General features: G+C 69.5%; 49 protein-coding genes (2 of these 49 only partly in view). 11 read left to right on the top strand and 38 right to left on the bottom strand.

Translation table 11 applies throughout. The features are described from left to right. The 8 genes from KNN16_RS02120 to KNN16_RS02085 all read right to left on the bottom strand — a co-directional run. Window positions 1-566: the 5' portion of a DUF4388 domain-containing protein gene (locus KNN16_RS02120; RefSeq protein WP_303898448.1), read on the bottom strand. The gene continues 241 nt to the left of window position 1, outside the view; only the first 566 of its 807 coding nucleotides appear in the window; it begins with the start codon at window positions 564-566; its stop codon lies off the left edge, out of view. Between the two features lie 18 nt (window positions 567-584). Beyond that, the gene (locus tag KNN16_RS02115) at window positions 585-1364 is read right to left on the bottom strand and encodes an NAD-dependent deacylase (protein WP_303898446.1); all 780 of its coding nucleotides are present in this window, start codon (window positions 1362-1364) and stop codon (window positions 585-587) included. A gap of 43 nt (window positions 1365-1407) precedes the next feature. After that, window positions 1408-2565, bottom strand: coding sequence for a M20 family metallopeptidase (locus tag KNN16_RS02110; RefSeq protein ID WP_303898444.1), 1158 nt, complete (start codon window positions 2563-2565; stop codon window positions 1408-1410). Between the two features lie 51 nt (window positions 2566-2616). Further along, window positions 2617-3564: a carbohydrate kinase family protein gene (locus KNN16_RS02105; protein WP_303898442.1), complete on the bottom strand. Its 948-nt coding sequence runs from the start codon at window positions 3562-3564 to the stop codon at window positions 2617-2619. A 15-nt stretch (window positions 3565-3579) separates the two neighbouring features. After that, a complete protein-coding gene (locus KNN16_RS02100) occupies window positions 3580-4650 on the bottom strand; it encodes a dipeptidase (protein ID WP_303898440.1) in 1071 nt (356 codons plus the stop codon). Continuing rightward, window positions 4628-5134, bottom strand: coding sequence for a thioesterase family protein (locus KNN16_RS02095; protein WP_088571249.1), 507 nt, complete (start codon window positions 5132-5134; stop codon window positions 4628-4630). Before KNN16_RS02095 ends, KNN16_RS02100 begins: the two co-directional genes overlap by 23 nt. Then, a complete protein-coding gene (locus tag KNN16_RS02090; protein WP_088570981.1) occupies window positions 5131-5625 on the bottom strand; it encodes a metallophosphoesterase in 495 nt (164 codons plus the stop codon). Before KNN16_RS02090 ends, KNN16_RS02095 begins: the two co-directional genes overlap by 4 nt. A 65-nt stretch (window positions 5626-5690) precedes the next feature. Further along, entirely contained in the window at window positions 5691-8087 is a 2397-nt protein-coding gene (locus KNN16_RS02085) for a tetratricopeptide repeat protein (RefSeq protein WP_303898438.1), read from the bottom strand. 1083 nt (window positions 8088-9170) lie between these two features. Here KNN16_RS02085 and KNN16_RS02080 point away from each other — a divergent pair. Further along, the gene (locus KNN16_RS02080) at window positions 9171-9440 is read left to right on the top strand and encodes a type II toxin-antitoxin system Phd/YefM family antitoxin (protein ID WP_303898436.1); all 270 of its coding nucleotides are present in this window, start codon (window positions 9171-9173) and stop codon (window positions 9438-9440) included. Window positions 9441-10321: 881 nt separating this feature from the next. Here the strand turns inward: KNN16_RS02080 and smc are convergent. From smc to KNN16_RS02065, 3 genes are all read right to left on the bottom strand, one after another. Further along, window positions 10322-13927, bottom strand: a complete 3606-nt coding sequence (smc, locus tag KNN16_RS02075; protein ID WP_303898435.1) for a chromosome segregation protein SMC — start codon at window positions 13925-13927, stop codon at window positions 10322-10324. Window positions 13928-13952: 25 nt separating this feature from the next. Next, a complete protein-coding gene (locus KNN16_RS02070; RefSeq protein WP_303898433.1) occupies window positions 13953-15407 on the bottom strand; it encodes an LCP family protein in 1455 nt (484 codons plus the stop codon). An 88-nt stretch (window positions 15408-15495) separates the two neighbouring features. Continuing rightward, complete coding sequence (locus KNN16_RS02065; RefSeq protein WP_299285696.1) at window positions 15496-17187, bottom strand: NYN domain-containing protein; 1692 nt, start codon at window positions 17185-17187, stop codon at window positions 15496-15498. A 143-nt stretch (window positions 17188-17330) separates the two neighbouring features. On the opposite strand from KNN16_RS02065, the gene KNN16_RS02060 reads away from it, so the two are divergent. Then, the gene (locus KNN16_RS02060) at window positions 17331-17744 is read left to right on the top strand and encodes a ribonuclease HI family protein (RefSeq protein WP_303898431.1); all 414 of its coding nucleotides are present in this window, start codon (window positions 17331-17333) and stop codon (window positions 17742-17744) included. A gap of 88 nt (window positions 17745-17832) precedes the next feature. Here the strand turns inward: KNN16_RS02060 and ftsZ are convergent, their stop codons facing one another. The 16 genes from ftsZ to mraZ all read right to left on the bottom strand — a co-directional run bounded on the left by ftsZ (window position 17833) and on the right by mraZ (window position 34940). Continuing rightward, entirely contained in the window at window positions 17833-18936 is a 1104-nt protein-coding gene (ftsZ, locus tag KNN16_RS02055) for a cell division protein FtsZ (RefSeq protein ID WP_088570975.1), read from the bottom strand. Window positions 18937-19007: 71 nt separating this feature from the next. Beyond that, on the bottom strand, window positions 19008-20234 hold the full coding sequence (gene ftsA, locus KNN16_RS02050) for a cell division protein FtsA (protein ID WP_303898429.1): 1227 nt from the start codon (window positions 20232-20234) through the stop codon (window positions 19008-19010). Next, complete coding sequence (locus tag KNN16_RS02045; RefSeq protein ID WP_303898427.1) at window positions 20231-20956, bottom strand: cell division protein FtsQ/DivIB; 726 nt, start codon at window positions 20954-20956, stop codon at window positions 20231-20233. Before KNN16_RS02045 ends, ftsA begins: the two co-directional genes overlap by 4 nt. Before the next feature lie 11 nt (window positions 20957-20967). After that, window positions 20968-22167, bottom strand: a complete 1200-nt coding sequence (locus KNN16_RS02040) for a D-alanine--D-alanine ligase family protein (protein WP_299285677.1) — start codon at window positions 22165-22167, stop codon at window positions 20968-20970. Next, on the bottom strand, window positions 22067-23104 hold the full coding sequence (gene murB / locus KNN16_RS02035; protein WP_299285674.1) for a UDP-N-acetylmuramate dehydrogenase: 1038 nt from the start codon (window positions 23102-23104) through the stop codon (window positions 22067-22069). The genes KNN16_RS02040 and murB overlap by 101 nt, the downstream gene beginning before the upstream one ends. Next, the gene (gene murC, locus KNN16_RS02030) at window positions 23101-24480 is read right to left on the bottom strand and encodes a UDP-N-acetylmuramate--L-alanine ligase (protein ID WP_303898426.1); all 1380 of its coding nucleotides are present in this window, start codon (window positions 24478-24480) and stop codon (window positions 23101-23103) included. The genes murB and murC overlap by 4 nt, the downstream gene beginning before the upstream one ends. A gap of 153 nt (window positions 24481-24633) precedes the next feature. Beyond that, a complete protein-coding gene (locus KNN16_RS02025; protein ID WP_303898424.1) occupies window positions 24634-25158 on the bottom strand; it encodes a CvpA family protein in 525 nt (174 codons plus the stop codon). Further along, window positions 25155-26309, bottom strand: coding sequence for an undecaprenyldiphospho-muramoylpentapeptide beta-N-acetylglucosaminyltransferase (gene murG, locus KNN16_RS02020; protein WP_303898423.1), 1155 nt, complete (start codon window positions 26307-26309; stop codon window positions 25155-25157). The genes KNN16_RS02025 and murG overlap by 4 nt, the downstream gene beginning before the upstream one ends. Beyond that, the gene (locus KNN16_RS02015; RefSeq protein ID WP_299285875.1) at window positions 26227-27456 is read right to left on the bottom strand and encodes an FtsW/RodA/SpoVE family cell cycle protein; all 1230 of its coding nucleotides are present in this window, start codon (window positions 27454-27456) and stop codon (window positions 26227-26229) included. Before KNN16_RS02015 ends, murG begins: the two co-directional genes overlap by 83 nt. Further along, window positions 27453-28829, bottom strand: a complete 1377-nt coding sequence (gene murD / locus KNN16_RS02010) for a UDP-N-acetylmuramoyl-L-alanine--D-glutamate ligase (RefSeq protein WP_299285878.1) — start codon at window positions 28827-28829, stop codon at window positions 27453-27455. The genes KNN16_RS02015 and murD overlap by 4 nt, the downstream gene beginning before the upstream one ends. A gap of 11 nt (window positions 28830-28840) precedes the next feature. Continuing rightward, on the bottom strand, window positions 28841-29863 hold the full coding sequence (gene mraY / locus KNN16_RS02005; protein WP_303898420.1) for a phospho-N-acetylmuramoyl-pentapeptide-transferase: 1023 nt from the start codon (window positions 29861-29863) through the stop codon (window positions 28841-28843). Between the two features lie 58 nt (window positions 29864-29921). Beyond that, window positions 29922-31361 (bottom strand): UDP-N-acetylmuramoyl-tripeptide--D-alanyl-D-alanine ligase, encoded by a 1440-nt coding sequence (gene murF / locus KNN16_RS02000; protein WP_303898418.1) that lies wholly within the window; start codon window positions 31359-31361, stop codon window positions 29922-29924. 37 nt (window positions 31362-31398) lie between these two features. Further along, window positions 31399-33156: a penicillin-binding protein 2 gene (locus KNN16_RS01995; protein WP_303898416.1), complete on the bottom strand. Its 1758-nt coding sequence runs from the start codon at window positions 33154-33156 to the stop codon at window positions 31399-31401. Further along, window positions 33153-33461: a hypothetical protein gene (locus KNN16_RS01990; protein WP_303898415.1), complete on the bottom strand. Its 309-nt coding sequence runs from the start codon at window positions 33459-33461 to the stop codon at window positions 33153-33155. The genes KNN16_RS01995 and KNN16_RS01990 overlap by 4 nt, the downstream gene beginning before the upstream one ends. Before the next feature lie 2 nt (window positions 33462-33463). After that, window positions 33464-34408, bottom strand: a complete 945-nt coding sequence (gene rsmH, locus KNN16_RS01985) for a 16S rRNA (cytosine(1402)-N(4))-methyltransferase RsmH (RefSeq protein ID WP_299285892.1) — start codon at window positions 34406-34408, stop codon at window positions 33464-33466. 37 nt (window positions 34409-34445) lie between these two features. Further along, entirely contained in the window at window positions 34446-34940 is a 495-nt protein-coding gene (mraZ, locus tag KNN16_RS01980; protein ID WP_303898413.1) for a division/cell wall cluster transcriptional repressor MraZ, read from the bottom strand. A 508-nt stretch (window positions 34941-35448) separates the two neighbouring features. Here mraZ and KNN16_RS01975 point away from each other — a divergent pair. From KNN16_RS01975 to KNN16_RS01950, 6 genes are read left to right on the top strand one after another with little or no spacing between them, the layout of a single operon-like run. Next, window positions 35449-36408 (top strand): alcohol dehydrogenase catalytic domain-containing protein, encoded by a 960-nt coding sequence (locus KNN16_RS01975; RefSeq protein ID WP_303898411.1) that lies wholly within the window; start codon window positions 35449-35451, stop codon window positions 36406-36408. Then, window positions 36405-37187: a peptidoglycan editing factor PgeF gene (gene pgeF / locus KNN16_RS01970; protein WP_303898409.1), complete on the top strand. Its 783-nt coding sequence runs from the start codon at window positions 36405-36407 to the stop codon at window positions 37185-37187. The genes KNN16_RS01975 and pgeF overlap by 4 nt, the downstream gene beginning before the upstream one ends. Further along, window positions 37162-38427, top strand: coding sequence for a metallophosphoesterase (locus tag KNN16_RS01965; protein WP_303898407.1), 1266 nt, complete (start codon window positions 37162-37164; stop codon window positions 38425-38427). Before pgeF ends, KNN16_RS01965 begins: the two co-directional genes overlap by 26 nt. A 39-nt stretch (window positions 38428-38466) precedes the next feature. Further along, a complete protein-coding gene (locus KNN16_RS01960) occupies window positions 38467-38934 on the top strand; it encodes a hypothetical protein (protein WP_303898405.1) in 468 nt (155 codons plus the stop codon). Then, window positions 38853-39062: a hypothetical protein gene (locus tag KNN16_RS01955; RefSeq protein ID WP_143597538.1), complete on the top strand. Its 210-nt coding sequence runs from the start codon at window positions 38853-38855 to the stop codon at window positions 39060-39062. The genes KNN16_RS01960 and KNN16_RS01955 overlap by 82 nt, the downstream gene beginning before the upstream one ends. Before the next feature lie 16 nt (window positions 39063-39078). Then, on the top strand, window positions 39079-39597 hold the full coding sequence (locus KNN16_RS01950; protein WP_303898403.1) for a hypothetical protein: 519 nt from the start codon (window positions 39079-39081) through the stop codon (window positions 39595-39597). Window positions 39598-39780: 183 nt separating this feature from the next. Here the strand turns inward: KNN16_RS01950 and KNN16_RS01945 are convergent, their stop codons facing one another. The 6 genes from KNN16_RS01945 to KNN16_RS01920 all read right to left on the bottom strand — a co-directional run bounded on the left by KNN16_RS01945 (window position 39781) and on the right by KNN16_RS01920 (window position 47986). After that, the gene (locus KNN16_RS01945) at window positions 39781-41844 is read right to left on the bottom strand and encodes a hypothetical protein (protein ID WP_303898401.1); all 2064 of its coding nucleotides are present in this window, start codon (window positions 41842-41844) and stop codon (window positions 39781-39783) included. Further along, on the bottom strand, window positions 41822-43618 hold the full coding sequence (locus tag KNN16_RS01940) for a DNA repair helicase XPB (RefSeq protein ID WP_303898399.1): 1797 nt from the start codon (window positions 43616-43618) through the stop codon (window positions 41822-41824). The genes KNN16_RS01945 and KNN16_RS01940 overlap by 23 nt, the downstream gene beginning before the upstream one ends. A gap of 158 nt (window positions 43619-43776) precedes the next feature. Next, window positions 43777-44949, bottom strand: coding sequence for a M28 family metallopeptidase (locus KNN16_RS01935; protein WP_303898398.1), 1173 nt, complete (start codon window positions 44947-44949; stop codon window positions 43777-43779). A 37-nt stretch (window positions 44950-44986) separates the two neighbouring features. Continuing rightward, window positions 44987-46882 carry an aldehyde ferredoxin oxidoreductase family protein gene (locus KNN16_RS01930; RefSeq protein WP_303898396.1) on the bottom strand — a complete coding sequence of 632 codons (1896 nt, stop codon included), beginning with the start codon at window positions 46880-46882 and terminating at the stop codon, window positions 44987-44989. A gap of 184 nt (window positions 46883-47066) precedes the next feature. After that, window positions 47067-47585, bottom strand: a complete 519-nt coding sequence (locus KNN16_RS01925) for a DUF402 domain-containing protein (protein ID WP_303898395.1) — start codon at window positions 47583-47585, stop codon at window positions 47067-47069. Continuing rightward, complete coding sequence (locus KNN16_RS01920; RefSeq protein WP_088570951.1) at window positions 47570-47986, bottom strand: cyclic nucleotide-binding/CBS domain-containing protein; 417 nt, start codon at window positions 47984-47986, stop codon at window positions 47570-47572. The genes KNN16_RS01925 and KNN16_RS01920 overlap by 16 nt, the downstream gene beginning before the upstream one ends. Before the next feature lie 254 nt (window positions 47987-48240). Between KNN16_RS01920 and aroA the strand changes: the two genes are divergently transcribed. The 3 genes from aroA (at window position 48241) to KNN16_RS01905 (ending at window position 52236) form a co-directional block, all read left to right on the top strand. After that, on the top strand, window positions 48241-49542 hold the full coding sequence (gene aroA / locus KNN16_RS01915; RefSeq protein ID WP_303898392.1) for a 3-phosphoshikimate 1-carboxyvinyltransferase: 1302 nt from the start codon (window positions 48241-48243) through the stop codon (window positions 49540-49542). Between the two features lie 48 nt (window positions 49543-49590). Next, window positions 49591-50463: a shikimate dehydrogenase gene (locus KNN16_RS01910; RefSeq protein ID WP_303898390.1), complete on the top strand. Its 873-nt coding sequence runs from the start codon at window positions 49591-49593 to the stop codon at window positions 50461-50463. A gap of 96 nt (window positions 50464-50559) precedes the next feature. Continuing rightward, window positions 50560-52236 (top strand): R3H domain-containing nucleic acid-binding protein, encoded by a 1677-nt coding sequence (locus tag KNN16_RS01905; RefSeq protein WP_299285596.1) that lies wholly within the window; start codon window positions 50560-50562, stop codon window positions 52234-52236. A 48-nt stretch (window positions 52237-52284) separates the two neighbouring features. On the opposite strand, the gene KNN16_RS01900 is transcribed toward KNN16_RS01905, so the two are convergent. From KNN16_RS01900 to KNN16_RS01880, 5 genes are all read right to left on the bottom strand, one after another. After that, window positions 52285-52728, bottom strand: coding sequence for a hypothetical protein (locus KNN16_RS01900; RefSeq protein WP_303898387.1), 444 nt, complete (start codon window positions 52726-52728; stop codon window positions 52285-52287). A 43-nt stretch (window positions 52729-52771) separates the two neighbouring features. Next, window positions 52772-54286: a bifunctional phosphoribosylaminoimidazolecarboxamide formyltransferase/IMP cyclohydrolase gene (purH, locus tag KNN16_RS01895; protein ID WP_303898385.1), complete on the bottom strand. Its 1515-nt coding sequence runs from the start codon at window positions 54284-54286 to the stop codon at window positions 52772-52774. Between the two features lie 20 nt (window positions 54287-54306). After that, the gene (gene purB, locus KNN16_RS01890; RefSeq protein ID WP_303898383.1) at window positions 54307-55704 is read right to left on the bottom strand and encodes an adenylosuccinate lyase; all 1398 of its coding nucleotides are present in this window, start codon (window positions 55702-55704) and stop codon (window positions 54307-54309) included. A gap of 213 nt (window positions 55705-55917) precedes the next feature. Then, on the bottom strand, window positions 55918-57234 hold the full coding sequence (locus KNN16_RS01885) for an adenylosuccinate synthase (protein ID WP_303898382.1): 1317 nt from the start codon (window positions 57232-57234) through the stop codon (window positions 55918-55920). Window positions 57235-57436: 202 nt separating this feature from the next. Then, window positions 57437-57551 carry the final stretch of a polymer-forming cytoskeletal protein gene (locus KNN16_RS01880; protein ID WP_303898380.1) on the bottom strand. It continues 356 nt past the right edge of the window, so 115 of the gene's 471 nt are visible here — the last part of the coding sequence; its start codon lies beyond the right edge, outside the window; the stop codon is at window positions 57437-57439.

The following is a 57551-nucleotide window of genomic DNA, read 5'->3' as shown; positions in this document are numbered from 1 at the left end:
TCGGGGCTCAGCTGCACCTTGCGGATGGTTTCGGGGCGGCTGGTCAGCCGGACGGGGATGTCCAGATCCGGCAGCTCCTCCTTCAGGCGCTCCACCTCCCGGAGGCGGCGGACCCCCTCCATGATGATGTTCTCCAGGTCCACGGGGACCGGGATGCGGTTCTGGACCGGCTGGAGGTGGGGCTCGAAGCGGAAGGCGCCTTCGTTCCAGGCGAACAGCCGATAGACCACATCCAGCATCTGCGCCCGCAGGCTGGCGAGGATGTCCTGCTGGGTCACGTAGCCGGCCTCGATCAATTTCAACCCCAGGACCTTGTCATCCTGAACCCGGGAGAGGTCCAACGCTTGCAGCTGTTCCGGGCGGAGCTTCCCGGCCCGGATCAGCACATCGGCCAGGCGGCCGTCCTGACGGTCTAAAGCCGCGTAGATCAGCTTGCCGTCCTTAAAGCACAACTGGGCCGTGCCGTTGCGGCTTTCCACCGTCAGGGTCCCGGTCTTCCGGGCCAGGTGGATGAGGTTCAGCAACTGGGTGGTGTGGAAATCCCGCAGGTTTCCCCTCAACGCCATCCCGGTCCTCCTGAACGTTCATTCCGCAGCAGAGGCCTCCTCCCGCGCGGGTCCCAGCACGGCGTCCACCAGGAGGGGGAGGATCTCCGCCACATCCCCGCGGATCTGCAGATCCGCATAACGGTCGGCGGCGGTAGGGGAGAGATTGATCAGGATCAGGCGGGCCCCGTGCTCCTTGGCCAGGATGGGGAGATCCCCCGCCGGGGCCACCTCCAGGGAGGAGCCGGCCACCAGGAAGACATCCGCCCGGCGGGCCTCCTGCTGGGCGGCGAGGAAAGCCTGGGCCGGCAGCTGCTCCCCGAACAGGATGACGTTCGGCTTGAGCACTCCCCCACACACCTCGCAGCGCGGGATCGTCCCGTTCTCCAGAAAAGCGTCCAGGTAAGGGGCGGCGGGGACCTTGCGGTAGCACCGGATGCAGGTGGCCTCCCGCAGATGCCCGTGCACCTCGATGACCCGACGGGAGCCCGCCTTCTGGTGAAGCTCATCAATGTTCTGAGTGATCAGGGCTTTGAGGATGCCGGCGGCCTCCAGGCGGGCCAGGGCGTAATGGGCGGGGTTGGGCCGGGCCTCCCGGATCATACGGGCCAGGGGACGCACCCACTCAAAAAACGCTTCGGGACGGCGGGAGAAGGCCCAGATGGAGGCCACCTCCATCGGATCGTAGATCGTCCACAGCCCGGAGCCTTCGCTCCGGAAATCCGGGATCCCCGAGGGGGTGCTGATCCCGGCCCCGGTCAGGGCCACCAGATAACGCGACCGGCGGATCATCTCCGCCGCGCGGGCCAGCTCTTCCATGCCCACCTCCCTCCCCTTCGGCCGTTGCGCCGCGCTCCCTTGTTTATAATACCGTCCACCGGGCCAGCAAAGCGGCGACCAGGGCGGCCCGTTGCGGGAGGGAGGCGATCCACACGTGCTCATCCAGGGCATGGGCGCCGTTGCCCACCGCCCCCAGGCCATCCAGGGTGGGGACGCCCAGGGCGGCGGTGAAGTTCGCGTCGCTCCCCCCGCCGGTCCCCCCCTCCGTGAGGGTCAGCCCCAGCTCGGCCGCGATGGCGCAGGCCCGCCGGAAGGTGGCGACCATCCGGGCGTCCCGCTCCATCGGGGGTCGGTTAAACCCTCCCCGCACCTCCACACGGGCGCCGTCCAGGACCGGCCGCAGGCTCCGGAAGGCCTTCTCCATCCGGTCCATCTCCGCCCGGGTCGCCACCCGCACGTCCACCACCATCTCCGCGTATTCCGGCACCACGTTGGGTCGGGTGCCGCCCCGGATCACCCCCACCGTCACGGTGGTGCCGCGGCGGGGATCGGCCAGGGCGCGCAGGCGCATGATCTGATACGCCAGCTCCTCGATGGCGTTGATCCCGCGCTGGGGATCGGCGCCGGCGTGGGCGGAGCGCCCGTGCGCGATCACGATGAAATCCCCCACCCCTTTGCGGAACGTCTTCAGGCTGCCGTCGGGGAGGGCGGGCTCCAGGCACAGGACCAGATGGCTGCGCCGGGCCTCCTCCTCGATCAGCGGGCGGGAGGTCTCGCTGCCGGTCTCCTCATCGCTGGTGAACAGCATCCGGACGCGGTGAGGGGGATGGAGGCCGAGCGTCCGCAGGCCCTGAAGGGCGCCGAGGAGGACAGCGATCCCGCCCTTCATGTCGAAGACGCCGGGCCCATAGAGGCGCCCGTCCTCCTCCCGCAAGGGCATGCGCTCCAGGGTCCCCAATGGCCACACCGTGTCCAGGTGACAGAGGGTCAGGATTTGAGTGGAGGCTTCCGGATCGCCCCAGGTGGCAACCCAGTGATCCCCGACGGCCTCCTGGGGGATCCGCTCCACCTGAGCCCCCAGCTCCCGCAGGCGTTCGGCCACGAACTCCCCCAGCCGGTCCACCGCCGCCTTCTCGGTGGTGGGCGACTCGCGGAGGACCAGCTCCCGCAACAGCGCCACCAGCTCCTCCTGAAGCCGGAGGAAGGTTTCCATCCAGCGGGACGGCCAGACCTCGCCCATCGTTCGCATCTCCTGAATTGAGGATGGAAAACGCCATCGCCCCCAGGGATCTCAGATCACCAGCTGCTCGTAGAGCCGCTCCAGGCTGAGCTCCGGGGAGACCGTCTCCCGGGAGCGGAGGGTCAGGGCGGCGGCGGCCACCCCCAGGCGCACCGCCTCCTCAATCGGGATCCCGTGGAGCAGGGCGAAGATCACCGCCGCCGTCAGCGCATCCCCGGCCCCGGTGAAGTCCACGATCTCGGTGCGGATGGCGGGGATATGCCCGCTGAGGTCCCCGGCGGCGTAGACCAGGCCGAGCTCCGCCATGGTGATGATGGCCACCCGCACCCCCAGGGCGGTGAGATAGCGCGCGGCGAAAAGGGCCTCGTCCACGTTCGAGACCGGCAGGCCGGTGAGGGCCTCCGCCTCCGCGGTGTTGGGCGTCACCAGATGCAACTCCGGAAGGATGGATCGGAGGCGCATGGCCAGGGTGGGGGAGGTGGGGTCGGCCGCCACCGGGACGCCGAACCGTCGGGCGAGGCGGACGGCCATGCGCAGGGCGGCCGGCGAGAGGTTGGCATCCAGGACCACCATGGCCGCCTGTTCGAAGAGGGCGCGGCGGGCTTGAAGATAGCGGGGGGTGATGGCCTCCAGGATGCTCATGTCGTCCACCGCGACGACCAGGTTGCCCTGCTCGTCCAGCACCGCCAGGTAAGTGCCGGTTCGGCCCTGAGGGATCACCGCCACATGCTCGACGTTGACCCCTGCGCTCCGGGTGCGCTCCAACACCCAGCGGCCGGCCTCGTCGTCGGCCACGGCGGAGATCAGGAAGACCGGATGGCCCAGCCGGGCCAGGTTCTCCGCGATGTTACGGGCCACCCCGCCGACGCTCCGCCGCACCTGGCCCGGGTTGGTCGCCCCGAGGCGGAGGGCCCCCGCGGCGTATCCCTTGAGGTCCAGGCCTGCGGCCCCGATCACCAGGACCGGCCGCTCCTCCGACCCCTCCCCTGTCGACCACATCTCCGCGCGCTCCTCTCACTCCAGCCCGTGGCGCAGGATGCGCAACCAGTTCCCGCCCATCACCGCTTCCACATCGGCCTCGGCGAAGCCGGCCTGTCGCAGGGCATCGGCGATCTTCGGGAGATCCGCCACCGTGTCGAACTCCGCCGGGGTCTCATCCGCCCCGAAGCCGCCATCGAAATCGCTCCCGATCCCAACGTGACGGGCGTCCCCCACCCGCTGGCAGATGTAGTCGATGGCCCGCACCACATCCCAAACCGTGACCGCCTCCTTGGGATCCCCCCGGGTCCAGCCCTTCTTGAGCATGCGATTGCTGAGAACCACTCCGATCACCCCGTCCTGTTCGGCCAGAGCGCGGATCATCGCGTCGGAGAGCTGGCGGTCCCCGGGCACCAGGGCTTGAGGGTTGGAGTGGCTGGCGATGACCGGCCGCTCGTAGCGCTCCAGGGCCTCGAAGAAGCTCCGCTCGGCCATGTGGCTGAGGTCCAGGATCAGGGGGAAGTCCTGCATCACCTTCAGCAGCCGGCGTCCCTCATCGGTCAGAGGGCCTGGCTCCCCGGTGCCGCCGGCGTAGCGCGTGGCACTCCAGGCCGGCCCGATGATCCGCACCCCCCGCTCATACCAGACCTCCACCTCCTCCGGGCGCCGGATGGGGTCCGCCCCCTCCATCAGGCAGACGATCCCGATGCACCGCGGGTCAGGCTCCGGGAGGGGTTCCCGCCACGTTTCCAGCACGGCCTCCAGGTCCCGACGAGAGCGGATCCACCGGAAGCGAGGCTGGGTCTCGGTCAGGCGCTCATAGTAATCCAGCTGGGCCATCCCCTCCGCGTAGGCCTCATCGGGGGTGCGATAGGTTCGCTCCATCGCCGAGCGGGCGTGGCGCGCCGGCATCACGAAGACGGTGGCGAAGATCACCGCCACCCGCCCGGCCAGCCATTCCGGCAGGCCCAGCATGCACCGTCCGTTCAGACGGGGGATCTCCGTCCCCTCCTCCCGCTGCCGCGTCTCATAGGCCGAGCGGGTGTAATCCCGGCCGAAAGAGCGGGCGTTCCAGGCCAGGTCTTCATGGGCATCCACGATGATCATCCTTGCCCCCGTCGGATCGTGAGGGAGAAGAGAGGGCCAGCTCCAGCTGCCCTTCCTCGAAGGCGCGGAAGCGCTCCCGCCACGGCTCCGGGATCGGGACGGAGACGCCGCGGGCGTAGTCGTAAGCCACCTGCACCGAGCGACCGAGGGCCATCACCTGACCGGTGTCGCAGCGTTCGATCCGGTAGAGGAAGACAAAGCTGCGCTGACGGATCTCCCCCACCCGGATCCAGACCCGGAGCGGCATCCCCAGGGTGATGGGCGCCCGATACTGACAGGTCGCCTCGGCCACGATCATCCCCAGGGGCTCCAGCGGGGGAGGCACCTCAGCCAGCCGGCGGAGGTAATGCAAGCGCGCATGCTCGAAATATGTGAAATACACCGCGTTGTTCACATGCCCCATCGCGTCCAGATCACGGAAGCGGACCTCGATGGGCACTGCCATACGGAACGGAGTGTCCGGCGGGAAGAGCTCCTCCCTCATTCCTCAACCTCGATGAAGCGGAGTTCGTCGGTCTGCAGATCCAGGATGCAGAACGAGCGGCTCTCGTGGCGGACGCCGCCCAGGGCCCCCGGGTTGATCACGCGGGTCCGCCCCACTCGCTCGTCCCGGCGCCGATGAGTGTGGCCGTGGAACACGTAGTCGAACTCCCCGGAGGCGATGCGCTGCTGGAGACGGGCCGTGTCGTCGCCGTGGAGGAGGGCGATGCGCCGGCCCGCCAGAGTGGTGGTCAGCTCATCCCCCAGGAAGGGTTGACGCCCCAGGGCCACCACCGCCGGCTCCAGCGCCTCCAGGCGGTCCAGATTGCCGCGGACGAAGAGCACATCCCAGCCCTCGAAAAGGGCCACCACCTCCGGCGAGGTCACGTCCCCGCAATGGAAGAGGCGCTCCACCCCCTCCCGGCGGAGGATCTCCAGAGCCCGACGCGTGTTCTCGATATGATCGTGGGTGTCGCTCAGGATCCCGATGCGCATCGATGGGCCTCCGAGTCCGGGATAGATGGGGAAGCGAGCCGGGGCCCCAGGGCTCAACCCGCTGCCTACGAACCCAGATGGGCCAGGGCCCGCCGATAGGCCTCCAGGGCCTTCTGCAGCTTCCCGGCCTCCTGATAGGCATCCCCCAAGGCCTGCCACAGGCGGGATTCGTCGGGGCGCAGCTGCACCGCCTGCTCCAGATCGGCGATCACGCGCTCCCGCATCGCCGCCACCCGCATCAGGCGCTGATACTCCCGGATGGCCCGGGCGGTGTCGCCCAGGTTGAAGAGCAACCGGGCCATCGCCAGGCGGGTCTCGTGATCCCGAGGCTGGGCCTTCAGGCGGGCCTCGTAATCCGCCAGGACCCCCAGCAGCGCGCCGGCCATGGTCTCGGCGACCGGCACCGCGTGCAGGCGCTCCAGCCAGCGGGGATCCACAGCGGGGGCGGGCTCCGGGATCTTCCCGGCCGGCGGGAGGCCCTCATCCACAGCCAGGAGATCCCAGATGGGCGCTGTCTCGACGGCCTCCGGGGCTGGTCCCCTCTCTTCCCACACTTCCTCGGCTTGCAGATCTTCCGGCAGCGCCTCGCCGACGGCTTCGGGGGCGATCTCCGGCGTCGGGAAGGGGAGGACGCCTTCCAGCGGTGGCGTCTCGATCTCCTCCGGAGGCATCGCTTCGAGCGGGGCCGCCTCCGCGGATGGGGCTTCCGGAAGGGCCTCCGGGAAGATCCCCATCTCCGCCTGCCACTCCGGCGGGATCTCCAGGGGCTGGGCGGCCGCCTCCTCCAGGAGCTCTCGGAACCGGCGTTCCTCCTCCTCGAGGGCCGGGGCGATCTCCTCCTCCGGCGGCTTGAGGGCCAGCAGCCAATCCGGGAGCGCGGCCTCTTCGGCCGACGCTGCCTCCGGAGCCGCTTCCAGCGTCTCCTCACCGGTGGGAGCCTCGGGGATCTCCTCCGGCGGCGTCGGAAGCGGGGGGGTGGGAGCTTCCGGCGGCCGACGGCCCAGGATCTCCGCCAGGCGGGCTTCCGCCTCCTGTTGCGCCTGGGCTCGCAGCATCTCCTCCTTGCCTTCGGCGATCCGGGCCAGCCAGGCCAGGGCCTCCTCCGGGCTCAGTGACTCCGGCAGCGGCGGCAGGCCGGCGACCTCCGGCGCAGCCTCCTCGCCCGGCCTCTCCATCGGGACCTCTCCCGGTTCCTCCAGGGCCGGCGGGAGCTCCCCGGGAGCCTCCCACGGGATCTCGGGCGGCGCCTCTTCGCTCGGGGCCTCAGAGACCGGAGCGGGCATCTCCGGCGGGAAGAGACCCTCCATCCATGAAGGTCCAGCCTCCCCCTCCCCGGGTCCTTCCATCCATGAAGGCGCTTCGGAGGGAAGGGAGAACTCCTCCGGTATCCATTCCGGCAACTCCAGCTCCGGAGGCGGGACTTCCTCCGGAGCCCCCGAAGGTTCTTCCTCCAGCTCCGCCGGAGTCACCTCGACCGATCGCAACCATTCCAGGGTCTCCGCCACCGGCTCGGGGGATGGGGCTTGGGGGATCTCCGGTGGGGCGGCTTTCAGGGCTTCCGGCGCGGCTGGGGCTTCCTCAGTAGCGGGTGCGGTCGGGACTTCCTCCCCCAACGGGAGGCCCAGGGCCTGGAGCCATTCGGGGACCTCACCCTCCTCCACGGGCGGTCGGGCGTAGGCCGGGGTGGGAGGCACATAGATCAGGCGTTCGATCCGCACCTCCGCCGGCTGGATCGAGGCCGTCGGCCCGAGGAGATCCGGGACCAGAGTGAGCTCAGGGTCCACGGCGGCGGCGCGGCGGAACAGCTCGCGGGCCTCCGCCTCGCGGCCGCTGGCCATCCAGAACTCACCCAGGATGAGGTTCGCCTTCAGGCAATAGGGGAGCTCCTGGAGCAGGCTCTGCGCGACCCGCGCGGCCTCGAGGCGCCGCCCATCCCGCCACAGCACCTCCAGGTAAAGGACGCGGAGGTCGGCGCGCTGGGGCGCCTCCTGGAGCAGGCTCTCCAGCTCCGCGATGGCGGCGGCGTAGAGATGGCCCCGGGCGTAGAGGCGGGCGAGGGCGCCCCGGGTGAGGGGCAGGAACTCCGGCGGGGCTCCGTCCCGGCGGGCATAGAGTTTGGCCAGCTCCTCCCGGATGAACTCGTTGTAAGGGAGCAGCTCATAGGCCCGTTCCATCTGCCAGGCCGCCTCGGCGATTTGCCCGCGGCGCTCGTAGATCACGCTGAGGCCGATGCGGGGGAGGAAATCCTCCGGATCCGCGCTCAGGGCCCGGGCGAAGAGGTCCATCGCCGCATCATCCTGGCCCTTCTCCAGGTAAGCCTGGCCCAGCAGCCGGTAGGCCCGCTGGTATTTCGGGTAGCGCTTCAGGATGTGCATGCAGTGGGCGATGGCCTCATCGTAGGCTTCGTCCTGGAGCAGGCGTTCGATCTCCGCGCTATACTGGGAAAGCGTGATCTCCTGCATCCGGTTCCCCCTTCCCTTCCGGGTCGCGCGCCTGCGCGTTGAATGAATTCGACCTTCGAGGGCCTTCGGCCGACGGTCGGCCTGCGCCGACCGGGAGATCCCATTTGCGTCGGCGAAGGCCGACGCCCGGCGCGCAAGCGCCTTGGAAGGCCGATTTCAATCGGCGGGAAGGCCTCCAGCCAGCGGTCGGCCCGATGCGTCGAATGAATTCGACCTTCGAGGGCCTCCGGCCCACGGTCGGCCTGCGCCGACCGGGAGATCCCATTTGCGTCGGCAAAGGCCGACGCCCGGCGCGCAAGCGCCTGAGAAGGCCGATTTCAATCGGCGCAACAGCCTCCGGCCCACGGTCGGCCTGCGCCGACCGGGAGATCCCTTTTGCGTCGGCGAAGGCCGACGCCTGGCGCGCAGCGCCTAAGAAGGCCGATTTCAATCGGCGCAACAGCCTCCGGCCCACGGTCGGCCTGCGCCGACCGGGAGATCCCTTTTGCGTCGGCGAAGGCCGACGCCTGGCGCGCAGCGCCTAAGAAGGCCGATTTCAATCGGCATGAAGGCCTCCGGCCGGCGGTCGGCATGTGCGCCGAATGAATTCGGCCTCCAGGGGCCTTCGGCCGACGGTCGGCCTGCGCCGACCGGGAGATCCCATTTGCGTCGGCGAAGGCCGACGCCCGGCGCGCAAGCGCCTGAGAAGGCCGATTTCAATCGGCGCAACAGCCTTCGGCCGACGACCGGCCTGCGCCGGCTAAAAGAACGGAAGATGCCAACCTCCCGGCTCTCCCACCGGCGAGCGCCTCGCGTGCATCGGTTCGGACCCGAGCTCATAGGTCGCGCAACCCTCACCGGTCAGAGAGAGACATCCGGGCAAACAGGCTCCGGGTCGCCGCCTGACAATTCGATTATACCCGGAGAGGACCCGACGGCATGCGGAAGGCTCCCCCGCGCTCGGCCACTCCCTCCCTCTCGCACCGAAAGGGATGGCTTCGTTCGGAGAGCGGGAAAAGCTGGCTTCCCACGCCCTTCGGACATTCCTGGTCTGGAGCTCGTGGAGGGTTTAAAATGATGACAAAGCGGACTGGGGGTTCGAACATGCGCGTGGTGACAGTCCGAGAGGCCAGGGCCCATCTCTCCCGCCTGCTGGAGGAAGTGCGCCGTGGAGAGACCATCCTGATCGTTCGAGGCCGCACCCCGGTGGCCCGCCTGGTGCCTTACGAGGAGCCTGAGCGCCGCCCTCTGGGGTTTGTGCCCGGCCGCCTGGAGGAGTGCTTTTTTGAGCCTCTGCCGGAGGAGGAGCTGGCCGCATGGGAACCAGCGGGTCGCGGCGGAAGCCACTTCTATAACCACGATTTCCCATTGTAGCTCGAAATTCATTTCGACTGCCATCCCATCCGGCGCAGAGCAGGGCTTTCCAGTTTTTCCTGAATGTAGGGCAACTGCTCGCAGTTGCCCTACGTATGTGGCCGAAAGAGATCGCCTGCCCACAAACCTGGAAGGCCTCGCACCCTACCATCTCCTCAAGGTCCTCCATTAGGAAGGGCCTAAGCCCAGAAAACTGGAAAGCCCTATTTCCGAAAGGATGATCTTCAGCCTGTAACCCATATCCTCTTCGATCTCGCCAAGTCGCGGCGAAAGCCACTCCTACAGGTATGGGCTTTTTGTAGGAGGGGCTTTCGCCCCGAACCTTGGTTTTCGATCTCGTGACCGGCCGCGGCGAAGACGGTTCCTACAACCCGACCCCCTGTCTTCGAGACAGCAAGGTCGCGGCTGAAGCCGCTCCTACAGAAATTGATCTTGGCTCATGTCTCCGAATGATCGAGGAGGGGCGGAGGCTACCTTCTCTCTCGTCGCACGATCGGTTCAAGCGGGGCAACGGCCCGTGTTTTGTAAGAAGGGCTTCAGTCCCAAACCTCCATCCTCGATGACGCAATGGTCGCGGCTAAAGCCGCTCCTACAAAAAGATGGTTTCTGTAGGAGGGGCTTTCGCCCCGAACCCCGTCTTCGATGAGGCAAGGATCGCGACGAAAGACGCTCCCATACCATATGCCTCCCGCATCGATCTTGCTCTGCCCTCGTTGGGCCATCGGTTCACGCAGAGTCACGGCAGGCTGCCGACCGGTTCCCAGTCTCCGATCATTGGAAGGGAAGAGCCTCGATCTTTTTGTAGGAGGGGCTTTCGCCCCGAACCCTCGTCTTCGATGACGCAAGGATCGCGGCGGAAGCCGCTCCTACCGAAGGGTGGCTCATGGCTTCGCCGGCGTTGCCATCATCCGTTCCGCTTCCTCCAGGCGCAGGCTCAGGACCTGGGAGGTGCCGTCGGGGCGCATGGTGACCCCATACAGGACGTCCGCGACCTCGACGGTGCCCCGGTTGTGGGTGATGAGGATGAACTGGGTGCGCTCGGACAGCCGGCGGATCATCTCCCGGAAGCGGCCGATGTTGGCCTCATCCAGCGCGGCATCCGCCTCGTCCAGGATCACAAAGGGGGAAGGGCGGACGCTCAGCAGGGCGAAGATGAGGGCGGTGGCCGTCAGCGCTTTCTCCCCTCCTGAGAGCATCATGAGGCTCTGGGTTCGTTTCCCGGGCACGCGGACGTAGATCTCCACCCCCGCTTGATCCCAGCGCTCGGCCGGGGTGAGGGCCAGGCGGGCGTTGCCCCCGCCGAACAGCGCGGTGAAGGTCTCCCGGAAGGCGCGGCCCACCGCCCGGAACGTCTCCATAAAAGCCTGCTGCATCTGCTGATCCAGGGCCTCCACGGTCTGCCGCAGGGAGGCGGACGCCGCTTCCAGATCCGCCACCTGGGCGGTCAGGAAGGCGTGGCGCTCCTGGAGCGCGGCGTATTCGGCGGCCGCCTCGGGGTTCACCGGCCCCAGCCGGCGCAACGCCCGCCGCAACGCCTCCACTTCCGCCTCCAGGGCCTCCAGCGGCTCCTCCGTCTGGATCTCCTCCAGCGCTTCCAGGTTCAGCTCCCCGACCTCCTCCGACCCGGCAGCTCCCTCCAGGTGGCGCCACTCCTCCTGCAACGTCTGCTGAAAGGCCCGCAACTCCCCCTCCCGGCGCACCCGCTCCAGCCGCGCGGCGTGCACCGCTTCCTCCCGCTCCTGCCCGATGCGGCGGAGGGTTTCCACCTGCTCCCATACGGCCTCGAAGGCCGATTCCAGGGATAGAAGGAGCGTCATCTCCTCAGCCCGCCGGGCTTCCCGCGCTTGACGCTGTGCCTCCAGATCCCGGAGGGCTTCCTGAAGCTGGGCCTGCTCGGCCTCCAGGGCCTGCCATGAGGGCGCGCTCTCCGGATCCTCCAGGGTCATCCGCTCGACTTCGAGAGCCTGTCGCTCGGCGATCAGGCGGGCGATCTGCTCTTCCACCTGACGGCGCTCCTCCTCCAGCAACCGTTCCTCCGCTCGCAGGCGGGCCAGCTCCTGCTCCATCCCCTCCAGGCCCAGGGCCGCCAGCTCCCTCTCCAGGGAGGCTCGGGCTTCGGCCAGCGCCCGTCGCTCCTCGGCAAGGGCCTGTTCCCGTCGGGTCAGGTCCGCCTGTTCGGCTGCCAGCTCAGCCCGCCGGGCCTCCCAGGCCGCCGCTTCCCGGGCCATGGCCTGGAGGGATCGCGCCTCCGCCTCCAGCTGCCCCTCGACCTCCCGGAGGGCGCGCTGAAGGGCCTCCCATCGGGCTTCGAGGGCGCGGCGCTCCTCCTCGAGGGCCGCCAGGGCCTCCCGAGCGCGATGCCATCGGCCCATCGCCTGTTCCAGCGCCTCCTCCGCGCGCCGTCGGGCCCGTCGGGCTTCCTCCAGCTGCCCCCGCAGCGCGCGCCATTGCGATTCTTCGATCCACCCTGCCGACTCCGGCGCCGTGTGCCGGCCGATCCACACGATCCCTTCCCCGCTCATGCGCTCGCCCTCAGGGGTGAGGATGTGGGCGGATCGGGGCAGACGCGACCGCAGGGCCCGGGCCTCCTCCCATGTCTTCGCCAGCCAGATCCCCTGCAGACGATGCTCGAGCCAGGCCTGCAGACGGGGCTCACGGGCGCGCACGACGCGGGCGGCCGGAAGCAGGCCGACGGGCACGGGCGGGCTTCCGGGAAGCAGGAACCGATGTCGGGCCGGGCGGGGCCGCTCGAAGCGCAGGGCGTCCAGAAGGATCACCGGAAGGCCGTGGCGAACCTGGGCGCGCAGCGCCTCCAGGACGCGGGCCTCGCGCACGATCAGCGCCTGGAGCAGCGGCCCCAGGATGGCCGCCACGGCGACCTCCCAGCCGGGATCGACCTCCAGGAAATCCGCCAGGACCCCGAGGACCCCGGGGAGGCCGGCGGAGAGGATCGCCCGCAGGTCCTCCGACCATCCCTCCTGAGCCTCCCGGCGTCGGGCCAGGGCCTCCGCATAGGATTCCAGGTAAGCCTGCTCGGCCTCCGCTCGGGCGAAGGCCTCCCGGGCGCGGGCGACCTCCGCTTCCGCCTCCTCCAGGGACCGACGGGCCTGGGCGACCTGACGGTCCAGGGTCTCGCGCGCCTCCTGTAAGGCCTGGGCCTCCCGACGGAGCCGCTCCCGCTCCTCCTGCAACGCGGCCTGTCGGGCTTCCCGTTCCTGCCGACGGCTGGCCTCCTCGCGTGCCTGCTCTTCCAGTTCGCGTAAGAACGCCTCAAGGGAGAGGCGCCGACGGGCGAGGCGATCGGCCTCCGCCTCGCGCTGCCGCTCCGCCTCCTGAATCGCCTCCAGCTGACGACGGAGGGCCTCGCCCCGGGCGCGCTGCGGCTCATGGCGCGCTTCCCACTCCTGACGTTGCGCCTGCAGCGCCTGGGCGCGGCGCAACAGCGCCTCCCGGGCCTCCTCCAGCGCGTGTTGCCGGGCCTCCAGGGCCGCCTGACGCTCCTGCAACGCCTCCCAGCGCTCCCGGCGGGCCCTCTCCCGCTCCCGGATGGCCCGGAGCGCCTCCTCGAGGGCCTGCTGGCGCCGGCGCAGGTCGGCGAGGGCCTCCTGAAGCTTCCCCCAGGCGGCCTCTTCCTCCTGCAGGGCGGCCCGCCGACGCCGGATCTCCTCGCGAAGCCGCGCCGCCTCCGCCTCGGCGGCCGCCTGCTGTTCCTGGTGACGGAACCGGGCGGCCTCGGCCTCGGCGACGGCCGCCTGCGCCTCCTCCAGGCTCCGACGCAACGCGGCCATCCGGCGCGCGGCCCATCGGCGCCAGAGCGCCTTCAGACGGGAGAGCGTCTCCTCATACTGGCGCGCCCGCTCCGCCTGACGGCGAAGGCTGTTCAGCCGCGGCGTCATCTCCGCGAGCAGATCCCGGACCCGGGTCAGGTTCTGCTGGGTGGCCTCCAGGCGCCGAAGGGCCTCCTCCCGTTTCATCCGGTAGAGGGCGATGCCGGCGGCCTCCTCGAACAGCGCTCGACGCTCCTCCGGCCGCATCCGGAGCACCTCATCCACCAGCCCCTGACCGATGACGGTATACGTCCGCCGGGCCAGGGGCGTGGCGCCCAGCAGATCCTGGATGTCCCGCAGACGGACCCGGTTGCCGTTGAGGAGATACTCCCCTTCCCCATCGCGGTAGACCCGCCGGGTCAGGGCGACCTCGGCGAAGTCCACCGGCAGATCGCCCTCCGCGTTGTCGAAGATCAGCGTCACCTCCGCCATGCCGGCGCGGGGCCGCTGGTCGCTGCCGGCGAAGATCAGATCCTCCCCCCGGCGGACCCGGAGGGTGGAGAGGCTCTGTTCGCCCAGGGCCCAGCGGATGGCCTCCGCGATGTTGCTCTTGCCGCTGCCGTTCGGACCCACGATGACTGTCACCCGCCCCGGGAACTCCAGGCGGGTGGGCGTGGCGAAGCTCTTGAACCCGTGCAGTTCGATCGCCTTCAGACGCATCGTCGACCTCTGAGGCAGGGAAGCTTCAGCGCCCACATGGGTTGAAATCCGCGCCCAGCCAGATGCGATAGGCGACCTCCGCCCCGGGCTCGGGGGCGGACTCCAGCCGGGACGCCGGCAGATGAAGCGCGCGCAGGAGGGATTGGGCCGCCCCGGCCGAGCTCCCCGGATGGAGCGCCAGCACCCGGCTCGGCCGCCCGTCCGGTTCCACCTCCGCCGTGCGGACCACGCCGAACCCGGCCTCCCGCAGGATCTCCACGGCCATCCCGGCGTAAAGCGCGTTCCCGCTGGCGTTGATCAGCTCCACCCGGGTGAGCGGAGAGGCCTGGGATGGAAGCGGCCCGAGCAGGAACCGCTCCAGATAAGCATACGTTTGCTCTGTGGGCAGATAAATGAACAGCTCGTTCTCCAAAGTGGTCGTGATCCTCGCCGAAGCCACCACCGGATGCAGGGAGCCGCGCGCGATGCGCGAACGGTCCATGCGAAGCCCCAGGGAGGCCAGCCAGAGCACCTCATCTAACCCCAGATCCGTCTGCACGGTCCGACGCAGGCCGGACCAGAGGGCGGGCGCCCGGGACAGCCATCCGCCCTCCTTCAGACGATCCAGCATCCCTTCCAGCACCTGCTGCTGGCGGCGGGCGCGATCCGCATCGCCGGTGGAATAACGGGATCGCATATACCACAGGGCCTGCTTGCCGTCCAGATGATAATAGCCGGGAGCAGGCAGATTCAGCGTCCCCGTGATGGTCGGATCATCGGGATCCGGGAAGACGTCGTAAAGGGGGCAGCGGACCAGGACATCCACCCCGCCCAGGGCGTCGATGATCGCCCGCATCCCCTGGAAGTCCACCAGCGCGTATCCGTGGGTGACGATCCCCAGATTGTAGCGCAGGGTGTCGCGGAGAAGACCGTAGCCGCCGCCGGGATACCCGGAGAGCTCCCCGTGGGGGTAAGCCGTGTTGATCTTGTGGGACTGCCAGCCCGGGATATACACCCACAGATCGCGAGGGATGCTGAGCAGGCGGGCGGAGGGGCCCTCCGGATCAATGGAAACCAGGATGATGGTATCCGTGCGACCGACCCGTTCCCCCGGCTGCCGGTCGCTTCCCAGCAACAGAAGGTTGACGCGGCCCGGAGGGAAAGAGAGGAGCGGACGGGGAGGGGGCGCGCCCTCCGGGACCCCGACAGGCGCCGGAGGGGGCGTGGGGGTGAGCGCCCAGCGCGCGGGGAGCCCCGGCGTGGGCGTCGGGGTGGGCGGCACCGGCGTAGGCGTCGCGGTCGGCATCGGAGAAGGGGCTGGCGTCGGCGACGGCGCCGCGGGCAAAGCGGGCGATGGGATCGCCGTCGCGGCCTCCTCGCCGTTCGCCAAACGGGAAGGGCTCGCCCCCATCGGGGGGACGCGGGACATCCATGCCAGGCTCTGAAGCACCATCAAGAAGCCGATGAGCGCCAGCGCTCTTCCCAGCCATCGCATGGTCATCGTCCGGGATCCTCCCATAGAGTTCCGGAGCCCGGCGAGGCGGCCGTCTGAATCCGCGGCGCGCCGGGGAGGGCCGGAGGGCTTTCCATCAGCGGGCAGGCCGGGCTTCCTGCATGCGAGCCCGGAGGAAAGCCTCCAGGGGCGATTTCTGTTCCTCCGGGGCCTCCACTCCGGCCAGTTGATCCAGCAGCCAGGCGATCATCGTCGGGTTCAGGGAGGCGACTGTCTCCACCCACGCCCGGACCCGCTCCCCCCGCGTGGGATCGGGATCGTGGAAGAGCTCCAGCACGCGCCGGACGAACGGCCCGGCGGCGACCGGGATCTGATTCTCGGAGAAGGCAGACAGCGCGTAATGAAGCATGAAGTCCACCAGCCCGCGGAGCTTCTCCCAGACCGGATCGCCGGGGATCATCAGGGCGATGAAGGCGTGGTAGTAAGGGAGGGAGCCGGCGTAGTCGCGGCGGTTGTTGAAGAGCTCACCGGCCCGCACCGAGCAGTAGCTGGCCGCGCGCCAGCGGATCTCATAGGGCCCGACCCCCGGCGCACGCGCCTCCCACAGGTCCAGGGTCATCCGCAGCGCCAGCCGGAAGCGGTCCAGGGCCATGGGGAAGTTTCGATCGCGACGATAGCTCATCCCCTCCTCGAACAGCGCCCGGGCCTCCCCCAGGGAGGGGGTGATCCCGGAGGGATAACGGACCCCGGCCAGCTCCGCCCGCAGCGGCTCGAAGACGTCCTCCCGCAGCGGATCCTCCGGACGCGCCCAGCGCAGGACGCCGTTCTCGGACGCCAGGACTCCCTCCCGCACCATTCCCCGCAGGATGGATTCCACCTCGCCGATGGGGAGGCCGAGCAGGAGGGCCAGGGCCTCCGGCTCCAGGGGCCAGTTGGCCATGCCCAGGAACCGGATCATCCCGCTCTCCGCCGCCTCGATGAACCGCTTGAGGCTCGTCACCCGCAACCCCTGGATGGGCGTGACAGAGGAAGGCGGGAGGGCGCCGAAGGAGAGGGCGGGGCTCAACAGCAGCAACCAGCTCAGCTCCTGGCGGCCGTTCTCCTCCAGATCCAGGCCCTCCCAGTTCGCCTGCTCCAGCCAGCGGGTGAGGGTGAGGTCGGAGGCTCCCGTCCGCAGGGCCTCAAAGAGGCGGGTGAGCCCCATGCGCCGAACGGTGGCCTCCAGCAACGCGAAGCCCCAGTCCTCCAGGTAACGACGGTAGCGCTCCGCCGCTCCCATGGCCTCCGGGGCGGGGGCCGGCGCTTCACCCTCCGGGGTCGAAGGAGGCGCTGGGGTGGGAGCCGCTCCTCCCTCCGAGGCAATCAAGGTGTCGTAGTAAACGAACTCATCGCAGAGGGCCGGGATCAGGTCGCTGGTGGCCCCCTGGACGCCCACGCCGATGACGAACTTGCCGTGCTCCCGGAGCCGGGTGATCAGGCTGGAGAAATCGCTGTCCCCTGAGATGATGGCGAAGATCTGGATCTCCGGTCGGGTGAAGAGCACCTCCATGGCATCGATGGCCATGCGGACGTCGGCGCGGTTGCGGGCGATCTTGTGGCCGTAGGAATAGATCTGGACCAGATCCACCCCGTGCCGGAGCAGCTCCTCCCGGTATTTGGTGAAGCGCGACCAGTCTCCGTAAGCCCGCTTCAGGACCAGGCGCCCGCGCCGGCCGAGCTCCGCGAACAGGCGCTGGAGGTCCAGGGTGTAGTAACGGCTCTCCGCCGCGGTTACAATGTTCTCGAAATCGATGAACACGGCGATGCCCGGTCGATCCCGACGCGCCATCGGTGCTCCCGGAGAAAAGCTCGTTGAGGGAGGATCCGCCGCGCCCTCCTCCGGGGGAGGGTCGGGGGTTTCTTCGTCTTCGCCCTCAACGGCATGATCTCTATCTTAGGCTCATCTCACATAGAAATCCAGAGCGCGAACCCATGCCGCGCGCCGCGCCGGACTACATCGTGATCTTCGATGGCGGCAGCCGGGGCAACCCGGGCCCCGGTTACGGCTCGTATCGCCTCCGCACGCGGGACGGACGGGAGGATGTGCGCCGGCTGGAGTTCGGGGAGGCGATGACCAACAACGAGGCGGAGTATCGCACCCTCATCGCCGCCCTCGACGACCTGATCGGCCGAATCGAACAGACGGGAAAGGACCCCTCCGCCTTCACCGTGGAGATCCGAGGGGACAGCCGGCTGATCCTGGCCCAGCTGCGGGGCGAGTTCCGGGTGCGGGCGGCCCATCTGCGCCCCCTCTGGGAGGCGGCCCGGGCGCGCCTCGTCCGGTTCCGCGAGGCCCGGCTCATCTGGCAGCCCCGAAAGGCCTCCGTAAAGGATCTGGGGCACTGAAACCCTCAACAGGGTGAGGGAGGGCGGCCCGCTTGCTCTCCCTCACCCCTACGTATCACCCCGGGCGGAAAGAGAAGTGCCCTTTCCATCAACCCCGCCGGCGCAGGAAGGCCGGGATGTCCAGGTCCCCCTCGGAGAAGCTGCGATCGCTGAGCGGACGCCGGCCCTCCTCGGGGCGTGGGGCGCCGGTCTCCGCCCGCCCCGGCGTGGCAGCCTGGGCCGGGCGACGGCCCTGGAGCGGTGGACGCTCGAACCCGGTGGCGATCACCGTGATCCGCACCCGATCCTGCATGGCCTCATCGATGACGGCGCCGAAGATGATGTTGGCCTCGGGGTGGGCTGCCTGACGGATGATCTCCGCCGCCTGATGGACCTCGTGGAGGGTGAGGTCGGGCCCGCCGGTCACGTTGAAGAGAATCCCCCGGGCGCCGTCGATGGTCACCTCCAGCAGCCGGCTCGAGATGGCTTGCTGGGCCGCCTCCACCGCGCGGTTCTCCCCGGAGGCCTCCCCGATGGCCATCAGCGCCGCCCCGCCCTCGGCCATGATCGTGCGCACGTCGGCGAAGTCCAGGTTGATCAGGCCGGGGACGGTGATCAGCTCGCTGATGCCCTGGATGCCCTGGCGGAGCACCTCATCGGCCATGCGGAACGCCTGAACCAGGGTCACCTTCTTATCGGTGATCTCCAGCAGGCGATCGTTCGGGATCACGATGAGGGTGTCCACGTTCTCCTTCAGGCGGTTGATGCCCTCCTCCGCCGCCTTGGCCCGCTTGGGGCCCTCGAAGGAGAAGGGGCGGGTCACCACCCCAATGGTCAGGGCCCCCACCTCCCGGGCGATGCGAGCGATCACCGGGCTGGCCCCGGTCCCGGTGCCGCCGCCCATCCCCGCGGTGATGAAGACCATGTCGGAGCCCCGCAGCGCCTCGTAGATCAGGTCGGCGGACTCCTCGGCGGCCTTGTAGCCGATCTCGGGGTTGCCCCCTGCGCCCAGCCCGCGGGTGATCTTCTCCCCGATGTGGATGCGGCGATCGGCCTTGGCCAGGGAGAGGGCCTGCACATCGGTGTTGACGGCGATGAACTCCACCCCGCGGAGCCCCTCCTCGATCATGCGATTCACGGCGTTGCTGCCCCCGCCGCCCACGCCCACCACACGGATCTTGGCCGGCGTCTGACCCGTCGTCATCGCGTCCATCCCGCACCTCCTTGCGACCTGAGTTGAACATCCGCCCGGGGCGCATCGCCCCGATCGCTCACCTGTCGACTTCATCCGGGCAGGATCTCCCGCAGGATCCCCCGCACCGCCTGCCAGAGACGGGCCCACCAGGAGCCTTCGGAAGCGGCATATGCGGCCGCCGCATCCGCCCGCAGGCCCCACCGGAGCAGGCCCACCGCGGTGGCAAAGGCCGGCGAACGCAGGGTCTCCGCCAGCCCCCCCAGATCCCACGGCATGCCGATCCGCACTGGCATCCCGGTGTGCTCCCGCGCCACCTCCCGGATCCCCGGCAACAGCGCGGTCCCTCCGCACAGGACCAGTCCGGCCGGCAGCAGCCGCTCGTAGCCGGACTTCCGGAGCTCCCCCAGGACCAGCTGGAAGATCTCCTGAACCCGCGCCTCGATGATCTCCGCCATCTCCCGGCGGGAGAACGTAACCGGGCCGTTGTCTCCGAACCCCTGCACGGTGATCTGTTCCTCCGCAGGGATGGCGGCGGCCAGGGCGTGGCCGTGCCGGATCTTGATCTCCTCCGCCACCGGGGCCGGGACGTGCAGGCCATAAGCCAGGTCGTTGGTGATGTGCTGTCCGCCCACCGGGATCACCGTGGTGTAGGCCACGCTCCCCTCCACGAAGACCGCCAGGTCCGTCGTCCCCGCCCCGATGTCCACCAGGGCCACCCCCATCTCCCGCTCCCCCTCGGTGATCACCGCCTCCGCCGAGGCGAGGGGCGAGAGGACGAACTCCTCCACCTCAATCTGGGCGGATTCGATGCAGCGGCGCAGGTTGGCCAACGGGCCCACCTCGGCGGTGACGATATGAACCTCCGCCTCCAGGCGAAAGCCATACATGCCGATGGGATCCCGGATCCCCTCCTGGCCGTCCACCGTGAACGCCCGGGGGAGCACGTGCAGGATCTCACGGGAGTGCGGGATGGCGATGACGCGGGCGTTCTCCACCGCCCGCTGCACATCCGCCGGAGTGATGCCCCGCTCCCCCCGCAACACCGAGGCCGTGCCCTTGCTGTTGACGGAGTACACATACGGCCCGGCGATCCCCACGATGGCCCGGCGGATCTGATATCCGCTGGTCCGCTCGGCCCGCTCCACCGAAGCCCGGATCGCATCGGTGGCCTCCGCGATGTTCACCACCACCCCCCGGCGGATCCCCCGGGCCGGGACCACGCCCACCCCCAGGATCCGGAGGACTCCGGCCTCATCGGCCTCGCCCACCAGGGTGCAGATCTTGCTGCTTCCGATATCCATCGCGACCAGCGTCATGGTTGGATCCTTTCAACCTGAAAACCGACGGCCGGCGCTTCCGGGACACGCAGGTCGAGATATGCCGGGGCGGGATGCTGGGCGGCCAGAGCGGAGCGCAGCGCCCGCCAGACCGCCGCCCGGGCGGACATCGAGCCGAACTCCCCCAGCCATACGGTCCAGCCGGCGGGATCGACGAAGGAGAACCCTCGACCGGCCTCGTAGCGGAAGACAGAGACCTCCGGGAAGGCCTGGGACAGCTCCTGCATGCGGGCCCACAACCCGGGGTCCACCCGCTGCCCGGGCGTCGGAGGCGGCAGGCCGTGGACCTCCAGGCGCCGACGGGCCTGGACGGTCCCTCCCTCGATCACCCGGCCCTCCCCATCCAGGATCAGGCGCAGATCCCCGCTGATCCACTCCCAGGGGGCCTGACCCTCCACCACAAAGAGCGTGCAGAGGGCCGGCCAGCGACAGCGCACCTCAGCGGACTCCAGGGAGGGGAACCGCTGGCGGACGGCGGCCGCGGCCTCCTCCGGGTTCACCCAAAAAATGTGCAGGCCATCGATCCCCGCGGCCGCGGCCAGCGCGTCCGGCGAAAGCGTCCGCGCCCCGGCCACATCCAGGCGGGTGTAGAAGGCCTCATGCCCCAGAAGGATCCCCCCACCGATCAGCCAGAGCCCCAGCAACCCCAGGGCGGCCAGCCGGGAGCCCACCGGCCGCCACGCCCAGAGGGCCACCGCCATCGGGGCCGGGCTCACCGCGTGGAGGGTCCGCCGTCGTCTTCTTCCCGCGCGCGGCGATCGTGAAGAGCGGAAAGCCATGTCAACCCCTCATAGGAGATGGCGTCCCGCCGGCGATCGGCGTAGCGCTCCAGGGCCAGCTCGATCAACCGGTCCAGCAACGCCGGATACGGCAACCCGCTGGCCTCCCACAGGCGCGGATACATGCTGACCGCCGTGAAGCCCGGGATGGTGTTGATCTCGTTCACCACCAGCTCCCCGGTCTCCCGGGAGAGCAGGAAGTCCACCCGCGCCATGCCGCAGGCGTCGATGGCCCGGAAGGCCGCGATGGCCAGGGCGCGGACGCGCTCCGCTAACTCCTCCTCCAGGGGAGCGGGGATCACCAGCTGCGTGCGGTCGTCCAGGTATTTCGCCGCGTAGTCGTAGAACTCCCCCGCCGGGATCACCTCCCCGGGGACGGAGGCGATGGGGTCCTCGTTCCCCAGCACGCTCACCTCGATCTCCCGGGGAGATGGGATGGCCCGCTCCACCAGCATCTTGCGCCCATAGCGGGCCGCCTCGGCCAGGGCCGCCGGCAGCTCCTCCCGCCGCTTCACCTTCGAGACGCCGACGCTGGATCCCAGGCAGGCGGGCTTCACAAAACAGGGGAAGCCGATCTCCCGCTCCACCCGCTCCATCACGCCCTCCGGATCCCGCTCCCACTCCCGTCGGAAGACCACGATGTAACGGGCCACGGGCAGGCCGTGGGCCCGGAAGATGTCCTTCATCGCCACCTTATCCATCCCCACCGCCGAGGCCAACACCCCTGCCCCGACGTAGGGAATGTCCGCCAGCTCCAGCAAGCCCTGGATGGTGCCATCTTCCCCGAAGGGTCCATGCAGCACGGGGAAGATCACGTCCACCTGCGGGATGCCATCGGCGTGCACCCCCGGGATGAGCTCGCGGCGCTCGGCGCGGGCGAGGGGAGCCGCCGACTCCGGCTCCACCACCGGCTCCGTTCCGATCAGGTCGGCCATGGTTACGGCACCGCCGGTCAAGGCTTTCATCGGATCCCCCCGGGTCAGCCAGCGGCCCTCTTTCGTGATGCCGATGGGGATGACCTCGTATTTGGTCTTATCCAGCGCCCGGATGACCGACTGGGCCGACAGGAGGCTCACCTCGTGCTCCCCCGACCTCCCGCCGAAGAGCACCCCCACACGGATCCGCCGTTTCATCTTCCCACTCCCCGATCATCTCGATCTCCGGCTCCAGGAGGACGCCGAACCGCTCCCACACGCGGCGTTGCGCCTCGGCCATCAAGGCCCGCACATCCGCCGCGGTGCCGTTCCCTTCGTTGATGAAGAAATTCGCATGCAGGGGAGAGATCACCACGCCCCCGCATCGAGCGCCCTTCAGCCCGGCGGCCTCGATCAGGCGGCCGGCATAATCCCCGGGCGGGTTGCGGAACATGGAGCCGATGCTGGCGCCTCCGGGCTGGGTGCGCCGGCGATAGGCGTGAAAGGCGGCGATGCGCTCCAGCAGGACCTCCGGGTCCGCCGGGCGGAGGGCGAAGCGGGCTGTTAGGACCACCGGCCGTCGGGGATGAGGCCACGTCTTCAGCCGGCTGGTGCGATACCCCAGCTCCAGCTGAGCCGCCGACCATGTCACGACTTCCCCCTCCGGCAGCAGCAGCTCCACCGATTCCAGGCAGCCCGCGATGTCGCCTCCGTGGGCCCCGGCGTTCCCCACCACCGCGCCACCCACCGTGCCGGGGATCCCCACGCCCCACTCCAGGCCGGCCCATCCCCGCTCGGCGCACAGCCGGGCGAGCGTCGAGAGCGCGGCGCCGGAAGCCGCCCACACCCGCCCATCCCGCTCGAAGCGCAGATCCCGCGCCCGGTTCACCACCACCAGCCCCCGCACCCCGCGATCGGAGACCAGCACGTTCGATCCACCCCCCAGCAGGGTCACCGGGATCCCATCGGCCCAGGCCGCCCGGACCACCTCCGCCAGCGCCGGGACCTCCTCCACGATCACTAGGGCGTCGGCGGGCCCGCCGATGCGGGCGGTGGTGAAGCGGGCCAGCGGGACCCCTCGCTGGAGCGTCAACCCCCATCGCCGGAGGACCGTGGTCAACGCCTCGCCGGGGAGGGCCATCGGGCGTGACATCATCCTTCCTCCGAAGCCTTCAGCGCTTCCAGCAAACGCTCCCCTACCCGATAGACGTCGCCGGCCCCCAGCGTCAGCACCACATCCCCCGGCCGCACATGGCGACGCAGGAAGTCCACCGCGGCCTCGAAATCCGGGACGCATTGGGCGTCCGAATGGGTCATCCGCCGCAGGATGTCCTCGCTGCGCACCCCCAGGGTGTCCGTCTCCCGGGCGGCGTAGATGGGGAGCAGGAGGACGTGATCCGCATCCTCGAACGCGGCCGCGAACTCCTCCAGCAGGGCCCGGGTTCGGCTGTAGGTGTGCGGCTGGAAGACCACCCACAGGGAGCGGCCGGGATAACGGGCGCGGGCCGCCCGGAGAGTGGCCCGGATCTCCCCCGGATGGTGCGCGTAATCATCGATGACCCGCACGCCCCGCACTTCCCCCTTCACCTCGAAGCGCCGGGCGGTCCCGGGGAACCGGCTCAGGGCCTCCCGCGCCGTCTCCAACGGGATCCCCACGGCCTCCGCGACGGCGAGGGCGGCCAGGGCGTTCAGCCCGTGATGGTGGCCGGGGACCGGGAGGCTCAGGACGCCGGCCTCCCGGCCCTCGCGGAAGAGCTCGAAGCGATCCACCGCGAGGGGGCGCGCCCACCAGTGGGCTGGCGGCCCCCATCCGTATCGGATCACCCGTCGGCCCTGGCGCTCCAGAAGATCGGCCAGGCGCCGCGCCTCGGGATCCGCATGACAGATCACCAGGAGCCCCTCCGGCGGCACCTGCTCCGCAAAGGCCTGAAAGGCCTCAAAGAACGCCTCCGGCGTCGGATAACAGTCCGGATGATCGTGCTCGATGGTCGTCACCACCGCGATGCGGGGTCGGAGGCCCAGGAACATCCGGTCGTATTCGTCGGCCTCCACGATGAAGAGATCCCCCCGCCCGGCTCGGGCGTTGCGGCCCAGCCCGTGGATCAGCCCGCCGACGATGAAGGTGGGATCCCGCCCGGCGGCCATGGCGATCCAGGCGATCATCCCTGTGGTGGTGGTTTTCCCGTGGCTGCCGGCGATGGCGATCCCCCAACGATCCGCCATCAGGGCCCCGATCACCGCCTCCCGTTTCACCACCGGTCGTCCCTGCGCCTCGGCGGCGCGGACCTCCGGGTGGTCCGCCGGCACAGCGGAGGACCGCACCAGCACCTCCGCCTCCCCCACATGGGCGGGGTCATGGCCGATGTGGACCGGGACGCCGAGGGCGCGGAGGGTCTCCACAAACGGCGAGGAGGCCCGGTCGCACCCGCTCACCCGGTAGCCGGCCTCATGCAGCACGATGGCCAGGGCCGAGAGCCCGGCCCCCCCGATCCCGATCAGATGAAAAGCCATGCCCGGTCGCAAAGAGAACATTTTCATCCTCTTTTTGTAGGAGGGGCTTTAGCCCCGAACTTTCCGTCTTTGAGACCCCAAAGGTCACGGATGAAGGCCGCCCCCTGTAGCCCAGAGCCTTGCGCCTTCGGTGGCGCAAGGGTCGCGGCGAAAGCCGCTCCTACAATAATTTGCTCAAAGGTAGAAGATCAACAGCATAAACAAGACGATGACCACCGCGAAGTAGAGCAGCGGCGGTTTGATCACCGCCGGTGGCATCCAGCCGAGCAGGTCGAGGACCGGGCTGGTGGGCGCCGGGGGCTGGATCACCTCCGGGAACGGGTAGCCGGCACGGTGCAGGAAGAACAGGATCGATCCGGCGATCAGCCACCCGTTGATGGCGCCGGCGGCGAAGCCGGCGATGATCTCCACGCCTTTCTCCCGCTTGGCCCGTCCGGCCAGCTGCACCGAGAGGGCCGGGCCGGCGTAGCCGAAGATCGCCGCCAGGGCGATGGCGATGGTCTCGGCGAAGAAGCCGGTGGCGGGATCCCGGGTGAGGGACTCCCAGATCGCGGGGGCGAACTGCTGCAGCAGGCTGAACAGGAACATCACCCCCACGATGGAAGTGCTGACCAGGATCTCTTTCGCCACCCCCCGCAGGGCGCCGATCAACGCGAACACGATGACGAAAGCCCAGAAGACAGCATGCAGCGCGATCATCCCGCCCTCCCCTGCGCCGGGCGCTTTTCCGGATATGGGGTGGGAGCGGCCAGACGCTGCACCAGCGCGGCCAGCCGCTCCGCTGCCTCCGGGCGGGCCAGAGCTGCCATGCTCCGGCGCATCCCCAGCAGACGGTCCGGATCCTGGAGCAGCGTCCGCACCACCTCTCCCAGCCGTTCCTCGATCTCCTCATCGGGGATCCTCACCGCGCCTCCATGGCGGACGAGATAGGCGGCGTTGCGCTCCTGATGGCGCCGCACGTAGGGATAGGGCACCAGCACCGCCGGCAGCCCGAACAGCGGGAGCTCTCCCAGGGTCGAAGCCCCCGCCCGACAGACGGCCAGGTCCGCCATCGCCAGCGCCTCCCCCATCTCTTCCTCCAGATACGCGACCGGCTGATAACGCGCCCGGACCTCTGAAGGCAGCGCCGCCCGCCGCGCCTGCATGCGCTCGAGGTCCGCCGGCCCGGTGAGGTGCAGCACCTGGGCCTCCATCACCAGCGCCTCCAGATGTCGATCCACCGCCCGGTTCAGCCGGCGCGCCCCACGGCTGCCTCCGAACACCAGCACCACCGGGAGGTCCTCCGCAAACCCCCAGCGGGCGCGGCCGCGCCGACGGGCCGCCTCCCGATCCCGCGCCGCCGCCATCAGGTGGCGCCGCACCGGATACCCCGTGACCGTCACCGGTCGTCCCCGGAAAAAGGGCTGGGCTTCCGGGACCGTCACGGCCACGTGGGCGGCCAGGCGCGTGAGCAACCGCACCGCCATCCCCGGCTCCAGGTCCGGCAGATACACCAGGATGGGAACCCCGGCCCGGGCCGCTGCCAGGGCGGCCGGGACGGCGGCGAAGCCCCCGGTGGTGAAGAGAACCTGCGGGCGCTGCCGGGCCATCGCCTGCCACGCCTGCCGAACCCCCCGGGCGATCCGCCACAGCCCCCGCAGGGCCCCTCGAGGCCCCAGCCCGTATACCCCGCCGGCCTCCACCGGGAGGAACGCAAAGCCCCGGGATGGGATCAGCCGGGCCTCCATTCCCTCCGGCGTGCCAACCCAGATCACCTCCAGGTCCGGCTCAACGTCCTGCAGCGCCTCGACGACGGCCAGCGCCGGGTAGATGTGCCCGCCGGTCCCCCCCGCGGCGATCCAGATTCGCATCCCGTATCCTCCTGGCCACGCTGAGCAGGATCCCCGCCCCGATGAGCTCGCTGAGCAACGCGGATCCGCCGTAACTGATGAACGGCAACGGGAGCCCTGTGAACGGGAGCACGCCGGTCAGCCCGCCCAGGTTAATCAACCCCTGCCAGGCAATCCACAGGGTTACCCCCAGGGCCAGCAGCCCCCCAAACGTGTCCGGGGCGCGGCTTGTCGTGATGAACCCCAGGATCACCCAGGTGGTGAGCATAAGGATGAGCAGCATCACTCCGACGAACCCGAAGGCCTCCCCCACCACCGCAAAGGCGCTGTCGGAATGCGGCAGCGGCACCTGTCCGCTCAGGGTATACCCGATCGCCCCGGGCCCTTTCCCGAACAGCCCGCCGGAGCGGATGGCCTCCCATACCGCCCCCAGATGGGAGCCGGCCCCGCCCGTCCCCTGCAGGATCTGCAGATAACCGGAAAGCCGGGCCATGGCGTGGGGATGCACGGCGATGAGCCCTGCGAACGCTCCGGCCCCCAGGACCACCCCGGCGAGGATCTGGAGCACCGTGGCGCCGGAGGCGATGAACATCCAGGCGGCCACCAGCCCGATCAACAACCCTGTCCCCAGATCCGGCTGCAGGAAGATCGGGATCACCGCCAGGCCCAGCACCAGCAGGAAGGGGATGAACCCCCGATGGAACTCCCGCAGCCGCTCCCCTTTGGTGGGCAGCCAGGTCGCCAGATAGAGGATGAGGATCGGCTTGACGAACTCCGAAGGCTGGAAGGAGCCCCCGGAGAAGGCGCGCCGGGCCCCCAGCCGGTCCTCCCCGAAGATCAGCACGGCGATCAGGGAAAGCACGCCGATGGCCATCAGGGGGATGGAGAGCCGCTGCAGGCGGTGGTAGTCCATCCGCCAGAGAACGAGGAGGCCAACGATCCCCAGGAGGGCCGCCACCGCCTGGCGCCGGACGAAATAGAAGGGATCCTCGAAGGCGTGCCGCGCCAGGTAGTAGGTCGCGCTGTAAACCAGCAACAGGCCGAAGAGCACCAGCACGGCGAGCACGACGAGCAACCCCAGCTCCAGGGGCGTGAGGGGAAGCGGCGAGGCCGGAAGCCTGCTTCGAGCGATCGCCAGGTCATGCCACCTTCTTCGCGCAGCGATCATGACAGCGCCTCCACCAGCTGACGGAAATGCATGCCGCGCTCCTCGAAATCCCGATAGGCGTCGAAGCTGGTTCCCCCGGGGGAGAGGAGCACTACCTCTCCCGGCCGGGCCAGCCCGGCCGCCCGGGCCACCGCCTCCTCCAGGGTGGCCACCCGCTCGAGATGCTCCAGAACCACCCCGTCCACCCGGGCGCGGGCCGCCCGGGCGGCCTCCACGATGCGATCCCCCAGCTCCCCGAAGGCGATCAGCACGCGAACCCGGCGGGCGATGACCTCCGCCGTCTCCTCCCAGGGGAGACCTTTATCCCGCCCGCCTGCCAGCAGCACGATGGGCTCCTCAAAGGCCTCCAGGGCCACCCGAACCCGCTCCGGCGTGGTGGCGATCGAGTCGTTCACATAGAGCACGCCCCGCACCTCCCGCACCCGCTCCAGCCGGTGCGGCACCCCGGAGAACGTGAGGACGGCCTCCCGGATGGCGCCGATGTCCGCGCCCAGGCTGCCCGCCACGGCCGCCGCCGCCAGGACGTTCCACAGATTATGACGGCCCCGCAAACGCACCTCCTCCACGCGACAGATCGGCCAGGCCTCGGAGCCCAAGCGCAAGAAGAGGGTTCCCTCCCGCAGGAACGCTCCCCGCGCCACCTCCCGCTCGCGGCTGAAGAACCGCAGCCGCCCCCGCACCGCCGCCGCCAGGGACCGGGCGTTCGGGTCGTCATACCCCAGAACCGCCACGTCCTCAACGTCCTGGAAGTCCAGGATGCGCTGCTTGGCCGCGATGTAAGCTTCCATGGTCTTGTGACGGTCCAGATGGTTGGGCGCGATGTTCAGCACCGCCGCCACCCGCGGGCTGACCGTCATGATCTCCAGCTGGAAGCTGGACAGCTCCAGGATCACGCGGTCCTCCGGACCGATCTCCTCCACGAACTCGATGAGGGGATTGCCGATGTTGCCGCCCACCCAGGTGCGGAAGCCCGCCGCCTGGCACATCGCCCCCACCAGGGCAGTCGTCGTCGTCTTCCCCGAGGTGCCGGTGATCCCCGCCGTCCACCCCCGGCACCGCTCCAGAAACAGCTGGGCGTCGTTGGCCAGGGGGATCCCCCGCCGGACGGCCTCCTGGACGATGGGGATGTCCAGAGGGACTCCCCCGCTCAGACAGAGGAGGTCGCAGCCCTCCAGCAGAGAGAGGGGATGGTCCCCCAGCACATAACGCACCGGCAGACCCTCCAGGGCCTGGAGGAACCTCCCCAGGCGCTCGGCGGGCTGCCGATCGCTCACCGTGACCTCGGCGCCCTGCCGCACCAGCCAGCGGGCCAGGGCCGTGCCCTGCCGGCCCAGCCCCAGGATGACCACCCGCGCGCCCTTGAGCTCCCGCATCCGATCTCACCTCACAGCAACGCCAGGGCCACGCCGATCATCGCCGACCAGATGGCGATGAGCCAGAACCGCTGCACCACCTGGGTCTCCGACCAGCCCAGCAGCTCGAAGTGATGATGAAGCGGACTCATCCGGAACAGGCGCTTCCCCTTCGTCCACTTGAAGTAAGCCACCTGCAGGATGACCGAGAGGGTCTCGGCCACCGGGATGAGGGCGATCACCGGCAACAGCAGCCACTGCCCGGTCATCAACGCCACCACCCCCAGGGTGGCCCCCAGGGCCTGGGAGCCCACATCCCCCATGAACAGCTGGGCCGGGTGCGCGTTGAACCACAGGAAGGCCATGCAGGCCCCCACCACGATGAAGGCGAAGGTGGCCAGATAGATCTGGCCCTGGAGATAGGCGATCACCCCGTAGGCGATGAACGACGTGGCCGTGATGATCCCCGCCAGGCCATCCAGCCCATCGGTGAGGTTGATCGCGTTGGCCGAGCCCACGATGATGAACACGGCGATGGGCAAGTAAAGCAACCCGATGTCGATCTTCTGGGGCACCGTGGGGATGGCCATGCTGCGCAGGCCCATCCCGAAGTGCAGCACCAGCGCCAGCGCGGCCCCCAGGACGATCTGGATCGGGAACTTGTGGCGGGCCAGCAACCCATTGCCCCCCCGCGTGCCCATCCAGTCGTCCACTGCCCCCAGGGCCCCGAAGGCCAGCATCGCCGCCACCGGCACCAGGATCGATCGCCCGATCAACTGATCCCCTGCCCAGCCCATCTGACGCAGGAACGCCCGTCCGGCCGCGGTGTTGGCGATCAGGTTCCCAAGGTTCAGGACGAGGGTCATGATCACCACCGGCAACACGATCATCAGGCCGCCCATGGTGGGCGTCCCCACCTTCACCTGATGCGTGCGCGGCCCCTCGATCCGGATCTTCTTCCCGACCCCGTTGGCTCGCAGCCAGCGGATCAGCGGCGGCCCCCAGATCACCGCCAGCAGGAAGGACAGACCGCCCATGAACAGCGCCTGCGCCACTCGACCTCCTTGTCCAGCGGGAATGAGACCGACGGGCCGGCAACCCCGCCGCCTTCCTTCATCCCTCACACAGGGCGTTCACGATCTCCTCCATGCGCAGGCCCCGGGAGCCCTTCACCAGGACCACATCGCCGGGCTTCAGGATGCGGCGGAGGATCTCGATGGCCTCGGCGTTCGAGTCGCAGACCCACACCCGGTCCGCCGGCAGGCCTACCGCCATCGCCTCCCGGGCGATGATGCGCGCCCGAGGCCCCACGGTGATCAGGAGGTCCACCACCGTCCCCGCTCGCCCGCCCACCAGCCGGTGTCCCTCGACCTCATACGCCCCCAGCTCCAGCATGTCCCCCAGCACCGCGATCTTGCGGCCCTCCAGCTCAGCCAGCAGGTTCAGCGCGGCCAGCATCGACGGCGGGCTGGCATTGTAAGTGTCGTCCAGGAGGATCGAACCGTTCAGCCCGGGCACCGCCACCAGGCGCAACTGCGCCCGCGGGTCCCGCAGGCCGGCGAAGATCTCATCCCAGGTCAACCCCTCCAGGATCCCCACGGCGATCGCCCGCAGGGCGGTGTGCACGCTGTGCCGGCCCAGCAGGGAGACCCGCACCCGCCGGAAGGTCTCTCCCCGATAATGAAGATCGAAGCGGATCCCCTCCAGCCCTTCGCTCACGATCTCATCCGCCCACAGGTCCGCCTCCGGATCCAGCCCGTAAAAGAACACCCGCGCCCGGGTCCGCCCCGCCATCTCCCGCACGTAAGGATCGTCCCGATTGAGGACGGCTACCCCATCCTCGGGCAGGGCCTCCACCAGCTCGGCCTTGGCCGCCGCGATGGCCTCCATGCTCCCCAGGCGCTCCAGGTGGACCGGGCCCACCATGGTGACCACGCCCACGATGGGGCGGGCGATGGCGCAAAGGGCCGCGATCTCCCCCCGCGCATACATCCCCATCTCCAGCACCGCCCGCTGATGGCGCGGCGTCAGCCGGAGCAACATCAGGGGCAGGCCGATCTCGCTGTTTAAGTTCCCTTCGCTCTTCAACGTCTCATAACGCCGGGAGAGCACAGCCCAGGTCAGCTCCTTCGTGCTGGTCTTCCCCACGCTCCCCGTGATCCCGATCACCCGCACCGGGAAGCGCGCCCGCCACCATCCCGCCCACCGGTGGAGGGCCTCCAGGGTCCGCGAGACCCGAAAGCACACCGGGAGCTCCAGGGACTCCGGCCAGGGCCCTCGCTCCAGGTCCACCTGCATCGCCCCCTCGGACACCTCCTGATGGACCAGGGCGGCGATCGCCCCGCGCTGGAAGGCGTCCCCGACATAGCGATGGCCGTCGGTCCGCTCCCCCGGCAGGGCGATGAACACATCCCCCTCCCCGCAGACCCGGGAGTCGATGGACACATGGCGGATCGGGATCTCCCAGGGAGGACGCCGCCCGCTCAGGGCCTCCGCCAGATCCGCCAGGGTCATCCCCTGAACCGCCACACGTATTCCGCTGTTCTCCGCCATCCCCCATGCTCCTGAACGTGCTGGCCGGGATCCGGGATCACCGGCCCTCCGGGGAGCCCGAGGGCGGGATCCCTAAAATCGGGAGGATCCGCGCCGCGATCCGGGCGAAGACCGGAGCGGCTTCCTCCGAGCCCCAGGGGGAACGCCGGGGCCGATCCAGCTTCACCAGGATCAGCACCTGGGGATCCTCCACCGGGCCGAACCCCACGAACGAGGCGATGGTGTCCCGGGGATCGTAGCCCACCGGCGTGGGGATCTGCGCCGTCCCGGTCTTGCCCGCCATCCGGTAGCCCGGCACCCGGGCCTTCACCGCCTCCCGTTCGATCACCGCCGCGAGCATCTCCCGCAGGGTCCGCGCTGTCTCAGCCGAGATGGCCCGCCGCCGGACCCGGGGCTCGACGCGCTGGATCCCCTGGGCGGTTCGGAGCTCCCGCACGATGAAGGGCCGCATGATCAGGCCGTCGTTGGCCACCGCGGAGACGGCCACCGCCATCTGCAACGGGGTCACGGACACCGCCTGGCCGAAGGACTGACGCCCCAGGTCCGCCTCCCGCCAATCCGGGTCCCCATAGGCCCGGAGCTGACCCGCCATCTCATAGGGCAGATCCACATCGGTTGGTTCCCCGATCCCGAAGGCATGCAGCGCCGCGTAGAAGCGCTCCGGGCCCAGAAGGCGGACCAGATACGCAGCGCCCACGTTGCGGGAGTAGATCAGCAGCTCGGTCATATCCAGCCAGCCCCGCCCTCCGGGATAGCGATCCTGATCCCAGTTGCAGATCGGGGCCCCTCCGAACTCCACGCACCCCTGATCCATATAGCGGGTCTCCGGGCGGACGACGCCGGCCTCCAGGGCGGCCGCCATCGTCAGGATCTTGAAGACCGAGCCCGGCTCATACAGATCCTGGACGATCGGATTGCGCGCGTTGCGCTCCAGGGTCTCCGGCGCGTTGGGATCGAAGGCGGGCAGGCTGACCATGGCCAGGATCTCCCCGGTGCGCGGGCGCAGGACCAGAGCGTCCCCGCGCTGGGCTCCGCTCTCCTGAAGGCCCCGGGCCAGCTCCTCCGCCACCACCGCCTGGATCGTTCGGTCCAGCGTGAGGACCACGTCCCCGCCGGGCTCCGGCTCCTCCAGGGCCGCCTCCTCCAGCGGCAGGGGGCGCCCCTCGGCGTCCACCGGCACCCGCAGGATCACCGCTCTCCCGCTCAGCACTCCATCATAAGCCCGCTCCACCCCGCTGGCCCCTCGCCGTCCCTCCACACCTCGGGCGTCCGACCCGAAGACGACGAAGCCCGTCACCGGGCCGAGCAATGCGCCCTCCGGGTAAATCCGCTTCCAGTAAGGTGTCACCCGGACCCCCCGCAGCCCGGCCTCCTCAATGCGACGGGCGATCACCCGGGCAAGGTCCTCCGGCACCTCCCGGGCGATCGGGAGCTGCCACCAGGTATCGGGCCAGCTCCGGGCGGCCTCCTGAACGGAGAAACCCAGCAGCGGGCTCAGAACCTCATCCACCCGGCGCAGCCACGCCGCCCGCCGTTCCGGATCCCCCCCATAGGCGATGGGGCGATATTCCAGGACGACCTGATAACGCGGGACATCCAGGGCCAGCACCGCCTCTCTCCGATCCAGGATACGGCCGCGGCGGGCCTCCAGGCGGAGCTCCAGCGTCTGAACCCCGAGGAGCCCCCCCGGCGCATAAAACGACAAATGGATCAGCCGGGCCACCACCAGCCCCAGGATCAGGGCGAGGGCGAACGCGGCCGGCTGCCAGCGCAGGGTGGGCGGGACCTCCCTCATGGCCGCATCCCCGGCGTCGGGCGCGGCGCCGGCAGGGAAAGGGGGAGCGCCGGAGCGCCCTCCCCCGGGAGGAAGCCCATCGCACGGGCCCGCTCCACCAGGCGTGGGATCGCGCTCTCCCGGGCGATGATCTCCTCCATGGCCGCGTTCTCCCGCTCCAGCGCCGCCCGGACCTCGCTGAGCTGCTGAACGATCTGCCCCTGTTCCACCGCAGCCGTGGAGAGCAGCGTGAACAGAAGGGAGAAGGCCGCGATGAACAGGATCCCCCCCACTGTTGTCAGCAACACCCGTCGTCGGCGGCTCATCGTCAAGGCACACCGCGAACGATTCGTGTGGGATCTTCCAGTCGCTCGGCGATGCGCAGGCGCGCGCTGCGCGCCCGCGGGTTGATCTGGACCTCCTCCTCGGATGGACGGATGGGCTTGCGGGTCACCAGGCGCAGGGTGGCCCGATGCCCGCACGTGCAAACCGGGACCTGCGGCGGGCAGAGGCAATCCCGGGATTCGCGCTGAAAGAACGTCTTCACGATGCGATCCTCCAGGGAATGGAAGGCGATCACCGCCAGGCGCCCTCCGGGCCGGAGCAGGGAGACCGCCTGGGGGAGGGCCTGCTCCAGCGCCTGCAGCTCCTCGTTGACGGCGATCCGCAGGGCCAGGAACGTCCGCGTCGCCGGATGCTGATCCTCCCGTCCGCGCCCGACCACCCGCGCGATCAGCTCCGCCAGCTCCGTGGTGGTGCGGATGGGCCGGTTTCGCACGATGGCCCGGGCGATGCGCCGGGCGAAGCGCTCCTCCCCATAGCGCCGGATCACCTCCGCCAGCTGCTTCTCCGGCCACCGGTTCACGATCTCCGCCGCCGGGATCCCATGGCCCGGGTCGTAGCGCATGTCCAGGGGACCCTCGATCTGAAAGCTGAACCCCCGATGGGGATCCGAGAGCTGCCACGACGAGAGCCCCAGGTCGAACAGGATCCCGTCGACCTCCAGGAAGTCATAGCGCACCGCGATCCGCCGCAGCTCCGCGTAAGAGCCGTGGACCAGGACCGCGCGTTCGCCGAAGGGGCGCAGGCGCTCCCGCGCCCGCTCCAGCACCTCCGGGTCCCGATCGATCCCCAGCAGGCGGCCATCCGGCGCGGAGCGCTCCAGGATGGCTGCGGCGTGTCCTCCGCCGCCCACGGTGGCATCGATGTAGACGCCGCCCGGGCGGACCTGCAATCCCTCCAGCACCTCGCGCAACAGAACCGGGATGTGCATCGTGCCGCTGCTCAGGGATTCCGCCGGATCCGATCCGCTACACCTGCAACCCGATCCAGTGCTCGGGCGGGATGCGGCCGTTCTGAAAGCGCTCCAGGATCTCCTGCCACGCGGACGGGGACCAGATCTCCAGGTAGGTATGAACCCCGACGATGACCGCCTGACCTTCCAGGCCGGCGTAGGCCCGGAGGGAGGCCGGGATGAGGATGCGGCCCTGCTCGTCGGGGACCACATCGAAAGCCCCTCCGAAGAAGAAACGGCGCCACTCCCGCGCCTCGGGGGCGGTCAGGGGCAGCTGGCGGATTCGCTCCGCGACGCGGTGCCACTCCGGGAGCGTGAACAGATACAGGCAGGGCTCCAGGCCCCGGGTCAGCACCGCCCCCGCCGCAAAAAAGGGGCGATAGCGCGCCGGGAGAAACATCCGTCCCTTCGCGTCGATCCCATGCCGGTATTCCCCCAGGAACATCGGGGTCTCCCCCGGGGAAGCCACCGGCCGCTCCGCTTCCGCCTTGCGCCGCCCTCTCGTCCCCACCACTCTCCTCCACTTCTCCCCACTCTACGCCTCCATTATATGAATCCGCCCCACCTGCACAAGGGATTTGGGAAACCTTAACGGAGCGTTTGGGTTATCTGGGATATGCGGGGCCGCTCGGGGCGCGCCCGACGTCGAGGAGGGGGCGAGGGAGCCATCCGCGGATGGGAAGCGCGAAGGCTCATGTCCCCGAATGAGTTGGAGAGGGGCAGAGGCCACCTGCTCCCCTCTCGCTGCGCCGGTGGATGGGGAAGGGCGCCTGCCGGCGTCCGAAGTTCCATCCCATCCGGATGGAGCGGAGAGAGGTGTGCCCCGATTTTGTCGGGCCTGGCCGCGTTGCAGGACCACTGCGAGCAGTTGTCCTACGATCTGGGGACACACCCGCAGAGAGCGAGGAAAAGCGGCAGGCGTTCGTTTCGATTAAAATAGAGGGGAAAATCAGAAGCCCGAAGGCGGTTTCCGGCGGCGGACGCCTCGGGGGTCATCTCCCTGAGCGGGAGGAGCGTTCATGTGGGCCGTCTACCTGAACCGTGGCCTGGAGATCCGGCGGGACTATCCCATCCCTTCCCCGCCGCCCGGGGAGGCGCGGATCCGGGTGAAGCTGGCCGGCATCTGCAACACCGACCTGGAGCTGATGCGGGGTTATCTGAACTTCCGCGGCGTGCCCGGCCATGAGTTCGTCGGCGTCGTCGAAGAGGCCCCGGATCATCCGGAGTGGGTGGGGAAGCGGGTGGTGGGTGAGATCAACGCCGCCTGCGGCGTCTGCCCCACGTGCCGCGCCGGACGGCCCACCCACTGCCCGAACCGGACGACCCTGGGCATCTCCGGGCGGGATGGGGCCTTCGCGGAGTATCTCCTCCTGCCGGTGGTGAACCTGCACGAGGTGCCCCCCGAGATCCCGGATGAAGCCGCCGTGTTCGTCGAGCCCCTGGCCGCCGCCCTGGAGATCCCCGAGCAGATCCACATCCACCCCACGGATCGGGTGGTGGTGCTGGGCGACGGCAAGCTGGGCAACCTCGTCGCCCAGGTCCTGCAGCTCACCGGCTGCGACCTGCTCGTCGTGGGCCGGAACCCGAACAAGCTGGCGCTGCTGGCCCGACGCGGGATCCCGGTGGCCCACGTGGAGGACGCAGGCGAGCTCTCCGCCGATGTGGTGGTGGAATGCACCGGCTCCCCCGAAGGCTTTCATCTGGCCCGCCGCTGGGTGCGCCCCCGGGGGACTCTGGTGCTGAAGAGCACCTATCACGGCACCGTCGAAACCAACCTCACCATGGTTGCTGTGGACGAGGTGGCGGTGATCGGATCCCGTTGCGGTCCTTTCGAGCCGGCCCTCCGGCTCCTGCGCCAGGGGCTGGTGGACGTCCAGCCGCTGATCCACGCCCGTTACCCCCTGCAGGAGGCCGACAAGGCCTTCGAGCACGCCGCCCGCAAGGGAGTGCTGAAGGTCCTGCTGGAAGTTTCCCTATGACGCGCTGGGAAGCGATCCGCAACGGATCGATCCTTTTCTATCGGTTCGCGGATCCCCCGTGGGGGGAGATCCCCCACGGTTTTCTGACGCGCCGGGGCGGGGTCAGCGCGCCGCCTTTCGCTTCCCTGAACCTCAGCCACTCGGTGGGCGATGATCCCGCCGCCGTGGCGGAGAACCTCAGACGGGCCTTCGCCGCGGCCGGCCTGCGACCCGAAGAGACCGTCACCGCCTGGCTGGTCCACGGGAACCGGGTCCTCGTCGTGGACGCCCGGTATGGTGGAGCGGCCCTCGAAGGCGTGGACGGGTTGATCACGGCGGAGCGGGGGCTCGCCCTGTTCATGCGGTTCGCCGATTGCATCCCGGTTCTGCTCGCCGATCCGGATCTCCCGGCGGTGGGCCTGGTGCATGTGGGCTGGCGAGGCCTCGCGGCCGGCATCCTGGAGTCCGCCCTGGAGGCCTTCGAGCGGCATCTGGGCCGCGGACCCTCGGCCCTCCACGCCGCCCTGGGTCCCGGCATCGGGGGCTGCTGCTACGCTGTCGGCCCTGAGGTCATCGAGGCCCTGAGCCCCCGGCTGGGCCCTGCCCTCCTGTTGCGCCGCCGGAACGGCACCTGGCACCTGGATCTTCCGGAGGCGGTCCGCCTTCATCTGCGACGCCTGGGCGTGCCCGCCGTGATCACCGCCGGGATCTGCACCGCGTGCCACACCGGGCTCTGGTTCTCCCACCGTGCGGAACACGGAAGGACGGGACGCTTTGGGGTCTGGATCCGAAACCCCTAAGGGAACCCCTTCCCCCGCGCCGATCCGCGAGACCGCCCCGGTCCCGGTCCGGCGCCGCCGGTTCCGTCCCGGGACGGAGGAGAGCCCCTTTCATCGATTCATGGTTTTCCTGGACCGACTGGAGCGCCTGCCGTGGGGCCTCGTGGGCCTCTGGACGCTGGCCCTAAGCGGCGGGGTGGGGCTGGCGTGGGAGGAGGTCTATCGCTCCTGGATGGCCGGCGCGGTAGCCGCCGGGCTCTTCCTGGCCTTCGCCGCCGGCGACGCGGCGATGCTGATCGGCCTCCCCCGCCGGGGCTATTCCTTCGGCCCTCCCAAGCCGCCCTTCCTGGCCTTCAGCCTGTTCCGTCTCTTCCTGAGCCTGAGCCCGCTCCCGTTGCACCCCTCCCCCTGGGCGGCCAGCCTGGCCCTCATCGGCCACCTGGCCTTCACCGGCAACCTGCTGAACGCCCTGTATCGGGAGCCCTTCCGCCTCACCCTGACGGAGCTGGTCATCGCTTCCCCCAAGCTCCAGGGGATGCCCCCGCTGCGCATCCTTCACCTCACCGATCTCCACCTGGAGCGTCTGACGCGGCGGGAGCAGGAGGTGCTCCGCTGGGCGGAGCAGCTGGATCCCGATCTCATCGTCTTCACGGGTGATCTCCTGAACCTGAGCTACGTCCGCGATCCCATCGCCCAGGCGCAGTGCAGCCGCTTCCTGGAGGCCCTGCAGGCCCCGCTGGGGGTTTACCTGGTGACGGGCACGCCGCTGGTGGACCCGCCGGAGGTCGTGCGGCGGATCCTGTTCGGCTTCACCCACATCACCTGGCTGGACGATCAGATCGCCCGGTTCGGCCAGCTGGCCCATGCGGGCCCCCAGATCTGCCTGATCGGCCTCACCTGCACCCACGACCCGGAGGAGGATGGCCGGCGCCTGCGGGAGCTGATGCGCCAGGTTCCCCCTCAGGCCGTAACCGTCCTGCTCTATCACTCCCCGGATCTTTTCCCGGAGGCCAGCGCCCTGGGGATCGACCTTTACCTGTGCGGCCACACCCATGGGGGTCAGATCCGCCTCCCGGGGATCGGCGCGCTGGTCACGGCCTCCATCTACGGCAAGCGCTACGAGATGGGGCTGTATCGGCGTGGGGGAACCACCATGTATGTGAGCCGGGGGTTGGGGATGGAGGGCCTGGGGATGCCCCGCATGCGCTTGATGTGCCCTCCCGAGCTCGTGCTGATCCACCTCCAGGGGGATGAGGCGTGAAAGATCTCCATCCCCTTATGCTCCTTCGGAGGGACCGCCATGCGGCAACGGATTGAGACGGCCCTCTCCGTGCTTCTGGCCCTGGCCGTCGCAGGGGTGGGCTGCGGGATCTGCCTGATCGGGACCCTGGCCGCCCGCGGGGATCTCCGATGGCAGCTGGGATCCGATCGCTATCGCATGTGGTTGATCCGGGAGCGGGAGGGAACGGGCCTGGCCCTCTCCCGCACCGCCCCCTTTCGGAACCCGCAGGGCGCCATGTGCCAGCGCACCCATGTCTGGTTCTGGCTCTGGGCCCCCCGGGTTGAACTGCAACAGGTGGACTACGAGGAGTGCCCTCCCGGAGGCTCGTGGATCCCGCAACCCGGGAGGGCGACCTGGGCTATCATAGAGGCGATGAAGGACCCTCTTCACGGGGAGGATCATCGGTGCGCCGCGATCGATGGGGGTTGTTCATCGGGGGTTTGCTGGGGGCGCTCTTCGGGGTGCTGGCCGCCTATCTTTACCTGAAGGCCCGACGGGAGCGCGGCGGGGACGCCCGCCCCTCCCCAGCCGCCCTGGTCCAGAGCGCCGTCACCCTGGTCACCCTGCTCCGCCAGATCGTCGAGATGGCGGAGGGCAAGGGGCGAAGGGCGTAAGCGTCGGGAGGCGACGATGGATGAGATCCTGGAACGGGTGAAAGCGAACCGGCCGGCCCTGGAGCGATGGCTGCGCGCCCTCCCGGGCTACGCGGGATACAAGGAGAAGGAGCTGCGGCGGGACGCTGACCGCCTCCTCCGGGAGGCCCTCAGCCGGCGGCTTCGGGAGGCCGCCGACCGGCTGCTCCGGGCCCAGCGTCGCCTGGCCGACCGGGATCTCTCCCGGGTGGAGGAGCTGGACCGTCTCGTCCGTCGCCTCCAGACCCTCGCCGACCGCATTCGCACGGCAAGCTATGGTTACGCCGGCTTCTTCGACGCCCTCCGCATCGAGGAGGCGGAGCTGGAGGCCCTCTACCGGTTCGACGCGGAGCTCCTGGAGCGAGCCGAGGAGCTCCCGAAGGCCGTGGAGGCCCTGGAGCAAGCCGTGGAAGGGAGCGCGGACCTTTCTCCGGCTCTGCGGGGGCTGGAGCAACCCCTTCAGGCCCTGGAGGCCGCCTGGGATCAGCGGGCGGAACGAATGCGGGCCCTCCGTTGACCATAGGAGCCGCGACCTGCGCCGCTGCAGGCCGAAATTCGTTTCGGCCACCGACCACAGGAAGCGACCCTCACGCCATCAAAGGCACAAGGCTCGGGGTTGTGAGGGCGGCTTCATCCGCGGCCTTCGGGATCTTGAAGACAGGAGGTTCGGGGCGAAAGCCCTTCCTACAACAACCGTGGATCAACCCTCCACCACCGTGGGGAAATATCCCCGATCCCGGAGCTCTTTCAGCAGCCGCTCGAGGGCGGCCTCCTCGATGACCACGATGTGGGGGGCGAGCCAGCCCCGGATGGCCGATCCCAGCCCGGTGGCCGCGAGCAGCTCCTGCAGGGTCCACACGTCCTCCGCCTCCAGGATGGTGACCTCCTCAAACACCTGGACCCGCCGCATGCTGTCCCACACCCGTTCCAGGGCCGTTCGCAGCGCGGCCGTGGGCGGCAGGCCGCAGGCCTCGAAGCGCGACAGGATCTCCTCCGGGCGATAGCCCTCCCGGAACACCGCAGCGATGCGCTCCTCGTCCAGGGCGAAAACGAACGGGGAGCCCATCGGCCGGCCGATCCGACCCGAAAGCCAGAGCAGCGGCGCCGCCTCCGGCCCCGGCCGCACCGACCACGTCCGCTCGTCCAGCCATCGGGTCTCCGGAAGCGACTCCGGCTCCTCCACCCCAGGGCGCTCTCCCCGGATCCAGCGACGCCCCTGAGCGGTCAGACGGAAGGCCCGAAGCGATCCCCCCTCATACGCCAGGGCCACCGCCCCCAGCCAGAACAACGTCCCCTCCAGATAGGCGCGCAGATGCTCGGCGACGGGGACCGGCTCCCGGGCCGGCCGGCCTCGAACCAACCGCCAGGGCTGATCCAGCCGGTCCTCCGCGAAGCCGGGCGGCTGGGCGGCCTCCACCGCCCGGACCAGATCCGTCCAGTCCACCCATTCATCCGGCAGGGTGGCCAGCAACTCGATGAGGGCCTGCCGGCCCCGTCCCCACTCGTAGTAAAGCTGCTCGATCCCCCCCATCCACCCCAGGGATCGCACCAGCCGGACCGTGGGGTCCCGACGTCGAAGCCAGGCGATCTCAAAGCGCGTCGCCCCGCTCCGCCAGATCTCCCACCAGCGGGCGACGGGATCCTCCTCCCCGATGCCCGGAGCGAAGGGGAACGCTTCCCCCGAGCCCTCGCCGGAGAGACGCCAGAGGATCTCGGCGATGAAGGCGGCACCCTCCCACGGCAACCCCATGCGCTCCCCCAGCGCCTCGATGGCGCGGGGATCGAACTCCTCCGCCGGGACCGTCAGCCATTCGTAGGGAGGGGGCGATCCGGCATGGCGGGCGAGGAGCGCTTCTACCTCCTCGGGATCGTGGGGCCATCCCCATAACCAGGGAAAGCGATGCGCCTGGGGATGAACGCGGAGGATCCGGGCGGGCGGCCGCAGGACCCACCAGCGGCGGGCTTCCTCCAGGAGCGGCCGGAGGGGCGGCGCCGCGACCGTCTGTTCAGGAGGAAAGCTGCGATAGACCGTGGCCGGGAACACGGGGAGCGGAAGCCTGGAGAGCGGGAGGGTGGCCGGCAGATGGGCATGGGGGCGCGGCCGCCCATCGTGGCCCAGGGCGCAGGGGATCAGCAGGCCCTGCTGGATGGCCCGACGCCACACGGCCCGGAAGGTCGAGCGATCCCCTTCGGCCCAGCGCATCCAGCGGGCTTCCAGCTCCTCCGGGTCCACCCGCTCCTTGCCGAGCAGGCGGATCAGCCCGAGCAAGCGCTCCAGCTCCGGGTCCAGCTCCTCCCGCCACAGCCCCAGCCGGTAGTAGACGCTGAGCCGGGCGGCCAGGCGCCGCACCAGCTCCGGCTTGCGCCCGCGGGGCAGGGCCCAGCGGCGGCGCCGGGCCAGGCGCAGCAGCTCGAGGGCGGTCTGCGGCTCCAGCTGGGCCTCCAGACGTTGGAGCTCCGCCCGCGCCTCCTCGGGCAACCCTCCCCCATCGAACAGCAGGGCCAGCCAGGCCGCCCCTTCGTGGGCGCAGGGTTTCGCCGACCGGCATCCGCAACCCCGGATCCGCAACGCCTCGGGGGCCAGCGCCTCCTCCGAGCCCGGACGTCGCCAGCGCGTCTCCATCGCTCGCGACTCCGTGGAGATGCCGGCGATCCACACCTCCGGATCCAGCGCCCGCAGGTGCACAGCCCCGGAGGCCCACAGGCGGAAGGCCTCCACGCGAACCGGATGGGGAAGGAGGTCAAGCAGACGATCCAGATCCATCGGGGGAGGATCCGTTCCCGGCGGACATCTGCGGGGGGAGGGCCCGAGGCCAGGCGGCGACATCGACCACGGCCGGGTGGTAATGCGAGAGCTCCTCGGCCTCCAGGATCTCGTAGCGATACCCCTGTTCGACCAAGAACAGCTGGCGCCGGGCGGCGTAGTCCTGATCCACCGTGTCGCGGGTGACCAGGGTGTAGAAGTGGGCCAGGATCCCATTCCGCTTGGGCCGCAGGATCCGTCCCAATCGCTGGGCTTCCTCCTGGCGCGAGCCGAAGGTGCCGGAGACCTGGATCAGCACGTTGGCGTCGGGGAGGTCGATGGCGAAATTGCCCACGCGGGAGACCACCAGGCGGCGGATCTCCCCGCGGCGGAGCTGATCGAAGAGCCGCTCCCGCTCCGTCACCGGCGTCCGACCGGTGATCAGGGGGGCGTGGATGGCGCGGGCGATGCGCTCCAGCTGATCCAGATACTGCCCGATGATGAGGACGGTGTCCTCCTCGTGCCGGGCGAGGAGCTGGCGGATCACCGGCTCCTTGGCCGGGTTGGTGGCCGCCAGGCGGTAGCGCTCCTTTTCCGCCGCGGCCACATATCGCAGGCGATCCTCCGGGGCCATCGGGACGCGGATCTCGTGGCACTCGGCCGCAGCGATCCAGCCCCGGGCCTCCAGCTCCCGCCAGGGGGCCTCGTAGCGCTTGGGGCCGATGAGGGCGAACACCTCCCGCTCCAGCCCATCCTCCCGCACCAGGGTGGCCGTCAGACCCAGGCGCCGACGGGCCTGGAGCTGGGCGGTGATGCGGAAGACCGGGGCCGGCAGGAGATGCACCTCATCGTAGATGATCAACCCCCAGTCCAGGGCGCTGAAGAGGCGGAAATGCGGGAACTGGCGGAGGAGGTCCTCTTCGAAATCCCGATGGGGGCGATGGGTGAGGATCTGGTAAGTCGCCACCGTGACCGGACGGATCTGCTTGCGATGGCCGGTGTATTCCCCGACCTGATCGGGGCTCAAATCCGTTTTGTCCAGGATCTCTGTGATCCACTGGCGGGCGGCCACCGTGCTGGTGGCGATGATCAGGGTGGCGGTGCGCAGCCGGGCCATGACCCCCAGGCCCACGATGGTTTTGCCCGCCCCGCAGGGGAGCAGGATCACCCCGCTGCCGGCCCGGAGGAAAGCCTCCACGGCCTCCTCCTGATAGGGGCGCAGGCGGAAGGGCTCGCCGGTGGTCCGGGACGTGGACCGCAACCGGAGGTCCAGGCGGGCGCCCTCCACGTATCCGGCCATATCCTCCACCGGATAGCCCAGGTAGAGGAGGGCCTGCTTGAGGGCGCCGCGGGCCCGGGGCTCCACCGCCACCCGGTCCGCCTCCGCCTCCCCGGAGGGGGCCAGGAAGGGGGCCACCACGGATTGGGCCCGCACCCAGGCCAGCAAGGCGGGATCGTCGGCCACCAGCCAGAGCCGCCCGTTTCCCATCTCCAGGCGGAGCCGGCCGTAGCGGGCCATCCAGGTCCGGATGTCCTCCCGCAAGCCCTCGGGGACCTGGCCGCCGCTGAAGCGTTCGAGGTCCTCCAGGATCTCCGCAGCGGTGAGGCCCAGGGCGGCGGCGTTCCAGATCGAAAGGGGGGTGATGCGGTAGACGTGGATCGGCCCGGCGCTCCGCTCCAGGTCGGCGAAACGGGCCAGGGCGTCCCGGGCCGGCTCATACCCGGGATGCCGGGTCTCCAGCCAGACCGTCCGGTCGGCCTGGATCGTCAGAGGGAACTCCGGCCGGAGCGCCATAAGCCTTTCGCCGCCATGGATCAGGCTTTTCATTTTCGTTCAAAGAGGAGCACACGGCAAATCCGAGCGTGAGAAGGGGCTCCCTCTAACGAACCGGGGGCGGGGGAGGCGCCAACCGCCTCTTCCCCGCCCCCGACCGCATGTTCCCGGTGAGGGGCTTATCCACGCGCGATGGCCTGCCGGTCGATGGCCTGCAGCAGCTGCCAGACGAAGGCCTCGGTGCGGGCTACCACCCCCGGATCCACGTTCTCATACACGTCCGAAGGCTGGTGCCAGTGGGGGAGCACCCCATCCGGCCGCAGGTTCACCAGGGTGAGCACCCGCCACCCGGCCCGGACGGCCGGGGCGCCGTCCGTGTAGGCCCCCCGAAAGTTCGGCCATCGATAGGCGCCCAGCTCCGGGCACGACCGGGCCACCTCCTCCGCCAGGGCCAGCAACTCCGGATCGCTGCGAAGGGGAACCAGCATAGTCTCCTGAACCAGGACGCACGGCCCGCTCCCGGGCCCGCCCACGGTATCCAGCACGATGAAGATCGGGCGGCCCAGGTCGCGATGGCGGCGGACGAAGGCCGCGGCCCCATAGGCTCCCACCTCCTCACATCCCGTGCAGAGGGCCCAGACCTCCGTGTGGCGCAAGGGCTCCCGACGAAGCCGTTCCGCCAGCGCGAGCACCATCCCCGCCCCGGTGGCGTTGTCGTTGGCCCCATGCGTGTAGGGCGTGAGATCCGCCTGCACCGCCATGGCGAAGACCGCCGCGAGCAGGAGGGCTGGCAGCAGCGCCGGCCACCCCCACCGGGGATCCCCGGTCCAGGCTCCGATCCCGAACAGCACGCCCATCCCGGCCGCCCCGGGCAACCCCAGGGTCACCAGCGTCCGGTAGAGGGCCAGGGCCCGCGGCGAGGAGAAAGCCCAGGGCGTGCGATGGGTGTCCAGATGGCCACACAGGATCACCCGCTGGCGGACGGGCCCAGCGGGCGGGAGGATGGCGTAGACGTTCTGGCTCCTCCCCTTCGGAACCAGCAGGCGAAGGGGGTTCGGGGTGAAGGTCAGTTCCAGGACGGTGCAGAGGATGAGCAGAAACGTCCCGAGGGCGGCGATCCATCGCCCGCCCAGGAAGAACAGGGGGACCATGAGCAGCATCCCGCCTGTGGCGATGGCGTAAGGCCGCCAGGCGGAGGTCGCGCTGACGAAGGGCTCCACACAAGGGGTGAGGCCCAGCGCCCGGAAGACCTCCGCTGCGTAATCCGCCGCCGCCCGCTCGGCCTCCGTGGTGCTCCCCCGCGGCCCGATGGTCACGCTCAGGGCCGCCACATGCTCCATCGTGGAGGACATCGCCGTTCCTCCGTCCTCCGACCCGGGACGGCCTCCCTCAGGCCTCCAGAAGCCATCCCAGGCCCAGCGCGCGCAGCTTCTCCGGTGTCGGGATCCCCTCCCGGGTCCAGCCGGCCATCTCGTAATAACGATCCAGCGCCCTCTCCATCTCCTCCCGGCTCAGGGCCACCCCCGCCGTCGGCCCGGTCCCCTGCAACGCCTTGAAGAACTTCTTCGGCAGCTGATCCGCCCGGCGGTCCAGGCCTTCCCGGGCGTTGAACCAGCGCAGCATGTTCAGCCGGCGCTCCCCGATGCGCAGCAGCTCCTCCAGGGTGAAATCCGACCACCCGGTCACCGCCCGGACCATCCGCACCGTTTCCTCGGGGCCGTAGAGGGTCCAGGCGGGGCCGTAGACGAACTGGCAGAGCCCGGCGGAATCCAGGAAGGAATAGAAGAGCTGGGTCAGGTAGGCGAAGCGGATCTTCTCCTCGTTCAGGCTGCCGGGAGGCGGGGGATCGGTCAGACCGAGGAGGGCGAGACGGCGCAGGTAAAGCTCGGAGGCTCCCTCTTCATACATGGGGTCGTGCTCGCTGGACTGATGGTCGGCGCCGAAGGGATTGACGGCGTAGATCAGCCCGAGGGAGCGCTTGGCCTGCGGCATATGGGCGGGCGCCTCCTGGTTCTTCACCGTGATCAGGAACTCATGGCCCTTCCCCAACCGGTCCGCGGCCCGGGCGGAGCCTTCGGCCAGGACGTCGCCGATCCCCTCCCGCTTCAGGATCATCTCCAGGAGGCGCAGCATGGCCCCTGCGTCGCCGAAGCGGAGCGGGAAGCCGATCTCCGCCTCTGTGACGACGCCGTTCTCAAAGCATTCCATGGCCCAGGCGATGGTCGCCCCGCAGGAGATGGTGTCCACCCCATACTGGTTGCACAGCTGATTGGCCAGGGCGATGGCGTCCAGATCGTCGATCCCGCAATAGGAGCCGAAGGTGGCGATGGTCTCGTATTCCGGACCTCCGTAGAAGGGATCCACCTTCCGGCCGTTCCACTCCGTCTCCACCACCCGCTTGCAGCGCACCACGCAGGCGTAGCAGGTGTCCCGCTCCTTGAGAATGGTTTCAGCCATGCGCTCGCCGGTGATCTTCTCGAAGCCCTCGAACTGCCCGGCGTTGTAGTTGTAGGTCGGGAGGGTGCCGGCCATCTGCTGCCAGGCCACCACGCTGGCCGTCCCATAGAGGGCCAGGCCCTGGACGTCGGGGTTGTCTTCGATGTGGCGGGCGCCCCACTGGGCCAGCTCCGCCAGCGTTTTCGGGTCGGCCACCGTCACCTTGCGACGGCCCCGGACGACGATGGCCTTCAGGTTCTTGGAGCCCATCACCGCGCCCATCCCGGTGCGCCCGTTGGCCCGGTTGGACATGTTCATAATGGCGGCGAAGCGGACCAGGCGCTCGCCGGCCGGGCCGATCTGCGCCACCTCGATCTGATCGTCGCCCAGCTCCTCCTGGAGCATTCGCTCCGCCTCCCCGGTGATCCGTCCCCACAGGTGGGAGGCATCGCGCAGCTCGGCCTCCCCATCGTGGATCCAGAGGTAGACCGGCCGGGGAGCGCGCCCGCGGATCACGATGCCGTCGAAGCCGGCGTATTTCAGCTCGGCGGGGAAGAACCCCCCGCTCTGGGAATCCCCGATGGCGCCGGTGAGGGGAGACTTGGCGTTCGCCATCAGACGGGACTGGCCGGAGATAGGCGCGCCGGTCAGCGGGCTGAGGAAGAGGGTCAGGACGTTGCGGGGATCGAAGGGGTCGATGCCCGGCGGCATCTCTCTCAGGATGTAGTAGAGGCCCATGGCGCTGCCGCCCATATAGGTGCGGTAGAAAGATTCCGGCGGGGTCTCTACCCACAAACGCCCCTCGCTGAGATCCACATGCAGGATCCGCCCGGCGTATCCGTAACCCATGGCGCCCTCCTCGGATCAGGAATCCGACAGAAAGAAGAGTGGGGAGAAAAGCCCTCGCGGCGTGGTGCCTCTATTTTGCCCGGATCCCCTTTCCCTCGCAATCCCCTCATCTATTCGGAAGCCCAGGCCCAGCGCCTTCGCAAAGCCTTCTCCTCCCTGGCCTGTTCCTTCACGCTCGCGAGGATCAAGCCGCCGCCCAGGGCAAGATGCTGAAAGGGGGATCTCGCCGCTCCACCATCCTCAGCAGATCCCGGAGGGCCGAACGGGCCGCCGCGTAGGCGGAGGGGTCGCGCTCCGGCAGCCGGAGCGCTTCGAACTCCTCCTCATCCAGCACCCGCACCTCCCCCGTCGGCGTGACGAAGACGTCCAGGGCCAGATCCCGGATCTCGATCTCCCCTTCCGTAACCCGCGGCGGATAGACGATGTCGCAATACCAGCCCTTCAGCCGATCGTCCCGATGATGGTGGATCTCATAGATCACGAACCAGCGGCCCGGGAAGAAATACTCCACGAACCGATCCTGAGGCTCCAGGAGGACATATCCCAGATCCAGCGAAGGGCGCTCCCAGAGGGCCTCCACCACCAGGACCTCCGGCGTGGCCTGAACCAGGCGCCCGGCATAGACGACGCGCAACCGGCCGTCCGCCGTCAGCCGCCGCACCCGAATGGGCCGTGGAAGCCCGGCCCTCAATCCGGACCCCACCCTCGTTCCTCCACGGCCTGGAAGATGTCCGTGTCGCTCACGATGCCGACGGGCCGGCCGTCCTGCATCACCACCGCCCGCCGGATGTTGGCGTCCAGCATGATGATCGAGCACTGGCGGATCGTGGTGTCCGGGGAGACGGTGATGAGAGGCGCGCTCATCAGGTCGCGGACCTTCAGGCCCTTCAACGGCCGGTCCGCAGCCACCACCTTCTTGAGGATGTCCCGCTTGGTCATGATCCCCCAGGTCCCATGGGGCCCCTCCGGCTCCACCACCACGCTGGAGATCCCCTTCTGCACCATCAGGTGCAGCGCCTCCTCCACCGGCATATCCGGCGGGACGGTCACCACCGGCGAGGTCATGATCTCGGCCACCGTATACGGCTTGGGCTTCCGCTCCATCGCCACCCCCTATCCACACGTGTGAGATATCCCCTAAGGTCAATGAGAACGACGGGGTGTGTCCCGATTTTGTCGGGCCTGGCCGCCTTGTAGGACAACTGCGAGCAGTTGTCCTACAATTTTGGGATACACCCGAACGACGTCCCCAAAAAGGGAGCGCCCACCTCAAATTATAATGGGGAAAGACGAGGCCTCGGGACGGATCCCGGAGCCCGAGGGATCTTCCCCATCTCGGAGCACGCAGGAAAGAAGCAATGCGACTGAGGGTTCGCCCGTCCGCTCGTTTGTATGGCGTGATCCAGGTGCCGGGGGACAAATCTCTCTCCCACCGGGCGTTGCTGTTCGCCGCCCTGGCGGAAGGGACTTCGACGCTCCAGGGCTGGCTCCCGGCGGCCGACTGCGAGGCGACGCTGCGCTGCGTCCGCGCGCTGGGGGTCGAGGTGGAGCGCCCGGCCGCGGACCGCCTGATCGTCCGCGGCCGGGGGCTGCGCGGCCTTCAGCCGGCCTCCGCCCCGCTGGATTGCGGGGGATCCGGGACTACCATGCGGCTCCTGATGGGGATCCTGGCCGGCTTCCCCTTCCCCAGCACCCTGGTCGGCAACGCCCAGCTCTCCCGGCGTCCGATGGAGCGGGTGGCAGAGCCCCTGCGCCGGATGGGAGCGGAGGTTCGAACGACAGAAGGCCACGCGCCGGTGTATCTGCGGGGAGGGACGCTGCGCGGCATCCGCTATGAGATGCCCGTGGCCAGCGCTCAGGTGAAGTCCGCGCTGCTGCTGGCCGGCCTCTACGCCCAGGGCCCCACCACCCTGGTGGAGCCCGCGCCCTCCCGGGATCACACCGAGCGCCTGCTGCGGGCGATGGGAGCCGCCCTGGAGCAGGACGGAAGGACGATCACCGTTTATCCGGCCGAGCGGCTCTCGCCCCTCGATTGCGCCATCCCCGGGGATCCCTCCTCGGCCGCTTTCCCTCTGGTCGCCGCCCTGCTGATCCCGGGCTCGGAGATCGAGGTCACAGACCTGCTGCTCAACCCGACCCGCCTGGGGCTGATCGAGGCCCTTCAGGCGATGGGCGCGCCGATCCGCGTCATCCCGGAGGGGGAACGCCACGGGGAGCCCGTGGGCCGGCTCCTGGGGGCCTCCGCCGTCCGCCTTCAGGCCATTGAGATCGCCGGCCCCTGGGTCCCCCGCATGATCGATGAGTTTCCCATCTTCGCCGTGGCGGCCACCCAGGCGGAGGGAACCACACGGGTGCGGGATGCGGCCGAGCTCCGGGTGAAGGAGAGCGACCGCATCGCCGCCCTGGCGGCCGAGCTGCGCCGGATGGGCGCGCGGATCGAGGAGCATCCGGACGGCTTCGCCATCGAAGGGCCCACCCCGCTGCGCGGCGCGCTCGTCCACAGCCACGGGGATCATCGCCTGGCGATGGCCCTGGCCGTGGCCGGGTTGATCGCCCAGGGGGAGACCATTGTGGAAGACGCCGAATGCATCGGGGACAGCTTCCCGGGCTTCGTGGAGCGGATGCAGGCCCTCGGCGCAGAGATCGAAGTGGAACCGTGAGGCCCGGGAAGCCCGCCCCGCGCTTCAGGAGAGCCAGGGAGGGGAGCGATGGCGCGCATCCGCGGGACCACCCGTCTGGTCGGTTTGCTGGGATGGCCGGTGGCCCACAGCCGCAGCCCGCAGATGCACAACGCCGCCTTCGCCGCCCTGGGCCTGGATTGGGCCTACGTGCCCCTGCCGGTCCGCCCCGAGGATCTGGAGGACGCGATCCGGGGGTTGCGGGCGCTGGGCTTCGCCGGGGCCAACGTGACCGTCCCCCACAAGACCGCCGTGATCCCGTTGCTGGATGAGATCTCCCCGCTGGCCCGGGCGGTTGGGGCGGTGAACACCCTGCGGGCGGTCGAAGGGCGATGGGTGGGAGAGAACACGGACGTGGAGGGGTTCCGCCGCGCCTTGCAGGAGATCGGGCTGTCGGTGCAGGGGCAGACGGTGGCCGTCATCGGCGCCGGAGGGGCCGCCCGCGCGGTCCTGGCCGCCCTGGCCCTCGAGGGCGTCGGCGAGGTTTTCCTCCTCCACCGCAGCCTGGACCGGGCGCAGCGGATGCTCGAAACGCTGGAGGCGTCGTTCCCGGCCGCCGGCCTGCGTCTCCCGCCGGTGCACCCCATCCGCCTGGAGGATCCCCTCCCCGAGGGCATCGTGGCGCTGATCCACACCACGCCGGTGGGGATGGCCCCGGATGTGGAAGCCTGCCTCTGGCCCCCGGATCGCCCCTTCCCGTGGGGGCTTCAGGCGGTGATCGATCTGATCTACGAGCCCCCCCGGACCCGGCTGATGGCCCTGGCGGAGGCGGCCGGCATCCCGGCCTACAACGGGCTGGGGATGCTGCTCCATCAGGGCGCGCTGGCCTTCACCCTGTGGACCGGACAGGAGGCCCCCCTGGAGACCATGCGGGCGGCGCTGCAGGAACTCGACAGCTCGTGAGGATCGCCATAAAATAAGATGATCTCGAAGCGGCAGCCTTCAGGAACTCCCTGAAAGGCGTTCCGGCATCTCGACGGGAGGAGCAGGATCGCGAGAATGACGCAATTTCAGATCACAGACGACCTGGAAGCGTTGCTCAACGTGTTGCCTCCGGACATCGCCCAGGCGGTCCGGGATCGCAACCGCAACGAGGCGTTGCTGGAGGTGGTGCTGGACCTGGGGCGCTATCCGGAGGCCCGTTACACGGATGGCGAGGTCACCCTGTGCGCCCGGGAGGTGACCGAAGCGGATATCCAGTATGTGGTCTCCCGCATCGGGGAGTTCGATGCGGACAACCGGGCGGGGATCCAGCGGACGCTGCATCGGATCAGCGCCATCCGCAACCGGCGAGGGAACATCATCGGCCTGACCTGTCGGGTCGGCCGGGCGGTTTACGGGACGATCGAGATCATCAAGGACATCATTCTCTCGGGGAAGAGCATCCTCCTGCTGGGCCGCCCCGGCGTGGGAAAGACCACGATGCTGCGGGAGGCGGCGCGGGTCCTGGCAGAGCATAAGCGGGTGATCATTGTGGACACCTCCAACGAGATCGGCGGGGATGGGGACATCCCGCATCCGGCGGTGGGCCGCGCGCGCCGCATGCAGGTGCCCAAGCCCAGCCTCCAGCACGAGGTGATGATCGAGGCGGTGGAGAACCACATGCCCGAGGTCATCATCATCGATGAGATCGGGCGGGAGCTGGAGGCCATCGCCGCCCGCACCATCGCCGAGCGGGGAGTGCAGCTGATCGCCACCGCCCACGGGAACACCCTGGAGAACCTGCTGATGAACCCCACCCTCTCCGACCTGGTGGGAGGGGTGGAGAGCGTGACCCTCTCGGACGAGGAGGCCCGACGGCGCGGCACCCAGAAGACGGTCCTGGAGCGCCGGGCGCCTCCCACCTTCGATGTGCTCATCGAGATCCAGGATCGGCAGCGCCTGCTGGTCCACCACGACGTGGCCGCCAGCGTGGACGCCCTGTTGCGGGGCCAGCAGCCGGATGTGGAGCTGCGCTATCGGGATGAGGAGGGGCGGATCCACATTGAGAAGCCGAGGTTCCGACGGGCGGTGATGGTGGGGAAGTCGCCCCTCCCCTTCTGGCGGGGCGAGATCATCGCCACCACCCCCATCTCCCCCGGGGAACCCCCGCAGCCCCCGCGGGTGAGCGCCGAGCGAGTGGGGGCCTTTGACCTGGAGGAGGAGCAGGAGGGACTGCCCCCATCGCCATGGGCCGCCCCGGCCCCCTCGGGCAACGGGCCGCGCCGGCCGCTGCGGGTGTATCCGTTAGGCCTGGCCCGCAACCGGCTCCAGCGCGCCGCCAGCGTCTTCGGGACGCCCATCCAGGTGGTGGAGCAGATCCACGAGGCGGACGTGGTGATCACCACCAAGGCCCATTACCGGCGGCATCCGCGGGCGCTCACCGAGGCGGAGGGCCGCGGGATCCCCATCTACGTGGTCCGCTCGAACACGGTGACCCAGATTGAGAGCTGCCTGGCGGACATCCTGAACCTGGCCCCGGCCGATGGGGAGGAGGATCCGCAGCTGGCCCGCGCCCTGGAGGAGGCGGAGGCGGCGATCCAGAAGATCCTCAACGGGGAGGCCCGCTACGTGGATCTCTCGCCGCAGAACGCTTACATCCGACGCCAGCAGCATCTGCTGGCCCGCCAGTATAACCTGATCTCCCACAGCTACGGGAAGGAGCCGAACCGCTACGTGCGGATCTACGCCGAGTGAAAAGTTGGGGGGACGCCTGCGGCGTCCCCCCAGCTCGTGAAGACGGCTTCACAGCTCCCAGACCTCCGCGGATACGATCTCCCCTCGCTCATCCATCACCAGCCCGATCCCATGGCGGCGGGCCTTCTCCTCGACCCCCCATTCCATGGCGATCCCGAAGATGAAGGGCCGGGCTTTCCCGGTGATCCCGTAGGTCTTCAGCAGGTCCCGGATCTTCTGGCGCTGGAGCACGCCCGCGAAGGTTTCGAAATCCCGTCGCCTGACCTTCATCCGCACCGAGACCAGCACCCATTCCGTGTTTCCTGAAGCGTCCTGAATCCGGGTGACCCCATCGATCTCCGCTTCCGAATCGACCGGCAGCGAGGCGATCGGCATCAGCAGGCGATAGCCCCGGGCCTGCAGCCACCGCTCCATGTAGATGGCCATCCGTTTCTCCAGATAGGCCTCCGCAAGGGATAACACGGATTCGAAATCCCAGACCATCTCCCCCATGTGCATCCTCCTTGTCTTCATTCTCCAGCCTCCTGCCCGGAGGCTAATGCCGGAAATGCCGGCGGCCGGTGAAGACCATGGCCAGCCTCAGGCGATCGGCCGCGGCGATCACCTCCGCATCCCGGATGGAGCCGCCCGGCTGGATCACAGCGGTCACCCCGGCCGCCGCTGCCGCTTCGACGCCATCGGGGAACGGGAAGAAGGCGTCGGAGGCCATCGCCGCGCCCCGGGCGCGCGGGCCCGCCTTCATCACCGCAACCCGCACTGCATCCACCCGGCTCATCTGACCGGCCCCGACCCCCACGGTCTGCCCCTCCCGGGCGAGCACAATGGCATTGGAGCGCACATGGCGGACGACCTTCCAGGCGAACCGCAGATCCCGCCACTCCTCTTCAGAGGGCGCGCGCCGGGTGACCACCCGCCAGCTCTCCGGATCCCCATCCCCCGGATCCGGAGTCTGGACCAGGAGCCCGCTTAGGACGCTTCGGATCTCCAGGGCGCCCCGGGTTCCCGCCCGCATCCGGATCACCCGGCAGGCCTTCTTGCGCCGGAGCCGGTCCAGGGCCTCCGGCCGATACCCCGGCGCCGCGATGACCTCCAGGAAGACCTCCTGCAATGCGACCGCCGCCCCCTCATCGACCTCCCGGTTGAAGGCGACGATGCCGCCGTAAGCGCTCTCCGGATCGCCCGCCAGGGCCCGTCGGAAGGCGTCCGCCGGATCAGCCCCCATCGCCGCCCCGCAGGGGTTGTTGTGCTTGACGATCACCGCCGCCGGCTCCTCGAACTCCTCCACCGCCCGCCATGCCGCCTCCAGATCCAGCAGGTTGTTGTAAGAGAGCGGCTTCCCCTGCAACACCTCAAAGGGGAGCTCCTGAAGGGGCTCCAGGTAGAACGCTCCCGCCTGATGCGGGTTCTCCCCGTAGCGGAGAGGAAGGGCCTGCCGGGCGGTTAGGAGCAGGGTCTCCGGCAGCTCCCCCTCCCCGTCCTCCCGCTCGAGATAGCGGGCGATCCACGCGTCGTAAGCTGCCGTCAGACGGAAGGCCCGCGCCGCCAGGCGCCGGCGCAGCGTCAGAGGAACCTCCCCTTCGCGGCGAAGCGCTTCCAGGACCGGCGGGTAATCCTCCGGCCGGCTGCAGACGATCACCCGGGCGAAGTTCTTGGCGGCGGCGCGCAGCAACGCCACCCCGCCGATGTCGATGGCCTCGATGGCTTCCTCCTCCGTCCCGCGGCGGGCGGCTTCCTCGAACGCATAGAGGGTGACGGCCACCAGATCGATGGGCTTCCCCCCGATGGCCGCCAGCTCCGCCTGATCCGCCTCGGACGCCCGGGCCAGGATCCCGGCGTGCACCCGCGGATGGAGGGTCTTCACCCGCCCCCCCAGGATCTCCGGGAACCCGGTCCACTCCTCCAGGGAGCGCACCGGAACCCCTCCCGCCGCCAGGGCCTGGGCCGTGCCCCGGGTGGCGAGGATCTGCCAGCCCAGGGCGACCAGCCCCCGGGCGAACTCCACTGCCCCCGTGCGATCGGTCAGGCTGAAAAGGGCGTAGCGCGCTTCCATCGGAACCCCCTCCGGATTCATCATCCGGCGATGGCCTCCCGGATCCGCTGCGCCATGGCCCGGGCGCGGGCCGGGGCATCGCCGATGTGGGCTTCCACTCGAAGCAGCTCCTCCAGGTCCTCCGGAGGCACCCAGCGGGTGATCTCCGGATCCGTCCGCAGGCGATCCGGCAGCGGGTTGGGCAAGCCTGCCTGCACCGCCGCCCAGGCCGCCATCGCGTGATCTCGCAGGCGGGCGTGAAGGGCCTGACGGTCCGCCCCCGCCCGGGCCGCCGCCATGAGGATCGGCTCCAGGGCGGCGAAGGGCGCATACCGCTCCAGGTTGCGACGCAAGCCCTCCTCGTGAACATTCAGGCCGCGGAGGATCCGCAGGGCCAGGCGCAGGATCTCGTCGGCCGTCAGGAACGCCTCGGGGAGCACGATGCGGCGGACCGCGGAATCATCCAGGGTGCGCTCCAGCAGGGAGTGGGCCGCCGTCTCCCAGGCGATCTGAGGCAACGCCCCCAGGTAGCGGGCCAGGGCGTTGATCCGCTCCGCCAGCACCGGGTTGCGCTTGAAGGGCATGGCCGAGGAGCCGACCTGGCGCGGGCCGAAGGGCTCGGACCACTCGCCGAAGGGGGGCGCCTGCAGCAGGCGCAGGTCGAAGGCCATCTTGTAAAGGGAAAGCCCCAGGCCCGCCAAAGCGCTCAGAACCCGCCAGTCCTGCTTGCGCGGATAGATCTGACCGGCCACCGGGAAGGCCTCCAGGCCCAGCTCCGCCATCGCCCGCGCCTCCATTTCGGACGGCGTCATCGGGGTCCCCCTCAGCAGGGCCTGATAGGAGGCCCCTGTGCCCACGGCCCCCTTGAAGCCCTTGCCCCGGATCATCTCCCGACAACGGGCCAGCTCCTCCCAGTCCATCAAGAGATCCTGGCCGTAGAGGGCCAGGCGGTAGCCCACCGTGGTTGGCTCCGCCGGCTGAAGGTGCGTCCATCCCATACAGGGCGTCTCCGCCCAGCGCTCGATGGCCCCCGCCAGCGTCTCCAGGACCTGCCGAAGGCGCCCTCGGATCAGATCCAGGGCCTCCCGCAAGCGCAGGGCGTCGGCGTTGTCCTCGATGTCCGCGGAGGTGGCGCCCAGATGCAGGACCGGGCCGCCGAGGGGGGCTTGCTCCGCGAAGGTCAACAGCTCCGCCATCAGGTCGTGGCCGATCTCCGCCTCGATCTGCTCCGCCCGGGCCAGGTCGATGGCCTCCGCGTGGGCTTCGAGGTCCGCCAGCTGCTCGGGCCGCACCCGGCCGGCCGCCATCTGCGCCCGGGCCAGGGCGATCCAAACCCGCCGCCACAGGCGCCGGCGATGGATCTCCGACCAGAGCCGGCGCATCTCCGGGCTTCCATACCGCCAGGTGAAGGGAGAAAGATAGCTGTCGTGGGTGAACATCCAGAGCTCCCCTCCAGCGCTTGAATCGATCTTCATCGATCTTTTGCAGGAGAGGCTTTCACCTCGAACCCCTGATTCTCGATGACGCGAGGATCGCGGTGGAAGCCGCTCCTACAAAAAACGTGTGGATGCCGACCAGGCGGCCGGGATGGCGGTCGAAATCCATTTCGACCTACAACGAGGCCGGGCTCTTCGCCCCGCCCGCTGTCCGGATCAAAGGGAAGCAGCTCCCGGTTTCGCTTCGGCCGAATCCACCTCGAGGATCTGATCCCGCCCCGGCCCCACGGAGACGTAGCGCACGGGGGCGCCGGCGATCTCCGCCAGGCGACGCAGATACGCGCGGGCGGCCTCCGGGAGATCCTCCCAGCGCCGGGCCGTGGCGGTGGGACCGGTCCATCCCGGAAGGCGCTCATACACCGGGGAGACCTGCTCGAGGATCGGGGTATCCGGGACATGGGTGAGGACCTCGCCGGAGGGCAAGCGGTAGCCCACGCACAGGGGGATCTCCTCCAGCCCGTCCAGCACATCGAGCTTGGTGACGGCCAGGGCGGTGAAGCCGTTCAGCCAGGCTGCGTGGCGCAGGGCCACGGCATCCGGCCAGCCGCACCGGCGGGGGCGTCCGGTGGTGGCGCCGAACTCCCAGCCCTCCGGCGGCCCGCCCCGGCGCAGGCGCTCGGCCAGCTCCCCGTGGACCTCGGTGACCAGCGGGCCCTCGCCCACCGCCGTGGCGAAGGCCTTCACCACCCCAATCACCTCCCGGATCGCCTGGGGCGGGATCCCGGCGCCAACCGCCGCGTATCCGACCAGGGTGTTGGAGGAGGTGACATAGGGGTAAATCCCCCAGTCCAGATCCCGCATGGCGCCCAGCTGGCCCTCGAGGAGGATGCGGGCGTCCCGCCGCAATGCCTCCTGAAGCAGCGGGATCGTGTCGATGATGCGGTCCTTCAGGCGCTCCCGCCATCCCTCGCAGCGGTCCATCAGCTCCTCCAGCGAGGGGGGCTCGCCGCCGAGGGCGGCGATCCGGGCGGCGATGGCGGCATACGCCTGCCGCAGGCGCCGATGCAACCAGTCCCGATGGAGCAGGTCGCCCGCGCGCAGGCCGATGCGAGCCGCCTTGTCGCTGTAGGCCGGGCCGATGCCCCGACGGGTGGTGCCCAGGGGGCGATCCCCCCGGCCCCGCTCCTCCAGCTCATCCCGTTGACGGTGATAGGGGAAGACCAGGTGGGCGCGATCGGAGATCCACACCCGCCCGGTGTCCACTCCCGCCGCCTCCAGCTCCGAGAGCTCCTGGAGCAGCGTGTCCGGGTTCACCACGGTCCCCGCCCCGATGAGGCAGATGGTCCCCGGGTGGAACACCCCCGCGGGCACCAGATGCAGCCGGAAGGTCCCGTATTCGTTGACCACGGTGTGCCCGGCGTTGTCCCCGCCCTGGACCCGGATCACGATCTCGGCCGTGCGGCTGAGGTAATCCACGATGTGGCCCTTCCCTTCATCGCCCCACAGCGCCCCCACGACGGCCACCACGGGCATGTCGACCTCCTCTCCGGCTGGGGAAAGCGGAATGGAAAATCGGGGCGACCGGCGGGCCGCCCCACGGTTTTCGCAACGCGCGGGGTGTGTCCCGAAATCGTAGGACAACTGCGAGCAGTTGTCCTACAAAGCGGCCAGGCCCGACAAAATCGGGGCCCACCCAACGCACAGCGAGGTGGAAAGGGGATCGCCGGACCGGGACTTATCCTTCCCGAAGGTCTGGGCCCGCGCTCACGTCGATGACGCGCTCCTCGCGATCCGGGCGAGGAGCTTCCAGCATGGGGAACTCGGGCTCCGCCCCGGGCATCACCGACTGG

It is taken from the genome of Thermoflexus hugenholtzii (assembly GCF_018771565.1).
GTDB classification, from domain to species: domain Bacteria; phylum Chloroflexota; class Anaerolineae; order Thermoflexales; family Thermoflexaceae; genus Thermoflexus; species Thermoflexus hugenholtzii_A.
The sequence above is the reverse complement of the archived record's forward strand: the minus strand, read 5'-3'. Positions and strand labels throughout refer to the sequence as shown.

Bases quoted from the DNA above. Each gene is read 5' to 3' on its own strand.
- KNN16_RS02115 (WP_303898446.1), bottom strand. From the start codon at position 1,364: ATGGAAGAGCTGGCCCGCGCGGCGGAGATGATCCGCCGGTCGCGTTAT.
- KNN16_RS02110 (WP_303898444.1), bottom strand. From the start codon at position 2,565: ATGGGCGAGGTCTGGCCGTCCCGCTGGATGGAAACCTTCCTCCGGCTT.
- KNN16_RS02105 (WP_303898442.1), bottom strand. From the start codon at position 3,564: ATGTGGTCGACAGGGGAGGGGTCGGAGGAGCGGCCGGTCCTGGTGATC.
- KNN16_RS02100 (WP_303898440.1), bottom strand. From the start codon at position 4,650: ATGATCATCGTGGATGCCCATGAAGACCTGGCCTGGAACGCCCGCTCT.
- KNN16_RS02095 (WP_088571249.1), bottom strand. From the start codon at position 5,134: ATGAGGGAGGAGCTCTTCCCGCCGGACACTCCGTTCCGTATGGCAGTG.
- KNN16_RS02090 (WP_088570981.1), bottom strand. From the start codon at position 5,625: ATGCGCATCGGGATCCTGAGCGACACCCACGATCATATCGAGAACACG.
- KNN16_RS02085 (WP_303898438.1), bottom strand. From the start codon at position 8,087: ATGCAGGAGATCACGCTTTCCCAGTATAGCGCGGAGATCGAACGCCTG.
- KNN16_RS02080 (WP_303898436.1), top strand. From the start codon at position 9,171: ATGCGCGTGGTGACAGTCCGAGAGGCCAGGGCCCATCTCTCCCGCCTG.
- smc (WP_303898435.1), bottom strand. From the start codon at position 13,927: ATGCGTCTGAAGGCGATCGAACTGCACGGGTTCAAGAGCTTCGCCACG.
- KNN16_RS02070 (WP_303898433.1), bottom strand. From the start codon at position 15,407: ATGACCATGCGATGGCTGGGAAGAGCGCTGGCGCTCATCGGCTTCTTG.
- KNN16_RS02065 (WP_299285696.1), bottom strand. From the start codon at position 17,187: ATGGCGCGTCGGGATCGACCGGGCATCGCCGTGTTCATCGATTTCGAG.
- KNN16_RS02060 (WP_303898431.1), top strand. From the start codon at position 17,331: ATGCCGCGCGCCGCGCCGGACTACATCGTGATCTTCGATGGCGGCAGC.
- ftsZ (WP_088570975.1), bottom strand. From the start codon at position 18,936: ATGGACGCGATGACGACGGGTCAGACGCCGGCCAAGATCCGTGTGGTG.
- ftsA (WP_303898429.1), bottom strand. From the start codon at position 20,234: ATGACGCTGGTCGCGATGGATATCGGAAGCAGCAAGATCTGCACCCTG.
- KNN16_RS02045 (WP_303898427.1), bottom strand. From the start codon at position 20,956: ATGGCGGTGGCCCTCTGGGCGTGGCGGCCGGTGGGCTCCCGGCTGGCC.
- KNN16_RS02040 (WP_299285677.1), bottom strand. From the start codon at position 22,167: ATGAAACGGCGGATCCGTGTGGGGGTGCTCTTCGGCGGGAGGTCGGGG.
- murB (WP_299285674.1), bottom strand. From the start codon at position 23,104: ATGATGTCACGCCCGATGGCCCTCCCCGGCGAGGCGTTGACCACGGTC.
- murC (WP_303898426.1), bottom strand. From the start codon at position 24,480: ATGTTCTCTTTGCGACCGGGCATGGCTTTTCATCTGATCGGGATCGGG.
- KNN16_RS02025 (WP_303898424.1), bottom strand. From the start codon at position 25,158: ATGATCGCGCTGCATGCTGTCTTCTGGGCTTTCGTCATCGTGTTCGCG.
- murG (WP_303898423.1), bottom strand. From the start codon at position 26,309: ATGCGAATCTGGATCGCCGCGGGGGGGACCGGCGGGCACATCTACCCG.
- KNN16_RS02015 (WP_299285875.1), bottom strand. From the start codon at position 27,456: ATGATCGCTGCGCGAAGAAGGTGGCATGACCTGGCGATCGCTCGAAGC.
- murD (WP_299285878.1), bottom strand. From the start codon at position 28,829: ATGCGGGAGCTCAAGGGCGCGCGGGTGGTCATCCTGGGGCTGGGCCGG.
- murF (WP_303898418.1), bottom strand. From the start codon at position 31,361: ATGGCGGAGAACAGCGGAATACGTGTGGCGGTTCAGGGGATGACCCTG.
- KNN16_RS01995 (WP_303898416.1), bottom strand. From the start codon at position 33,156: ATGAGGGAGGTCCCGCCCACCCTGCGCTGGCAGCCGGCCGCGTTCGCC.
- KNN16_RS01990 (WP_303898415.1), bottom strand. From the start codon at position 33,461: ATGAGCCGCCGACGACGGGTGTTGCTGACAACAGTGGGGGGGATCCTG.
- rsmH (WP_299285892.1), bottom strand. From the start codon at position 34,408: ATGCACATCCCGGTTCTGTTGCGCGAGGTGCTGGAGGGATTGCAGGTC.
- KNN16_RS01975 (WP_303898411.1), top strand. From the start codon at position 35,449: ATGTGGGCCGTCTACCTGAACCGTGGCCTGGAGATCCGGCGGGACTAT.
- pgeF (WP_303898409.1), top strand. From the start codon at position 36,405: ATGACGCGCTGGGAAGCGATCCGCAACGGATCGATCCTTTTCTATCGG.
- KNN16_RS01960 (WP_303898405.1), top strand. From the start codon at position 38,467: ATGCGGCAACGGATTGAGACGGCCCTCTCCGTGCTTCTGGCCCTGGCC.
- KNN16_RS01950 (WP_303898403.1), top strand. From the start codon at position 39,079: ATGGATGAGATCCTGGAACGGGTGAAAGCGAACCGGCCGGCCCTGGAG.
- KNN16_RS01945 (WP_303898401.1), bottom strand. From the start codon at position 41,844: ATGGATCTGGATCGTCTGCTTGACCTCCTTCCCCATCCGGTTCGCGTG.
- KNN16_RS01940 (WP_303898399.1), bottom strand. From the start codon at position 43,618: ATGGCGCTCCGGCCGGAGTTCCCTCTGACGATCCAGGCCGACCGGACG.
- KNN16_RS01935 (WP_303898398.1), bottom strand. From the start codon at position 44,949: ATGTCCTCCACGATGGAGCATGTGGCGGCCCTGAGCGTGACCATCGGG.
- KNN16_RS01930 (WP_303898396.1), bottom strand. From the start codon at position 46,882: ATGGGTTACGGATACGCCGGGCGGATCCTGCATGTGGATCTCAGCGAG.
- KNN16_RS01920 (WP_088570951.1), bottom strand. From the start codon at position 47,986: ATGGAGCGGAAGCCCAAGCCGTATACGGTGGCCGAGATCATGACCTCG.
- aroA (WP_303898392.1), top strand. From the start codon at position 48,241: ATGCGACTGAGGGTTCGCCCGTCCGCTCGTTTGTATGGCGTGATCCAG.
- KNN16_RS01910 (WP_303898390.1), top strand. From the start codon at position 49,591: ATGGCGCGCATCCGCGGGACCACCCGTCTGGTCGGTTTGCTGGGATGG.
- KNN16_RS01905 (WP_299285596.1), top strand. From the start codon at position 50,560: ATGACGCAATTTCAGATCACAGACGACCTGGAAGCGTTGCTCAACGTG.
- KNN16_RS01900 (WP_303898387.1), bottom strand. From the start codon at position 52,728: ATGGGGGAGATGGTCTGGGATTTCGAATCCGTGTTATCCCTTGCGGAG.
- purH (WP_303898385.1), bottom strand. From the start codon at position 54,286: ATGGAAGCGCGCTACGCCCTTTTCAGCCTGACCGATCGCACGGGGGCA.
- purB (WP_303898383.1), bottom strand. From the start codon at position 55,704: ATGTTCACCCACGACAGCTATCTTTCTCCCTTCACCTGGCGGTATGGA.
- KNN16_RS01885 (WP_303898382.1), bottom strand. From the start codon at position 57,234: ATGCCCGTGGTGGCCGTCGTGGGGGCGCTGTGGGGCGATGAAGGGAAG.